Annotated in this window: 53 protein-coding genes, 1 tRNA gene and 3 pseudogenes (1 of these 57 running past the window's edge); 27 read left to right on the top strand and 30 right to left on the bottom strand. The window is 40.1% G+C overall.

Going from position 1 to position 57,671, the window contains the following annotated elements; translation table 11 throughout:
* The 11 genes and pseudogenes from M998_RS07615 to M998_RS07565 all read left to right on the top strand — a co-directional run.
* On the top strand, window positions 1-126 hold the 3' portion of the coding sequence (locus M998_RS07615; protein WP_068908271.1) for a hypothetical protein. It extends 1,002 nt beyond the left edge of the window; only the last 126 of its 1,128 coding nucleotides appear in the window; the start codon falls outside the window, past its left edge; the stop codon is at window positions 124-126.
* Window positions 119-1,081: a glycosyltransferase family 2 protein gene (locus tag M998_RS07610; RefSeq protein WP_068908269.1), complete on the top strand. Its 963-nt coding sequence runs from the start codon at window positions 119-121 to the stop codon at window positions 1,079-1,081. Before M998_RS07615 ends, M998_RS07610 begins: the two co-directional genes overlap by 8 nt.
* Before the next feature lie 178 nt (window positions 1,082-1,259).
* Window positions 1,260-2,300 (top strand): glycosyltransferase, encoded by a 1,041-nt coding sequence (locus M998_RS07605; RefSeq protein WP_068908267.1) that lies wholly within the window; start codon window positions 1,260-1,262, stop codon window positions 2,298-2,300.
* A gap of 31 nt (window positions 2,301-2,331) precedes the next feature.
* Window positions 2,332-3,150, top strand: a complete 819-nt coding sequence (locus M998_RS07600) for a glycosyltransferase (RefSeq protein ID WP_068908265.1) — start codon at window positions 2,332-2,334, stop codon at window positions 3,148-3,150.
* A gap of 9 nt (window positions 3,151-3,159) precedes the next feature.
* Entirely contained in the window at window positions 3,160-4,107 is a 948-nt protein-coding gene (locus tag M998_RS07595) for an NAD-dependent epimerase/dehydratase family protein (RefSeq protein ID WP_068908263.1), read from the top strand.
* 51 nt (window positions 4,108-4,158) lie between these two features.
* Window positions 4,159-5,304, top strand: a complete 1,146-nt coding sequence (locus M998_RS07590) for a polysaccharide export protein (protein WP_068908261.1) — start codon at window positions 4,159-4,161, stop codon at window positions 5,302-5,304.
* Window positions 5,305-5,309: 5 nt separating this feature from the next.
* A complete protein-coding gene (locus tag M998_RS07585; RefSeq protein WP_068908259.1) occupies window positions 5,310-5,738 on the top strand; it encodes an arsenate reductase/protein-tyrosine-phosphatase family protein in 429 nt (142 codons plus the stop codon).
* Between the two features lie 34 nt (window positions 5,739-5,772).
* Window positions 5,773-7,851: a polysaccharide biosynthesis tyrosine autokinase gene (locus tag M998_RS07580; RefSeq protein ID WP_082913009.1), complete on the top strand. Its 2,079-nt coding sequence runs from the start codon at window positions 5,773-5,775 to the stop codon at window positions 7,849-7,851.
* Window positions 7,852-7,860: 9 nt separating this feature from the next.
* Window positions 7,861-8,883 (top strand): UDP-glucose 4-epimerase GalE, encoded by a 1,023-nt coding sequence (gene galE / locus M998_RS07575; RefSeq protein ID WP_068908255.1) that lies wholly within the window; start codon window positions 7,861-7,863, stop codon window positions 8,881-8,883.
* A 23-nt stretch (window positions 8,884-8,906) separates the two neighbouring features.
* The gene (locus tag M998_RS07570; RefSeq protein ID WP_068908253.1) at window positions 8,907-9,116 is read left to right on the top strand and encodes a hypothetical protein; all 210 of its coding nucleotides are present in this window, start codon (window positions 8,907-8,909) and stop codon (window positions 9,114-9,116) included.
* Window positions 9,117-9,237: 121 nt separating this feature from the next.
* A pseudogene (locus tag M998_RS07565) lies at window positions 9,238-9,473 on the top strand (transposase); the annotation flags it as partial.
* 99 nt (window positions 9,474-9,572) lie between these two features.
* Here M998_RS07565 and M998_RS19540 read toward each other — a convergent pair.
* From M998_RS19540 to M998_RS07525, 9 genes and pseudogenes are all read right to left on the bottom strand, one after another.
* Window positions 9,573-9,685 (bottom strand): annotated as a pseudogene (locus M998_RS19540) (IS481 family transposase); the annotation flags it as partial.
* Between the two features lie 430 nt (window positions 9,686-10,115).
* Window positions 10,116-10,700, bottom strand: a complete 585-nt coding sequence (locus M998_RS07560) for an antirestriction protein ArdA (RefSeq protein WP_068908251.1) — start codon at window positions 10,698-10,700, stop codon at window positions 10,116-10,118.
* Window positions 10,701-11,025: 325 nt separating this feature from the next.
* The gene (locus M998_RS07555; RefSeq protein WP_008913927.1) at window positions 11,026-11,310 is read right to left on the bottom strand and encodes a phage tail tape measure protein; all 285 of its coding nucleotides are present in this window, start codon (window positions 11,308-11,310) and stop codon (window positions 11,026-11,028) included.
* Between the two features lie 255 nt (window positions 11,311-11,565).
* Window positions 11,566-12,831, bottom strand: coding sequence for a tyrosine-type recombinase/integrase (locus tag M998_RS07550; protein ID WP_068908249.1), 1,266 nt, complete (start codon window positions 12,829-12,831; stop codon window positions 11,566-11,568).
* A 195-nt stretch (window positions 12,832-13,026) separates the two neighbouring features.
* Window positions 13,027-13,102: transfer RNA gene (locus M998_RS07545), tRNA-Phe, on the bottom strand.
* Between the two features lie 126 nt (window positions 13,103-13,228).
* Window positions 13,229-13,801, bottom strand: coding sequence for a division control transcriptional repressor DicD (dicD, locus tag M998_RS07540; protein WP_409264134.1), 573 nt, complete (start codon window positions 13,799-13,801; stop codon window positions 13,229-13,231).
* A 218-nt stretch (window positions 13,802-14,019) separates the two neighbouring features.
* A complete protein-coding gene (locus M998_RS07535; RefSeq protein ID WP_068441675.1) occupies window positions 14,020-14,730 on the bottom strand; it encodes an MgtC/SapB family protein in 711 nt (236 codons plus the stop codon).
* 30 nt (window positions 14,731-14,760) lie between these two features.
* A complete protein-coding gene (locus M998_RS07530) occupies window positions 14,761-16,020 on the bottom strand; it encodes an MFS transporter (protein ID WP_068908247.1) in 1,260 nt (419 codons plus the stop codon).
* 11 nt (window positions 16,021-16,031) lie between these two features.
* The gene (locus M998_RS07525) at window positions 16,032-16,853 is read right to left on the bottom strand and encodes an MBL fold metallo-hydrolase (RefSeq protein ID WP_068440571.1); all 822 of its coding nucleotides are present in this window, start codon (window positions 16,851-16,853) and stop codon (window positions 16,032-16,034) included.
* Window positions 16,854-17,159: 306 nt separating this feature from the next.
* Between M998_RS07525 and M998_RS07520 the strand changes: the two genes are divergently transcribed.
* The gene (locus M998_RS07520) at window positions 17,160-19,355 is read left to right on the top strand and encodes an extracellular solute-binding protein (protein ID WP_068908245.1); all 2,196 of its coding nucleotides are present in this window, start codon (window positions 17,160-17,162) and stop codon (window positions 19,353-19,355) included.
* Window positions 19,356-19,445: 90 nt separating this feature from the next.
* Here M998_RS07520 and M998_RS07515 read toward each other — a convergent pair whose 3' ends face one another.
* Window positions 19,446-19,733 carry a helix-turn-helix domain-containing protein gene (locus M998_RS07515; protein WP_068440578.1) on the bottom strand — a complete coding sequence of 96 codons (288 nt, stop codon included), beginning with the start codon at window positions 19,731-19,733 and terminating at the stop codon, window positions 19,446-19,448.
* A 770-nt stretch (window positions 19,734-20,503) separates the two neighbouring features.
* Between M998_RS07515 and M998_RS07510 the strand changes: the two genes are divergently transcribed.
* Window positions 20,504-21,655: a glycerate kinase gene (locus tag M998_RS07510; RefSeq protein WP_068908243.1), complete on the top strand. Its 1,152-nt coding sequence runs from the start codon at window positions 20,504-20,506 to the stop codon at window positions 21,653-21,655.
* 88 nt (window positions 21,656-21,743) lie between these two features.
* Here M998_RS07510 and M998_RS07505 read toward each other — a convergent pair whose 3' ends face one another.
* Window positions 21,744-23,066, bottom strand: coding sequence for an anaerobic C4-dicarboxylate transporter (locus M998_RS07505; protein WP_068440585.1), 1,323 nt, complete (start codon window positions 23,064-23,066; stop codon window positions 21,744-21,746).
* Window positions 23,067-23,212: 146 nt separating this feature from the next.
* On the bottom strand, window positions 23,213-24,637 hold the full coding sequence (gene aspA / locus M998_RS07500; protein WP_068440587.1) for an aspartate ammonia-lyase: 1,425 nt from the start codon (window positions 24,635-24,637) through the stop codon (window positions 23,213-23,215).
* 405 nt (window positions 24,638-25,042) lie between these two features.
* Between aspA and M998_RS07495 the strand changes: the two genes are divergently transcribed.
* The 4 genes from M998_RS07495 (at window position 25,043) to M998_RS07480 (ending at window position 28,618) form a co-directional block, all read left to right on the top strand.
* Window positions 25,043-25,558 carry an FxsA family protein gene (locus M998_RS07495; protein WP_068440589.1) on the top strand — a complete coding sequence of 172 codons (516 nt, stop codon included), beginning with the start codon at window positions 25,043-25,045 and terminating at the stop codon, window positions 25,556-25,558.
* A gap of 237 nt (window positions 25,559-25,795) precedes the next feature.
* The gene (locus M998_RS07490; RefSeq protein ID WP_068440592.1) at window positions 25,796-26,089 is read left to right on the top strand and encodes a co-chaperone GroES; all 294 of its coding nucleotides are present in this window, start codon (window positions 25,796-25,798) and stop codon (window positions 26,087-26,089) included.
* A gap of 51 nt (window positions 26,090-26,140) precedes the next feature.
* Window positions 26,141-27,781 (top strand): chaperonin GroEL, encoded by a 1,641-nt coding sequence (gene groL / locus M998_RS07485; protein WP_068440596.1) that lies wholly within the window; start codon window positions 26,141-26,143, stop codon window positions 27,779-27,781.
* Window positions 27,782-28,273: 492 nt separating this feature from the next.
* On the top strand, window positions 28,274-28,618 hold the full coding sequence (locus M998_RS07480) for a DUF4156 domain-containing protein (RefSeq protein ID WP_068440599.1): 345 nt from the start codon (window positions 28,274-28,276) through the stop codon (window positions 28,616-28,618).
* 62 nt (window positions 28,619-28,680) lie between these two features.
* On the opposite strand, the gene epmB is transcribed toward M998_RS07480, so the two are convergent.
* A complete protein-coding gene (epmB, locus tag M998_RS07475) occupies window positions 28,681-29,709 on the bottom strand; it encodes an EF-P beta-lysylation protein EpmB (protein ID WP_068908242.1) in 1,029 nt (342 codons plus the stop codon).
* Between the two features lie 44 nt (window positions 29,710-29,753).
* Here epmB and efp point away from each other — a divergent pair, with 44 nt between their 5' ends.
* Window positions 29,754-30,320: an elongation factor P gene (efp, locus tag M998_RS07470; RefSeq protein ID WP_068440604.1), complete on the top strand. Its 567-nt coding sequence runs from the start codon at window positions 29,754-29,756 to the stop codon at window positions 30,318-30,320.
* Between the two features lie 83 nt (window positions 30,321-30,403).
* Here efp and M998_RS07465 read toward each other — a convergent pair whose 3' ends face one another.
* The 3 genes from M998_RS07465 to M998_RS07455 all read right to left on the bottom strand — a co-directional run bounded on the left by M998_RS07465 (window position 30,404) and on the right by M998_RS07455 (window position 34,383).
* A complete protein-coding gene (locus M998_RS07465; RefSeq protein WP_068440607.1) occupies window positions 30,404-30,601 on the bottom strand; it encodes a YbdD/YjiX family protein in 198 nt (65 codons plus the stop codon).
* Between the two features lie 427 nt (window positions 30,602-31,028).
* The gene (gene cstA / locus M998_RS07460) at window positions 31,029-33,128 is read right to left on the bottom strand and encodes a pyruvate/proton symporter CstA (RefSeq protein ID WP_197467549.1); all 2,100 of its coding nucleotides are present in this window, start codon (window positions 33,126-33,128) and stop codon (window positions 31,029-31,031) included.
* Window positions 33,129-33,474: 346 nt separating this feature from the next.
* Entirely contained in the window at window positions 33,475-34,383 is a 909-nt protein-coding gene (locus M998_RS07455) for an EamA family transporter (RefSeq protein WP_068908240.1), read from the bottom strand.
* Between the two features lie 266 nt (window positions 34,384-34,649).
* On the opposite strand from M998_RS07455, the gene sugE reads away from it, so the two are divergent.
* A complete protein-coding gene (gene sugE, locus M998_RS07450) occupies window positions 34,650-34,964 on the top strand; it encodes a quaternary ammonium compound efflux SMR transporter SugE (RefSeq protein WP_068441678.1) in 315 nt (104 codons plus the stop codon).
* A 167-nt stretch (window positions 34,965-35,131) separates the two neighbouring features.
* Here the strand turns inward: sugE and M998_RS07445 are convergent, their stop codons facing one another.
* Together M998_RS07445 and tet are read right to left on the bottom strand one after the other, a co-directional pair.
* Window positions 35,132-35,713 (bottom strand): TetR/AcrR family transcriptional regulator, encoded by a 582-nt coding sequence (locus M998_RS07445; RefSeq protein WP_068908238.1) that lies wholly within the window; start codon window positions 35,711-35,713, stop codon window positions 35,132-35,134.
* Window positions 35,714-35,825: 112 nt separating this feature from the next.
* Window positions 35,826-37,019 (bottom strand): Tet(A)/Tet(B)/Tet(C) family tetracycline efflux MFS transporter, encoded by a 1,194-nt coding sequence (gene tet, locus M998_RS07440; RefSeq protein ID WP_068908235.1) that lies wholly within the window; start codon window positions 37,017-37,019, stop codon window positions 35,826-35,828.
* A gap of 81 nt (window positions 37,020-37,100) precedes the next feature.
* Here tet and tetR point away from each other — a divergent pair, with 81 nt between their 5' ends.
* On the top strand, window positions 37,101-37,721 hold the full coding sequence (gene tetR, locus M998_RS07435; protein ID WP_068908234.1) for a tetracycline resistance transcriptional repressor TetR: 621 nt from the start codon (window positions 37,101-37,103) through the stop codon (window positions 37,719-37,721).
* Window positions 37,722-37,789: 68 nt separating this feature from the next.
* Here the strand turns inward: tetR and frdD are convergent, their stop codons facing one another.
* Genes frdD through frdA form a run of 4 tightly spaced genes read right to left on the bottom strand, consistent with a single transcriptional unit; the run spans window position 37,790 to window position 41,091 of the window.
* The gene (frdD, locus tag M998_RS07430) at window positions 37,790-38,143 is read right to left on the bottom strand and encodes a fumarate reductase subunit FrdD (RefSeq protein ID WP_068440623.1); all 354 of its coding nucleotides are present in this window, start codon (window positions 38,141-38,143) and stop codon (window positions 37,790-37,792) included.
* A gap of 15 nt (window positions 38,144-38,158) precedes the next feature.
* Entirely contained in the window at window positions 38,159-38,554 is a 396-nt protein-coding gene (frdC, locus tag M998_RS07425; RefSeq protein WP_068440626.1) for a fumarate reductase subunit FrdC, read from the bottom strand.
* A 13-nt stretch (window positions 38,555-38,567) separates the two neighbouring features.
* A complete protein-coding gene (locus M998_RS07420; RefSeq protein ID WP_068440629.1) occupies window positions 38,568-39,302 on the bottom strand; it encodes a succinate dehydrogenase/fumarate reductase iron-sulfur subunit in 735 nt (244 codons plus the stop codon).
* Window positions 39,295-41,091: a fumarate reductase (quinol) flavoprotein subunit gene (gene frdA / locus M998_RS07415; RefSeq protein WP_068908232.1), complete on the bottom strand. Its 1,797-nt coding sequence runs from the start codon at window positions 41,089-41,091 to the stop codon at window positions 39,295-39,297. The genes M998_RS07420 and frdA overlap by 8 nt, the downstream gene beginning before the upstream one ends.
* 760 nt (window positions 41,092-41,851) lie before the next feature.
* On the opposite strand from frdA, the gene epmA reads away from it, so the two are divergent.
* A complete protein-coding gene (gene epmA / locus M998_RS07410) occupies window positions 41,852-42,829 on the top strand; it encodes an elongation factor P--(R)-beta-lysine ligase (protein WP_068908231.1) in 978 nt (325 codons plus the stop codon).
* Between the two features lie 60 nt (window positions 42,830-42,889).
* Here epmA and glpQ read toward each other — a convergent pair whose 3' ends face one another.
* Both glpQ and glpT read right to left on the bottom strand, forming a co-directional pair.
* Entirely contained in the window at window positions 42,890-43,957 is a 1,068-nt protein-coding gene (gene glpQ, locus M998_RS07405) for a glycerophosphodiester phosphodiesterase (RefSeq protein WP_068908230.1), read from the bottom strand.
* A gap of 101 nt (window positions 43,958-44,058) precedes the next feature.
* Entirely contained in the window at window positions 44,059-45,408 is a 1,350-nt protein-coding gene (gene glpT, locus M998_RS07400; protein ID WP_068440640.1) for a glycerol-3-phosphate transporter, read from the bottom strand.
* A 443-nt stretch (window positions 45,409-45,851) separates the two neighbouring features.
* Between glpT and glpA the strand changes: the two genes are divergently transcribed.
* From glpA to glpC, 3 genes are read left to right on the top strand one after another with little or no spacing between them, the layout of a single operon-like run.
* The gene (gene glpA / locus M998_RS07395) at window positions 45,852-47,507 is read left to right on the top strand and encodes an anaerobic glycerol-3-phosphate dehydrogenase subunit A (RefSeq protein WP_068908226.1); all 1,656 of its coding nucleotides are present in this window, start codon (window positions 45,852-45,854) and stop codon (window positions 47,505-47,507) included.
* The gene (gene glpB, locus M998_RS07390; protein ID WP_068908225.1) at window positions 47,497-48,792 is read left to right on the top strand and encodes a glycerol-3-phosphate dehydrogenase subunit GlpB; all 1,296 of its coding nucleotides are present in this window, start codon (window positions 47,497-47,499) and stop codon (window positions 48,790-48,792) included. Before glpA ends, glpB begins: the two co-directional genes overlap by 11 nt.
* Window positions 48,789-49,982: an anaerobic glycerol-3-phosphate dehydrogenase subunit GlpC gene (gene glpC, locus M998_RS07385; RefSeq protein ID WP_068908224.1), complete on the top strand. Its 1,194-nt coding sequence runs from the start codon at window positions 48,789-48,791 to the stop codon at window positions 49,980-49,982. Before glpB ends, glpC begins: the two co-directional genes overlap by 4 nt.
* A gap of 90 nt (window positions 49,983-50,072) precedes the next feature.
* On the opposite strand, the gene M998_RS07380 is transcribed toward glpC, so the two are convergent.
* Window positions 50,073-50,741, bottom strand: a complete 669-nt coding sequence (locus M998_RS07380; RefSeq protein ID WP_068440651.1) for a 7-cyano-7-deazaguanine/7-aminomethyl-7-deazaguanine transporter — start codon at window positions 50,739-50,741, stop codon at window positions 50,073-50,075.
* Between the two features lie 178 nt (window positions 50,742-50,919).
* On the opposite strand from M998_RS07380, the gene tusA reads away from it, so the two are divergent.
* Window positions 50,920-51,174 carry a sulfurtransferase TusA gene (gene tusA, locus M998_RS07375; protein ID WP_068440655.1) on the top strand — a complete coding sequence of 85 codons (255 nt, stop codon included), beginning with the start codon at window positions 50,920-50,922 and terminating at the stop codon, window positions 51,172-51,174.
* Window positions 51,175-51,253: 79 nt separating this feature from the next.
* Here the strand turns inward: tusA and M998_RS07370 are convergent, their stop codons facing one another.
* The 3 genes from M998_RS07370 to M998_RS07360 form a co-directional block, all read right to left on the bottom strand.
* Window positions 51,254-52,192 carry an Rpn family recombination-promoting nuclease/putative transposase gene (locus M998_RS07370; protein WP_068908223.1) on the bottom strand — a complete coding sequence of 313 codons (939 nt, stop codon included), beginning with the start codon at window positions 52,190-52,192 and terminating at the stop codon, window positions 51,254-51,256.
* A 185-nt stretch (window positions 52,193-52,377) separates the two neighbouring features.
* On the bottom strand, window positions 52,378-54,750 hold the full coding sequence (locus M998_RS07365) for a zinc/cadmium/mercury/lead-transporting ATPase (RefSeq protein WP_068908221.1): 2,373 nt from the start codon (window positions 54,748-54,750) through the stop codon (window positions 52,378-52,380).
* A gap of 143 nt (window positions 54,751-54,893) precedes the next feature.
* The gene (locus tag M998_RS07360; RefSeq protein WP_068908219.1) at window positions 54,894-55,523 is read right to left on the bottom strand and encodes a lysoplasmalogenase; all 630 of its coding nucleotides are present in this window, start codon (window positions 55,521-55,523) and stop codon (window positions 54,894-54,896) included.
* Window positions 55,524-55,645: 122 nt separating this feature from the next.
* On the opposite strand from M998_RS07360, the gene M998_RS07355 reads away from it, so the two are divergent.
* Window positions 55,646-56,005, top strand: coding sequence for a DUF2500 family protein (locus M998_RS07355; protein ID WP_068440668.1), 360 nt, complete (start codon window positions 55,646-55,648; stop codon window positions 56,003-56,005).
* Window positions 56,006-56,008: 3 nt separating this feature from the next.
* Here M998_RS07355 and M998_RS07350 read toward each other — a convergent pair whose 3' ends face one another.
* Window positions 56,009-56,296, bottom strand: a complete 288-nt coding sequence (locus tag M998_RS07350) for a DUF1145 family protein (protein ID WP_068440671.1) — start codon at window positions 56,294-56,296, stop codon at window positions 56,009-56,011.
* 9 nt (window positions 56,297-56,305) lie between these two features.
* Entirely contained in the window at window positions 56,306-56,887 is a 582-nt protein-coding gene (gene rsmD, locus M998_RS07345; protein WP_068440674.1) for a 16S rRNA (guanine(966)-N(2))-methyltransferase, read from the bottom strand.
* Between the two features lie 216 nt (window positions 56,888-57,103).
* Here rsmD and M998_RS07340 point away from each other — a divergent pair.
* Window positions 57,104-57,671 (top strand): annotated as a pseudogene (locus tag M998_RS07340) (signal recognition particle-docking protein FtsY); the annotation flags it as partial.

The raw sequence follows: 57,671 nt of genomic DNA, 5'->3' as shown, positions 1-57,671 counted from the left end.
CTTCCTATATTCATTTGTGGGATTTCTCTATTCAGTGCATACTCGCCATTTATATTTATTATTAATGCAATAATTATCTCAGAAGAAAGAGAAAAACAAAAAGGACATAATCCGTCATATGAATAATACATTACCATTAATTTCTGTTGTTATGCCTACATATAATGTAGCTCCTTGGATCAAAAAATCTATAGACAGCATATTGAAACAAACATACCCAAACATTGAATTAATTATAATTGATGATTGCTCAACTGATAATACCTATAATATTATTAAAAAACTAGCTAAAAATAATCCAAAAATAATTCATCAACAAAATTCCAAAAACTTAAAGATATGTCAAACATTAAATAAAGGTATAAAATTAAGTAAAGGTAACTATATTGCAAGGATCGATGGAGATGATATTGCTGATCTTGAACGAATCCAAAAGCAATACGATTTATTAGTAACCAAAAATTTAGATTTAGTTGGATGCCAAATGATTGGTATAGATGAAAATGATAACAAATTATCATATAGTAATCTTCCATGCGGTTCCAAGCTAATTGATAAAACAAAGCTTTTAAGAACACCTATCACGCACATATGGCTATGTAAAAAAGATATATATATAAAATTAAACTATTATAGAGAAATACCTTATGCAGAAGATTATGATTTCATACTACGAGCTTTAGATAATGGTTTTAAATGCGATAACCACCCTGAAGCTTTAATGTATATTAGGCATAGACTTGGAAATACGGCTTCAACCTTTAGTTTAAAGCAGCGAAAAACGCATGCATACGTAGTTAAACTAGCTAAAGAGCGAATTCTAAATAAAAATAATATTGATTCTTTTTCTGAAAAAAAACTGGCGTCATATATTAATTATTGGAACATTACGAACTTACTCCATAAATATTCATCTCAACAGTTAAATTCTGCTTATAAAAGTAATAGCAAAATCATAAAATCAGTGCATATATTATTGTGCTTGGCCACATCAATATATAATACAAAATATTTAATTGATAGATTTAAATATGATTTAGAAAGAAAAAAATTGAGTGACATAAAAAATTCTATTAAATAATTTTAATGACTTGTTACGAAATAGCTAATCGACTAATAGGAAGCCTACTAAATGGACATATAGCACAATATTAATTACTGTTATATCTTTTAAATCTAATAGACATCTAAATTAACTCAGAACCATTATTAACCTATTAATATATACAAATAAACAATATTTTAAATATAGAGTCGTTATGAAAAATATATTTATATTAATTGATGATATTAGCCATACCGGCGGCACTGAAAGAGTCGCATGTATATTATGCAATGAATTTTCCAGAATGGGATACTCCGTATTTTTATATTCACTTAACTATTCTAAAAATACATTAACGTTTGAATTAGATAACAACGTTACTTTAAAAACATTTCAGGGAAAAAAAAGGTATTTATCATTAATAAAAATAATGAAACACATTAAACAACAAGACGGATGCCTCATTACAATTTCCATGGGGAGACTTTCTGTTGATGTCGCCCTAGCTTCTATAATTCACAAACCTAAAAAAATCATCTTCTCCGAACATATATCATTCGAATCGTTTAGCCTTGTCAAACAAAAAATAAAAAAACTTGCGTATTACTTTGCAAGTAAAGTGATTTTTTTGACAGAAAACGATAAGAACATATTTAGAAATGATACTGGAAAATATGATTTCATTAGAAATATTAACCCATACTTTCAATCAGGCCTTACAATAAGGGATTTTAATGTTCGTAAAAATATTGCTATTGCGGTAGGTCGATTAACTTATCAAAAAGATTTTGAATCATTAATAAACATTTGGAAATCGACTAAAACGAAAGATTGGGAACTACTAATTATAGGTGATGGTGAAGATTACTCTAAATTAAAATCAATAATATCTGATAATGATAATATTAGGCTAATACCTGCTACTTCTGATATATCTAGTTATTATAATTGTTCAAAATTGTTCTTAATGACATCTCGTTATGAGGGATTACCAATGGTACTAATTGAGTCTCAATTTTTTGGTGTACCATCAATAGCATACAATTGCAAAACAGGGCCAAAGGAGATTATCAAAGATAAGTCAACGGGATATATAATTCCCTATGGTGATAACGCCTCATTTTCAACTAAACTTAGTTCACTCATATTTAATGATGAACTTCTTTATAAAATGCACAAAAATGCATTAAAGAATAAAGATGAATTTAGCCCTAAAAAAATAATGAAAAAATGGATAGATATAGTTTCAGAATAGCTCTCATAAAACAAAATTAACTGTGGAAAAAATGATTAAATTTACTGTTTTGCTTTCAGTCTATAAAAATGAATCTGCTGAGTATTTAAATGATGCTTTCAATAGCATATTAATATACCAGACAGTGCTACCAAATGAAGTAATTTTAATAAAAGATGGTAGATTATCTAGTGAATTAGATGATTTGATATATCACTGGAGCAAACAATATCCAAAAATAATGAAAGTAATCGAGCTAAAAGAGAATGTAGGGTTAGGTAAAGCTTTAAATGAAGGTTTAAAATATTGCTCGTATAATTGGGTTTTTCGAATGGACACTGATGACTATTGCATGCCAGATAGATTTGAAAAACAGTTATTATATATACATTTTAATCCTAACATAGTTTTACTTGGATCTTGTATAGAAGAGTTTGACTCCACAATGTCAAGATCATTAGGCTATAGAAACGTTCCCTGTTCACATAATGATATTCTTAAATATGTAAACCAAAGAAATCCATTCAACCATATGACAGTAGCTTTTCGTAAAGATATTATCGAACTAGTTGGTGGTTACCAACATCATTTATATATGGAAGATTATAATTTGTGGATTAGGGTTATTGCCGCTGGTTACAAAGTAGCTAACTTACAAGATTCCTTAGTTAAAGTAAGATGTGGCGATTCTATGGTTAAACGACGCAAAGGTATAACTTATATAAAAAGTGAATTTCAACTAGCTAAATTGAAAATTGAGAAAAAAATTGATACTCCACTTAATTCATACTTAAATTTTACGCTACGTAGTATCCCTAGATTATTACCAACTTCAATACTTTCAAAAATTTATAAAAAACTAAGAAAATAAAGGTTTATTATGTTAACTATCATCGGTGGATCCGGTTTTATTGGAACCCGTCTCTCCAATCAATTAAAATCTAAAAATATCGACTTTAAAATTGTTGATATCCAAAAAAGCGAAGCTCATCCTGAAAAATGGGAATTTGGTGATGTCACTAAACCAGAAACGCTTATCGAACCACTAAAAGGAACTGACGTCATTATCAATTTATCTGCTCAACATAAAGATAATGTTCACCCTATTAGCCTTTATTATGAAGTAAACGTTGATGGAGCTAAAAATGTTTGTGATGTCGCTGAACAACTTGGTATTAAACATATAGTATTTACCTCTTCCGTAGCTGTTTATGGCTTTGTCGAAAAAGAAACTGGTGAAGATGGTGAGTATCATCCGTTTAATGATTATGGTAAATCAAAGTTAGAAGCCGAATATGTGTATGATGCTTGGCAGGCTAAATCAGCGAATCACACCCTTGTTACGATACGACCAACGGTGGTTTTTGGCGAAAATAACCGAGGTAATGTCTATAACCTATTCCGCCAAATTGCCTCAGGTCGTTTTTTGATGATTGGTAGTGGTGACAACCAAAAATCGATGGCGTATGTTGAAAATGTTGCTGCATTTATCCATTTTGCAACCACCTTCACTGAAGGTAAACATGTTTTCAATTATATTGATAAACCTGACTTCACCATGAATGAGCTCACTACCGTTATCTGTAACGCATTAGATAAACCTAAATCAAATATTCGTATTCCTTATCCTATTGGGATCATGGGTGGATATTGTTTTGATATTTTATCTAAAATTACTGGTAAAGAATTTCCGGTAAGCAGCATCAGGGTGAAAAAATTTTGTGCTAGAACGCAGTTTAAATCAAATTATATTGCAGATACCTCTTTCAAGGCACCAGTGACTCTTGAAAAAGGTATTGCTAATACTGTTCAATATGAATTCAAATAAATTAAAATATTTTCTTTTATCATCATTTTGCTAAAGGGATCGCGAGTGTATATGAAACGCCTTTCTATTGCTGTACTAATGCTTACAGCATTAACCGGCTGTACCGTTACCCCTGGTGTCTATATGTCTACATCAGGCAAAAATGTCGTCGACACTGGCGATCGTGATATCTCTAAATTTGTGGATATCTATCCGATTTCACCAAAACTGTTAGATGAGATGTACGTGGCTCCAGTGATCGCCAAACCAAACCCTACCCTTGAAAAGCAACTTTCAACCTATGAATACCGTGTGGGTGTGGGTGACGTATTGACCATCACTGTGTGGGAGCACCCTGAATTAACTATTCCAGCGGGTTCTTATCGTAACGCTGCCGATTCAGGTAACTGGGTTCATTCCAATGGCACCATTTACTACCCTTATATCGGTAACGTGAAAGTTGTTGGTAAAACACTGTCTGAGATCCGTAATTTAGTTAGCAGTAAACTGGCTACCTATATTGAATCCCCACAAGTGGATGTCAGTATTGCGGCATTCCGCTCACAAAAAATGTATGTTTCTGGCGAAGTCGCTAAACCAGGTACATTGCCAATTACCAATATCCCTCTTACCGTTCTGGAAGCCTTTAATAACGCGGGTGGCCTCACCGAAAAAGCCGATTGGGATAACGTCGTGCTGACCCGTAATGGCAAAGAAATTAAACTCTCATTGCAATCATTGGTACAGTATGGCGATATGACCCAAAACTACCTGATGATCCCAGGTGATACGCTTTATGTACCACGCAACGACGGTCAAAAAGTATTCGTGATGGGTGAAGTCGGCCAGCCCAATACCCTAACTATTGACCGTGCAGGCATGAGTATCACTGAAGCACTCAGTAAAGCCGGGGGTACCGATCAAACAACCGCTAATGCAACCGGTGTGTTTGTTATCCGTCCAATTAAAAACCAAACCTCTGGTGATAAAGAACTTGATGCGTTGCTACCAAAAAAAATGGCAGCGGTATATCAGTTAGATTTATCTGATGCCACCGCTATGGTAATGGGAACAGAGTTTAGACTACAGCCTTATGACCTAGTCTATGTTACAGCAGCGCCTGTGGTACGTTGGAATCGCCTAATTACTCAATTACTACCAACTATTGCCTCTTATAACCAATTAACCGAAGGCGTAAAACGCGTACACGACTGGTAATCGTCATGTTTAACAATATCCTAGTTGTTTGTATGGGTAATATTTGTCGCTCCCCCACAGGGGAGCGTTTATTACAGGCCCATTTCCCCAATAAAAAAATACACTCTGCTGGCATTATTGCCAAAGACAATCGCCCCGCTTATGACAGTGCCATCCGTATCGCACAGCAACATGATCTCTGTTTAGACAATCATCAATCACGACGTTTAACCAGCGAATTATGTAAAGAAGCAGACTTAATCCTAGTGATGGAAAACGATCATATTGATAGGATCCATCAACAGTTTCCCGAAACTCGTGGCAAAGTCATGTTATTCGGCCAGTGGCTTAATAAAACCGAGATCCCAGATCCACATAAACGCAGTGATGAAATGTTTGAACATATTTATCAACTGATGGAAAAAGCCGTTATACAGTGGCAAGGGAAAATTTAATTTTAATTTTGGAAGGCTTAGCATTTAACTGATTATGAACACGACAAAAAATAGCTCCCCTGCCTCGGACGAGATCGATCTGCTGGCGCTTTTTAAAGTATTAAAGTCCAGTTATCTTAAAATCGGCTTTTTTACTCTGTTTTTTATTTTGCTTGCAGCAGCTTACAGTTTTTTAGCTACCCCTATCTATCAAGCTAATGCGACACTGCAATATGACAAAGCCAGCCAAGTTTCTCTTGTTGACCAAATGAGTGAAATGATGCCTTTGTCTAATAGCAATGGCCAAGTCGATTCCGAAATTGAAGTCATTAAGTCACGAATGGTGCTGGGCAAAACCGTGACTAACCTGAATTTAGATACTCAAATCGCACCAGCAGGCTTTTTTGATAAGCTGTGGGGCGATCAAACCGATGCTGTCGTGGCTCTCTATTTAGTTCCTGAATACTTTATTGGAAAGCCTGCGACGTTGACCTATTTGGGCGATAACAAATATTCTCTCAATATTGAAGGTCAAGTTCTTGAAGGCACCGTTGGTATTCTCTTAAAACAAGACGATATTAGTTTATTGGTTTCATCCTTAGTTGCAGAGGTTGGTCAAGAATTTACCTTAGTTAAAAATGCGCGTTATTCAACCATTGAAAACCTACGTAACACTTTAACTATTGCAGAAGTGGGTAAAGGAACCGGTATTATCAATATGGCCATTAAAGGTGCCGATAAAACCGAAAACGTGCAAATCTTAAACAGCATTATTCAAAATTACGTCGACCAAAATACCGAGCGTAAAAAAGAAGTCACAAATAACACCTTATTATTCTTAGATGAATATCTGCCTAAGATTAAAACCAAGCTGGATAACTATGAAAACCAGCTAAACACCTTCCGTAAAAAGAATGAATCTATCGACTTATCATTAGAAGCCAAATCCGCCCTTGATAGTGCTTTGCAAGTCGAAGAAAAGTTAAATGAACTCACCTTTAAAGAAGTTGAAATTCAGCAATTATATACACGCAACCACCCAGCTTACCAATCACTGCTTGATAAGCGCCAGCAGCTGTTACGTGAGAAAGAGAAAATCAGTAAAGCGATTCAAAAACTGCCAAATACTCAACAACAAATTGTTCGTTTAACCCGTGATGTAGAGTCTGAGCAAGCTATCTACAATCAATTAGTGGCAAAACAGCAGGAACTGAGTGTATTAAACTCAGGGATCACCGCTGATGTGCGTATTATTGACTCTGCCGAATCTCAACCGAATGCCGTAGCACCTAAGAAAGCATTAATCTTAGTATTAGCTGCAATACTGGGCTTTATTGTGGGTTGTGCATATGTGATTGCTCGTGAGTTCTTTAATAATAAAATTAAAGGCACTGAGGATATTGATGCACTGGGTATCAACGTCTATGCCACTATTCCTTTCTCTAGCTATGAGAAGAAATTAATTGCAGAAGGTAACAAGCACCCACTCGCATTAGAAAACCCTGCCGATACGGCGGTTGAAGCCATTCGTTCTTTACGTACTAGTGTTTATTTCTCGGTCATGAACCAAGGTAATAATCTGGTTATGGTCACCAGTGCTTCACCGGGTGTAGGTAAAAGCTTTGTTACCTCCAATATGGCGGTGGTGCTAGCAAATGCAGGCAAGTCAGTATTGTTAATCGATACTGACTTGCGTAAAGGCCGTATCCATAAAGCCTTTGGATTAAGCAATAAATTAGGTCTATCCGATTATCTCTCGCAATCAGATACTAGCCAGCCAAATATTCATAGCAATGTGATTGAAAACCTCGACGTGATTTGTCGCGGTAAGAATGTCACTCACTCTTCTGAATTGCTGATGAGCGAGCGCTTTAAACGTTTACTTGATACGGTGAAAGGTCAATACGATATCGTCGTGATTGATACTGCGCCAATACTGGCAATCACCGACTCAGCTATTATTGGTAAGTACGTTGGGACCTCATTGCTTATCGCCTATTATGGTGTGAACACGGTGAAAGATATTGAGCTATCGCTCAAACGCTTTAAGCAAAACGATATCGAAATTACGGGTGTGATCTTAAATGGTATCGATGCCAAGTCAGACGATTATAATTATGTTTATGAGTACTAGGAAAGTACAATGAAAAACGCAAAAGTATTAGTCACAGGAGGCCTTGGTTATATCGGTAGCCATACTTGTGTGCAGATGATTGAACAAGGCATGCAGCCAATTATTTTAGATAATCTCTGCAATGCTAATCCTGAAGTACTAAATCGCATTGAAACCATTACTGGCACTAAACCTATTTTCTACGTTGGTGATGTACGTGATAGCAAAATTTTAGATACCATTTTTGCCGAACATAAAATTGCATCGGTGATTCACTTTGCAGGGCTAAAAGCAGTGGGTGAGTCAGTTCAAAAACCGATTGAGTACTATGACAATAATGTTAATGGAACTTTGGTTTTAATCACATCAATGCAAAAAGCGGGTGTAAAAAGCCTCATTTTTAGTTCTTCCGCGACGGTGTATGGTGAACCTGAAGAGGTACCGTTAACTGAAGAATCGAAAGTAGGTGGTACAACCAACCCATATGGTACTAGCAAATATATGGTTGAACGCATTCTTACCGACTTACATATTGCGCATGATGAATGGTCACTGACTTTATTACGTTATTTTAACCCTGTCGGAGCCCATACTTCAGGTTTAATGGGGGAAGACCCTCAGGGTATTCCAAATAATTTGACCCCTTATATTGCTCAAGTTGCTGTTGGTCGTCATAAAGAAGTGATGGTATTTGGCGCTGACTACCCAACACCAGATGGTACTGGTGTTCGTGATTATATCCATGTTATGGATTTAGCGAGTGGGCACATTGCTGCCTTGAATGGTGTTAGTCAAAAAGCAGGGCTCCATATTTATAATTTAGGCACCGGTAAAGGCACTAGTGTATTAGAAATGATCGCTGCTTTCGAAAAGGCATCAAGCAAACAGATCCAATACAAAATAGTTGCTCGCCGCCCCGGTGATATTGCTGAGTGCTGGTCTAGCCCTAATAAAGCCTTTACTGATTTAGGCTGGCAAGCTCAGTACTCCGTGCAAGATATGGTGAACGATAGTTGGCGTTGGCAATCGCAAAACCCTAATGGCTATAAATAGATTTATTTTATTTAGGTTAAAATATGAATATTGATATAGATTCCTTTGCCCTATATATTGGTGTTAAGGCAGAATATTTAGCTATGCTATATAGAGCTACATGTGAATTAGAAGGATTGCCTTTACCTAAAAGAAATAGGCATGGTAAGGTAAAAATGAGTGAGGTTTTAATTTTTAAACAACACTTTGAAGATAAAACAAAGAATATTAATGAGAATAAAACATTAAGTTAAACTATCACTAAAGCTCAAAGAGCTGATGGATAAAATATGCAAATTATTACTTTAAGAGCCAATCCCAAAAGAAATTATTGTATAATAATAATGAGTTACGATAATTTCTGAGGGGGAGCGTATGATAGGCCGTTATTGTCAGATTAGCGATGAACTCTCGGAAAAAATAACAACTCTTATTCCTGAACACAAAACGAATCATCCGCTCGGAACTAACCGTAAACGGGTTGATAACCGTGTAGCTATGGATGCCATATTATTTGTGCTCAAGACTGGCTGCCTGTGGAATGCCCTGAATACCAAAGAGGCATGTTTACCGAGTTCTGCACATCGTGTTTCCAGAAATGGCGTGATGCAATTTTGAAACATGCCAGAGTGATTGTTGATAGATCCTAAAATGTACTAGCTCAGACTCGATCTGACAGTTACCAGTTATTTGTACAGGTGTCTATCAGATTATATTTGGGTTAAATTTTTTTCAGCCCAAATCCGTTTCCATCTAATAACGTTTCTATTGGCGTGCGTCCACAACACATTTTTCCTTGGTGAGTTCGAGCATTATTATAGTAATACTACAATTCATCAAGATCGTAAGCGCGCCATAAACCCCGCATTCTAATCATCTAGCACAAATAATAAGATCAAGTCTCCGACCATAAGGAGATTTAAAATGGGAAAATGACGCATCAATCAAGAATGAAAAACGCTTATCGAGCAATCTGAATCTAGTTCATTATCTACACTCGCGTTTTGTAAGCTCAATGAACTCAACCCCTCAACGTTTGTCACCGCAGTAAGATAAATATCCATTTAATGGTTTGAATTAAATAAAAAAAGAATACCATAATAGCCATCTTTACGGATATCCGTAAAGATGGCTTAGAATAGAGTTTAGTTTTATTAACGTTCTAGCTTATGGATGTTATTGGGGTACCACAGCATTCTTTATTTCCCGCCTTAAGAGATTAAAGCGGTTTGACTCTCATTCTGTTATCCTATCTACCCACCCGTATGATAAACATATCCTCCACTGTGAAAAATCCCCCCTTGTTCAAGGCAAACATCACGTCCATAGCGTTCATAGTCAAAGTAATGGGATAAATGACCCAGTTGTGCTAAATCATAACAACCACTTTCTTCTATCCAGTAATAACCTAAGTCATATTCATTATTGACCCCCGCTAATTGCTGGAAAGAATCTAAATTATCCGCTAAATGAATTAAATCATGGATTGAACTTACTGAAGAACCGATTTCAATTGCCACCTGATAAAGGTCAATTTCATCAGGCGATAACATGGCTAGTTGTGTGGCTAACTCATTCAACTCATCTAAAAGGCTGTATTCTGAAATGTAGGACGAAAGGCCATCAATTGAGGATTCATAGTCCGTCAAGAAATACTCTTCATACTGAATACCATCAATACCAATCCGCACTAAACAGTGTTCGATCTCTTTTGAGGTTGCTGGAAGCTCAAGCCACTCACCAACTAGTTCACCTTCGTTATATTTACCTAAATTCGTAATAAAAACAGAAATCATCCCCGATTTTAGGCATGGGGAAGCCGTCGCTGTTATGCGCATATTCATGTCCTATTATTGATGTATTGTGATTTAATTAATGGCGATATTTTGATAAAGGGATCTATTTCCCTTTAGAAGATGATATTGATATAAAAAGCCAATCAGCTGAAAAATAGGCAACTCGCTTTAAAAATGATTAATGACGGTTTAGAGCAGGATAATGAGTTGCCTTACAGTCCCGATAACATGTTATGCTTTCTATCATGATCTCAATTTGCGCGGGTTAAAACGAAAAAAGCCCCTGTCCAATAAACTAGGGTCAGTTCAGACTCACAGACTCCTAAGAGATGAAACCCCATCAGGGGTTTCCGTTAACTTATGGCTATCAATCAAACGTGTATTCACACTCGATACATTCATAACGATCAAATACCACGCCATCTAAAGCTGAACCACTCACAGCCCCAGCAGTAGCTCCAGCTACTAAACGTCCAAATAGAGCGCCTACCGCAGCACCAGCAATCGTCCCTACAACAGGAACAGCAGAGCCGATAGACGCTCCAGCTAGTGCGCCTGATACGCCACCAGCAACAGCTCCTGTCTTTTTCCCTATATGACGTTCACGAATGCGAGTTGAATCGCAGGCCGGGCAACGAATGTAATTTTCCATGATAATTTCCTTTTAGGTTGATTTAAAAGCAAAAAAGCCCCTGTCCGTGAGGACAGAGGCTTTCAGTGATAAAGCTTCTTTATTGAATGAGATGTATTACGATAAATCGTGGTTAGTTATCATGCGTTTTGACGATGAAAATTCCCATGAACAATATTGCCACCATTTCTCAATGAATCGATATAGTCGGCATACTACGGTAGTATTCGACTCCTCGTATTGAAAATGGATCTCCTATATGACATGGCTAAAGTTTTAGTGATTCATTGGATTATTCAACTTTGCAAAGTCGAATGGCGAAATAGTTTGTTCCCGATTAGCATCCAAATAATCCGCCCACCACTGTACCATCAATCGCCTTTCCTCAATATGCTCCGCTTTATGAATATAAGCCGCTCTGACTGAGTTGCGTTCTTGATGGCTCATCTGCCTTTCTACCGCATCCTTCGACCATAACCCCGATTCAACCAATGAACTACAGGCCATAGTTCGAAAACCATGTCCGCAAATTTCAGTCTTTGTATCATAGCCCATGACTCGTAAGGCTTTATTCACCGTATTTTCACTCATGGGCTTAAAGGGATTATGAGCGCCCGTTAGGATCAATTCATGTTCACCAGTCCATGCCCAAAGCGCTTTCAAAATCGTCATCGCTTGTTGACTCAGAGGGACTAAATGCGGTGTACGCATTTTGGCTCCCCGATGTGAAAATTTTACACCGGGTATAGGCTTTCGCTCTGCAGGGATTGTCCATAAGGCTTTATCGAAATCAATTTCAGACCAACGCGCATAGCGAAGTTCACTTGACCGAATAAACACTAATAAATTTAACATCACGGCTAGGCGAGTGACGGGTTGCCCTTTATAAGCATCGATACGGGCAATGAGTTCAGGTAGACGGTCAAGGTTAAGAGCTGGACGGTGTTGGCGTTGTACGGTCGTTACAGCCCCTGCGGTATCAATGGCAGGGTTATAACCAATAATACCGGATTGCACAGCATAACGCATGACAGCAGCGATACGTTGCTGTAAACGTGCAGCTATTTCATAAATCTCTTTACTTTCTGCTGCTCGGATAGGGATCAGTAGGTCAGGTGTTTTGAGGGTCGTGATATCGCGTAATCCAATATAAGGAAAGACATGTGACTCCAAACTCTTTAAAACCTTTTCACTGTGTGATTCAGACCACTTTTTATTACTGGTATGCCATTGTCTTGCGATTGTTTCAAAAGAGAGATTAGCATCTGAGGCCGCTTTAGCCACACGTTTTTGTTCGCACGGGTCAACACCGTCAGCAATCAATTTTCTTGCTTCATCACGTTTTAAACGCGCCTCTGATAAAGAGACATCAGGGTATAAACCCAATGCTAAAGTTTTCTCTTTACCTAGGTGGCGATAGCGTAACCGCCAGTATTTAGAACCGTTGGTGTGAACCAATAAGTGCAGACCTGCACTATCGGTTAATTTATAGGATTTCACATCGGGTTTAGCCACCCGAATTTTAGCGTCAGTCAATGCCATAGTGAGCTTCCTGAAAGATTAAGTGGGTACAAAATTCTATCGAACTAGTGTATACCCGCAATTGTACCCGCACAATGGGGTTGATGTGGGTAGAGTTGAGTAGAATTCAGTGGAGTTGAAACTTTGGGGGAGTGTTGATTTTAGCGGGCTTTACAAACAAAAACAGACGTCGGTTGACGTCTGTTGATAATAAGGTGGTGCCCGGACTCGGAATCGAACCAAGGACACGGGGATTTTCAATCCCCTGCTCTACCGACTGAGCTATCCGGGCAACGGGGCGCATTAAACCGCATTAGGCCGTTGACGTCAATGAATTTTTAATGAAAATCGCTAATTTCTCACTGAGTGTTTTCTTTTTCAACAAAACCTGTCCGTTTAACGCGCGGATGGTTATTTCTTAGCTCAATGCACCTTTTTTTCGACACAATGCAATCGCGAGAATATCCTCCGAAAGATGTTGAGCAATTTGTACATCTTTGATGTCACGTTGAACTAAAAGACGGTTAAGACAGCCTTCTAATACTAGCTCCATTTGATTAGCCACAAGTTCAGAATCTTCAATATCGAGTTCATCCAATAAATTTTTGGTGAAGTTAAATGAGTTGTCTTTTTGTAGGCGGCTTAGCTGATGAATAGGATGTTCAGCATCAGGATAGTAGTTACAGGCTGAAATAAATAAACAGCCTGGAAAACGCCCCTCACTCACTTTTGCGGCTAGCTGTTGGTAACGCTCGGTTAGCTTTTGTTGAGGGCCTAACGCTTCATCTAGCAGGGTTTGGCGTTGCCAAACGTCAATTTGTTGTCCGTGGTAGCGTAGGCAATCATATACTAGTGCTTCGTCATCAGGCCAAAACTGACGGATAGTCGAAAAATCAGACTCTATTTCATTGAGCAAATTTTCGGTTGATGCAGATAAACCCTGTATTTCCAATTGGTTCAACGCATGGCTTAATATTGTTTCGCGCTGGATAGGCATTGTTAACTCCATCACATTAATTTCTCATTTTATCCATCATAGCAATGTTCAATTTCGAATTATAGCTGTTTGCTTTGTCGTCGATAGATTTGATGAATCGGTGAAATTGACGTGTTAACCAGATCAAATGCTCCCATAACAGGCAAAGAGAACGGCAGTTCAAGTTAACTAATTGATTCTCCTAAAAGCAATAGGCGCTTTTAGGAGATAGTCTAATGCTCTAAAGTGACTGCATGAACATGAGGAAGCTGTTTTAGTGAACAATAAAACTCAGGTAGTGTTATTTTTTGCCGGACATTGAGCTTTAAGTTAACTTCAACGCGTTCTTTTTTGATATCACGAATATTTAAGCTATCAATAATATTTCGATTACTTTTTAGGTATTCGATCATTATGGGTAAGCCTTCCTCGTTATTAAGTAACATTCTGACCGATAATTTGCCAAGTTTCTTACTCTTAGCTTGAAATAGTAAGACTTGTGGGCTAAGCCAAATAGCAATAAAAAACAGTAGAGTGACCGCAAGGGCGTGTAGATAAAAACCATTCCCTGAGGCGATACCAATGCCCGCAGAAGCCCAAACAATGGCTGCCGTCGTCAACCCTGAAATTGCATCATCACTGCGATGCATGATAACGCCAGCACCGAGAAAACCAATCCCGCTAATAATTTGAGCGGCTAAACGCATAGGGTCACTGCGAATATTGTCTGAAATTCCTGCATAGTATTCGGCGGACTGTATCGACACAATGGTGAGTAAACAGCTTGCAACTGAAATAATGACACAGGTTGTAAAGCCAACCGGTTTTCCTTTCGATTCACGTTCTAATCCTAAAAGGCCGCCTAAAACAAAGGCGACCAGAAGTTTAAACAGTACGATAGGAAAGGATTTTGCATCATGAAAAAAAGTGATTAAATTATCCATTTGCATTTCAATCCAGTGAATATATTTGCTTTAATTAATCGTGCCTTGGCTATTATCAGTTGGTATTTTTTCGTCTTGTTTCTTTGTTTTATGCTTAGAGACATCGTCTTTAAAGAAGATAATAAAGAACACCACGACAACTGCAGCGACGATAGCAGGATAGTGCCAGAAGCTTGCCCATTGCGGTAAAGAGGCTGCGCCTGTTTCTGTTACTGTATCGTTGAAGATATAACCGCATACGGTTGAGGCAAAAAGTAAACCTGCACCATTAGAGACAATAAAGCGAATCCCTTGAGCCTGTGCCCTTATCTCTGGTTTGGCTTTTTTATCCACATAAATGTCCCCTGCGGTAAAGAAGAAATCCCAACAGAGCCCTTGCAGCAGTAAGCCGATGATAATAAATGACATACCAGTATCCATCGCCGCATAGGAAAAGAGCCATGAGCGAATAACCCAAGCAATCGCGCCAATAAGCAACGTGGTTTTAAAGCCAAATTTTAAAAGAATAGAGGATAAAACAAACATAAATACAACTTCACAGGCAACGCCGATTTGCATGATTGAAGCCGCATTATCAAAGCCTAGGGCTTTTATAAATACAGGAATATAAGCGGAATAAGCTGTTTTTGGGATCATCAGTACGAAGATACTGAACATCAAGATAGCAAAATAGCGGTCTTTGAACAGCGATAGGGCGTCAAGACACAAAATATCTCGAGGAGAGAACGGTTTTTCTTTTGCTTTTGGTGGAGTATCGGGCAACGTCATACAGTATATTGCTAAGAAAACACCCGTACCGGCGGCGATATACCAAGTCATGGTACTACCAGAAAGCCCCATTTCCCCAAGTATAAAGCCAATAACCATAAAACCAAAGGTGCCAAAAACGCGGATAACAGGGAAGTACTTCACGCCATTAATATGAGAGAAAGTAATACTATTTGAAAGCGCGGTTGTTGGATAAAACAGTAAGCCGACAATAAAGATCATGAATAGTGTCATGCCCACATTCTGCGTTTCAACAAATTGGGGAACACAGAATAAGACTGCGGCATTAATAATATGTAGGGTCGCCATGACTTTTTGTGATGAAAAAAAGCGGTCAGCGATCATACCAATAAAGAGTGGGGACAAAATGGTCGCTAATCCTAACAACGCATAGGCATTACCAATGATATTCGCCATACCATAAGAGCTTAATACTAAGCCCATCGTCATATTCCACGCACCTTGCATAAAATATTGCACAAACATCATGACAAGAAGCCGAGAGGTGATATTTACTTTCATAACAAACCCTCCTAGTGGGCTTCGACGATCAATCCGTCTGAGGCGACTTGAATATTATGCTCCGCACATACCGCGACTAAATCGTCATGTAGTAGGCGAGCACTATGAGAAATATGCGAAACCAATGTTTGCGTTTGATTGTGAACACAACCCATTGCAGTTAATTTTTCTTTCGCTGCAAATACGGTTTCAAGACTCATATGATTATCTGTTCTGTCATTCCCATTTAATCCATAGGTACATTCTAGAACAATAATATCGAGAGGTTTGTTGGCTAACCAATTCCATGTTGATTCAGGGAACCAGCCTGAGTCATGTCCATAAAAAATGGCTTTTCCTTCTTTTTCTACATGATAGACGAAGCAAAACTCCCATTTAGCATGATTGGCAAGTAATGGCGTTATTTTATACCCGTTATGCTCTATCGTTTCGAAGGGAACCATACAGTGAAAGTCAAAGCGCTCTTCGCTATAACCCGGCAGTACATTGACGGCACCATTGATAGCGCGGTCATTACCAAAAATATGTAAAGGGTGGCTGATTTCATAACCATATCCTTCCATACGACTATAAAGATCACCAACATTAAAGTGATCAGGATGAGTATGAGTGAATAAGAGGCTCTCAATATTGGTTGCATCCATTCCATCGCGTAGTAATTGATAGCTAAAGGTTGGGGACATATCAATCAAAATCAGATCATCAATGATCGCTGATGATTGAGTACGAAGATCTTTTCCGCCTAAGCGCCTTGCTTCAAGACAATGCTCACAACGGCAAAATGGGTTGGGTATCCCCTCTGATGCAGCAGTGCCTAAGAAATGTATTTTCATATAATTACCTATTTATATTATTATTTTATTAACCCTGGTGTTGATTGGTACGTGTCAATCATATTGCTGTTTAAAATTAAAACAAATCAAATTAGATTGAATCAGTGATCTTGTTCAAGTTATTTTTATAAATAGATAATGAATTCAATTGATTGGTTTTTTATGAAGGATTGTTTGTATAGTTAATTATTATTCTTATATCTATTTTTTTGGTTTGATTATTTAATGATACGAGTCAATTTTGTTGCGTTGCGAGCCATTTGTTTTGAGGTATGATGGATAATTGTGATTTTTTGGAGAGCATCAATGGCGACCATGAAAGATATTGCCCGTATTGCGGGCGTTTCTCACGGAACGGTATCGAATGTGTTAAATGGACGTGGCAATGTCAGTGTTGAAAAAATGGAAATGGTGCTCAATGCAGCTAAGCAAGCAGGGTATCGATTAAACACACAAGCTCAATTGTTACGTTCCAATAGTAGTAATAAAATTGCGGTGGTTTTGCCGCAATTACTATCTGAAAAATACGCTTATTTCTTCAATGCATTGAGACAAACTTTCGAAGAGTATCCTGATGTTTCCTATGACTTATTTTTTACCGATGATCTAGAAACGAATGAACTAAAAATATTACAAAAAATAGCATCCGGTGGATATGCTCAAGTTATCGCGATTAGTTGCCTGTCTGATGCTAGCCCCTATTTTGATATACTCGATTTAGCATCAGAAAATGTTGTTTTTGTCTATCGAAAGCCACTTAATGCGCAAGTTTATTACAGCTTGGATTACAATCAGGCCGCCAGTTCAGTTGTCGATTCATTATGTTTAGATTCAGTACATTCAATCGGTGTATTTGCAGATAATAAAAATTATTTAAATAGCCAAGCATTTATTGATGCGATTCAAAACCAAGTCATGGCTAAATTGCCGAATACATCGCTTAGTATCCACTATTCATCGGATGTTGAAGCGTATAATACGGCTTTTGATTTTTTTACTCGTCATCAGCTGGTCGATATTATTATTGCTCAAGATATTGAAAAGTCGCGCTACCTTACACAGGCTAGTCATTTTGGTAGTGCACAAGCTTGCCCTCCAATTTATTGTTTAACGAGCAATATTTCGCCCATGTTAGAAGGGCTTCACTGTTTCCCTGTTAACTATGCCCAGCTTGGTCAAGATGTTGCTAATTACCTATTACTTAAAGGTGAAGAACCAAGAGATAAACCTGAAACAACGATAATCGCTAATCTCGGTCGACGAATTTATACGGGACAATTACCACCGGTTCATCATGATAACGAAGGGGCAACGCTAAACTTATTGACGTTGCCAAGTCCTTCAACTAGCGCATTACAAAAATTGTTACCTAATTTTTATCGTCAAACGGGGATAACCGTTAATTTAGCAATTCGCCCATTTGATGAAATATTTAATTTACTCAGCGAGTTAGATAAACATACCTATTATGATTTGGTTCGGCTCGATGTGGCATTTTTTCCTTGGCTCGCTGAAAAGAACTTATTACCTTTAAACCAAATTGGTGATGGGATTGAAGATTTACTGCTTAAATTTACTGAAACAAAACAGAAACGTTTTAGCCTAGTGAATGAAATTGCCTATGGCATGCCATTTGATGCCAGTGTGCAGCTACTATTTTATCGAAAAGATATTTTCGATAATGCAGTGACTAAGCGCCTCTTTTTTGAAACAACGGGAAAAGAGCTTAGACCGCCTGAAACGTTTGCTGAATACGATGAACTAAATTATTTTTTCTATAATCATAGGGAAGAAGGTAATCCGTTAAGGCCGGTAGGCTCATCAACGACGACAGGAAGCGCGGGTATTATTTCTTCAGAGTATTTACTGCGTTATTACGCGGCGGGTGGCAAACTAGTGGAAAATAAAACTACCGCTAAGCTTGAACCACAATTAGCAGAATCTGTACTTAATGATTATCTCAAGCAACTTACCATGACAAAAAATGTACATAGTGAATGGTGGGGTGACTCGATTAAGTTATTTGAGCAAGGCAATTTAGCGATGATCATCGCTTATATGAATTTATTTAATGATGTAGCCCATAGCGAAATCTCCCCGAAAATTGGTTTCGCTCCTGTTCCTGGTGGGATCCCTCAGCTTGGAGGCGGGGTACTGGGTGCCTCTAAATACAGTAAAAAAAGTTCGCTAATGGCACAATTTTACCGCTGGCTTTATTCCAATGTGATTATGGATCGCTTAGTTATGCTTGGTGGAAATAATATCCAACGTAATTTCACCTATAGTCAGGAAATAAAACACCGCTACCCTTGGTTACCACTTGCTTATGAACAAATTAATCACGGGATCCGTGAATCAGTTTCCGCTAATAATAAAATATTTAATTTAAGGCGAGCTGAAGGGGTGATTGGTTTAGGGGTGACGAATGCGATTGACGGTATAATGACAGCAAAAGAAGCGATTCGCTATATTAATACCTCATTGAATACATTGACTAATTAATCGAGAGTGGTAATAAAGAGAATAAATAGGAGGGGGATAACCCCCCTTTAACCTAAATTAATTTAATTTTGTTTTATTTTTGTTAAAACACTAATTAATAAATTTAGGTTCGACATCGACATAATAATAATTAAAAATATTTTTAATAAATTCGTCCATGTCGTGCTTTCTAAGTTCAAGTGCTTCCAAAATTCCCAGAAGCCCTTGTATGCTTATGGTGTTTTTACCTCGTTCATAGCGGGAAATTTGTTGTTGGCTAATACTTAGCCGAGAAGCGAGTTGAGCGCCTGTGAGGCCGACTGCTTTTCGTTGATGCTTTAGAAATGTTCCAATATAAATAGAAATTTCTGTCTCTTCAATTTGTAGTGTATTTAACATACCTTCACCAATTAATATTAGTTTAGAGGGAAACTATTATTTAAGCATTGCTTTTATAATCAAATTCCCTCTTATTTATGAAAATTTCAATCTAGTCCCAAATACGTTCACGTCATATTAAACAAGGGAAATCACCTCGTTACCAATATTTATGGCGAATGAATAATCATAATTCAATAGATAATATCTATTTAAGATACTCAATAAAAGAGTTTATTTCTTTGATTTCTCATGGTTAAAGATATTTTATTGCATTGATATTGTTAAAGTTAAATTTTTATATTATTTATTTAATTGTTTCGATATTATATTCTTGTTTGTTTTTTGGTAGGAATGAGTTTTTGGCGTTATTATGCAATGAAATATGAAATTGCTTGTTACAATTATATTGAGAGTATTAATACTAATGTAACAGGAGAAAGATTTTTATTTTTTAAAAAATCACTTAATTAATAATGTTGATATAAAACTATGAATGAAATTTTTAAAAATTCATTCAATATAACAAATTAATCGTTGCTTTTGCTATTGCGATAAATTTAAGTAACAAGATAAAACACCACAATCGTAAATGAGCCTTATAATAATGATATTGCACTCAACGTAATTTAAGGTGCAGATAGGTGATAACCGAAGATAGCCCGAAAGTGACAGTAACAAGAAGATCCGGGGATCTGAATGTCGTTCCTATATTAGCAGCTCAAGCTTTATAACTTGAAGAATGACGAGCATATTAATAAATTATGACGTTTCTTATAGGTTCTTATATTATGAAGATAATCATAGCACCGGATTCATTTAAAGAAAGCATGAGCGCAGAAATTGCAGCAAATGCAGTAATGAAAGGGTTTCAAGCGGTATTTCCAAATGCACAATATATCTGTTTACCTATTGCAGACGGTGGTGAAGGGACTGTTGATACATTGATAGCCGCAGTGGGTGGGGAGCGAGTCAAAACTGAAGTTACTGATCCCCTTGGGCAGCCAATAAATGCATATTATGGCTTATTGCAACAAGGCAAAACGGCGGTTATTGAAATGGCTCAAGCCAGTGGCTTGATGTTGGTTAAGCCTGAGCAACGTAACCCCATGTTGACAAATAGCTATGGTACTGGGCAGTTAATTAAAAGTGCTTTAGATAAAGGTGTTCAGCATATTATTTTAGGGATTGGCGGTAGTGCAACCGTGGATGGTGGCGTAGGGATGCTACAAGCTTTAGGGGCTAATTTTTATGATAATCAACAGAAAATATTGAGCCTTAATGGTAATGTGCTGAATCAAATTGAGAGTATTGATGTATCTGCATTAGATCCCCGTTTAAAATCATGTCTGATAGATGTGGCCTGTGATGTTGATAACCCACTCGTGGGTGAGCGTGGTGCAGCAGTGGTATTTGGCCCCCAAAAAGGGGCAACACCCGAAATGGTTGCTGCATTAGAGAAAGGGCTAAATCAGTTTGCAGATGTGGTGAAACGAATAAAAAATAAAGATTACCGCTATATACCCGGTAGTGGTGCAGCTGGGGGGGTCTCCGTTGCGATTATGGCCTTTATGAATGCGCAATTGAAACCGGGTATTGATATCGTGATTGATGCAGTAAAATTAGTGCATCACATGGCCGATGCTGATCTTGTTATTGTCGGTGAAGGGAGTATGGACGGGCAAACGACGGGGGGGAAAGCACCATTAGGAATAGCGAAAGTCGCAGCGAAACACCATGTCCCCGTGATTGCTTTAAGTGGCGTATTAGGCCAAGGGGTTGAGGTATTACATGAAAAAGGAATTGATGCACTTTTTAGTATCTTACCAAGAATTTGTAAACTTGAAGATGCACTAGTTCAAGGGGAAATGAACTTGCAACACACGGCTTATAACGTAGCAAGCGCTCTCAAGATTGGGCAGCAATTGTTGCCGAAAAAATAAGAATAGGTTATCTCGTGACTGAGCAAAGAAAAACCCGAGGCTTTTGAAAGCTTCGGGTTTTTGTATTATTAACAATGATTAATAATAACTAGAGCATCATACCGCCGAATAGGAAACCGAAGGTAACGGCTAATGCAACAGCGATTGTGCCTGGAATAAAGAATGGGTGGTTAAAGACAAAACGACCAATACGGGTTGTACCCGTATCATCCATCTGTACCGCAGCAACCAGTGTTGGGTAAGTTGGTAGAATAAATAGGCCTGATACCGCAGAGAATGATGCAATAGCGGTCAGTGGGCTAACACCTAATGCAAGAGCCATTGGCATCAATGCTTTTGCTGTTGCCGCTTGTGAATATAAAAGCGCGGAACAGAAGAAGAAGATAACCGCTAACATCCATGAGTGTTCATTGATCAAATCACCCGCAGTTGCTTTGATCCACTCAAGATTGTGTTGTACGAAAGTATCACCTAACCAAGCAACACCTAAGATACAAATACAAGCGCTCATACCGGCTTTAAAGGTACTTGAGTTCAGGATTGCATCGGTATTTACACGGCATAGGATAGTGATCAGCGTTGCAACAGTCAGCATGATGATCAGAATCGCATTGGTGGTATTCATCAGTGGTGTTTCAACAAGTCCTAAGCTTGGGCTGTTGATGATGGCATAAGCAACTACGCCAATAACACCGACTAAGAACAATAGAACAGAGGATTTAGCACCTGGTTTGATTTCTTTTACTTGGCTACCGCGAAGCTCAACTAAACCTTCAGCTAAACGTTTTTGATAGACTGGGTCATCAGAAAGTTTAGAGTTGAACGTCCAAGAAACGATGAATGACATCAACATAATTGCAAGGAATGTTGATGGCAATAAAATACCAAGTAGCGTGATGTAGCTGACGGTATTACCCGCGCCCATCATTGCAGGGTTTTCCATCACTGATGCCATATAGACAACGGCTGCGGAAATTGGTGATGCTGTGATACCAATCTGAGCTGCCACAACCGCAGTTGACAGTGGGCGACAGGGTTTCACACCTTGTTCTTTCGCAACTTCAGCAATAACAGGCAGTGTTGCTAATGAAATATTACCTGTACCCGCAAAGAGTGTTAGAAAGTAAGTAACAGCAGGGGCAAGGATGGTGATGTATTTTGGATTGCGGCGCAGTAATTTCTCTGTTTGAGCAACCAAATAATCAAGGCCACCTGCAATTTGCATTGCAGAGATGGCGGCAATAACAGCCATGATAATGGAGATAACGTCAAATGGTATGGTACCTGGTTTTACGCCAATAGCGGCGAGTACCAGAACACCAAGGCCACCGGCAAAGCCGATACCTATACCACCTAAACGGGCCCCCAAAAAAATGGCCAGCAGAACAATAATAAATTCTACGGCTAACATAGTGCTTACTCCTCGACAAAATGAAAATTAAAATTATGAAACTGTTATGTTAATTTTTTGTGTGTGCATTAATCAAAAAAGGCACGCTTTCCGATAAGAGAGGCGTGCCTTGATTTTTAAGTGTTATTTATGATTAACATTAATTTTTAGTCATCAAAACGTTTTGCTTTATACGCTGGGTGTTTTAAGTTCTCAACCGAGAAAATATCATCCAGTTCTGCTTCAGTCAGTAAACCACGTTCTAGAACAACTTCACGGACGCTTTTACCTGTTTCAGCACAGATTTTACCCACGATATCACCATTATGGTGACCGATGAATGGGTTCAAATAAGTGACGATACCGATTGAGTTAAAGACGAAAGCTTCACAGATTTCTTTATTGACTGTAATACCATCGACACATTTCTCAACCAGATTACGGCAAGCATTATTAAGCAGAGAAATTGACTCAAACATAGCTTGGCCAATCGCAGGTTCCATTACGTTTAATTGTAATTGACCCGCTTCAGCTGCCATCATCACACAGATATCGTTACCCATAACTTTAAAGCAAGCTTGGTTAACAACTTCAGGGATAACAGGGTTTACTTTTGCTGGCATGATAGAAGAACCTGCTTGTAGCTCGGGCAGATTAATTTCTTTCAAACCGGTACGAGGACCTGAAGAGAGTAAACGTAAGTCATTACAAATTTTAGACAGTTTAACGGCAAGGCGTTTCAGTGCCGCGTGAACAGTAATGTAAGCACCACAGTCTGAGGTTGCTTCAATTAAGTCTTCTGCAGGGACACATTTTAAACCTGTTACTTCTGCTAATTTTTGAACTGCTAGTTCTTGATAACCCGGTGCGGTATTCAGACCAGTACCGATAGCGGTTGCACCTAAGTTGACTTCAAGCAGTAAATCGATGCTGCGTTGTAAGTTTTTCTCTTCTTCTTTTAAGAGAGTCGCAAACGCGTGGAATTCTTGGCCAACTGTCATTGGAACTGCATCCTGTAATTGGGTACGACCCATTTTCAGAATGTCTTTATACTCTTCTGCTTTCTTTTCAAAACCTGTTTTCAGGTAAGTCACAGAATCAATCAATTTTAGTACGGAATTGTAAACTGCGATACGGAACCCTGTAGGGTATGCATCGTTAGTTGATTGGCTTTTATTTAGATGATCATTTGGGTTTAGGAACTCATATTCCCCTTTTTTATGACCCATCAGTTCAAGACCAATGTTAGCCAGAACTTCGTTGGTATTCATATTTAGTGATGTGCCCGCACCACCTTGGAATACGTCAACTGGGAACTGATCCATGCATTTACCTTCATTCAAAATCACATCACATGCTTTGATGATGGTATCAGCAATATTACGAGGAATAGTATGTTGCTCTTTGTTAGCTAAAGCAGCCGCTTTTTTTACCATAACCATGCCACGAATAAATTCTGGGACATCATTGATGGTGCGGTCGCTGATATAAAAGTTTTCAATCGCACGTAGAGTATGAACACCATAATAGGCATCAGCTGGAACTTCTTTCTGACCTAACAGGTCTTCTTCGATACGAAAATTGTTTGACATGAGAACCTTCTTAATTAGATTACAGTTACTGTCCGTTTATGCGCTTTTAAATCAATATATCGTAAAACAAAAATTTACAGGTGATTAACACCTGTTACTCCTTTATCAGCATTATGTTCTACTGATTTATGGGTAGATCATATGCTTTTAAATCTATAAAGCCTTGAACCTAGATCACTATATAGTTTGATTTATGCAACAGATTCTACAATATGTGATCTTTATCACGGATGAGCGTGATTAACTAAAAAAAACTGTGAGTTGAAATGCGTTAGAATCACCCCAATGATTATGTCTATACTAAAGAAAAAAGCGAATGTTGATAGTTGTCTCTTAGATGCAGTTCACAAAGGTTTTTCTAGGAGCGCGAAATAGTCGATAGCTTATTGAAATAAAGGAGAACTTGTGCGCTGGTTACCACTAATTCTAATATGTATTCTCATTTACATTGAGTCAGTAATATTTGTCCGAGTTGCTTCCGAAGTTGGTGTGTTATTGACATTAATTTTGGTTGTTCTCACATCCTGTCTGGGCATTTCTTTGGTGAAAAACCAAGGCATGAAAAATGTCATGCAGATCCAGCAAAAATTAGTATCTGGTGAAAGTCCGGCTGCGGAAATGATTAAAAGCGTTGCATTAGTTTTAGCGGGCTTTTTATTGATAGTGCCCGGTTTTTTTACTGATTTTATCGGTTTATTATTACTGTTACCGCCAGTACAAAAATTGTTTGTTATGCGGTTAATTCCACATATTCGTTTTTCTCAAGCAGGAGGTGGTTTTAATCAAGCAGGTAAAAATGGTTCTCAAAACGGCGATATATTTGAGGGGGAATTTCATCGTAAGCAGGATGATCCATCCTATACGATAGATAACTCAGATAAACCAACAGAATCAGATAAAGACAATCGTCCTAAGCACTAATTTATCTTAACACTATAGGGATATTGACCCAGAATAATTCCAGTTGTAGGTAGGCCCCCTTATTGGTAACTCAAGGTCTGCAACTGGAAAAATGATGAGAATAAAAAATTTTTTTAATCCTCCCCCTTGAAGTCCACCCACCTAGCCCCAACTTCTTCAAACATGATACTAGTTTATTTAAGACGTGCTGGTATCGTCCCTTTACCTAGTATGGGCTTTATTATAGGAGAACTATTGATGAAAATTCGTCCACTGCATGACCGTGTTATCGTTAAACGTAAAGAAGTTGAATCAAAATCAGCTGGTGGGATTGTATTGACTGGCTCTGCTGCGGGTAAATCTACTCGTGGTGAAGTTCTTGCTGTAGGCCACGGTCGCATCCTTGAAAATGGTGAAATCAAAGCACTGGATGTGAAAGTTGGCGATATCGTGATTTTTAACGACGGTTATGGCGTGAAAGCTGAAAAGATCGACAATGAAGAAGTGTTGATTATGTCAGAAAGTGACATTCTAGCAATTGTTGAAGCTTAATTTTCACTTAAAACTTCTCAACTAACTAAAAGAATTTGAAGGAAAGAGATAATGGCAGCTAAAGACGTTAAATTTGGTAGTGACGCACGCACAAAAATGCTTCGTGGTGTGAATATTCTTGCTGATGCAGTAAAAGTAACTTTAGGTCCTAAAGGCCGCAACGTAGTTTTAGACAAATCTTTTGGTTCACCAGTGATCACTAAAGATGGTGTTTCTGTTGCACGTGAAATCGAATTAGAAGATAAATTCGAAAACATGGGTGCTCAGATGCTGAAAGAAGTTGCGTCTAAAGCTAACGATGCTGCGGGTGACGGTACTACTACAGCAACAGTTCTTGCGCAATCTATCATCACTGAAGGTTTGAAAGCTGTTGCTGCGGGTATGAACCCAATGGACTTGAAACGTGGTATCGATAAAGCGGTTATCGCTGCTGTTGAAGAGCTAAAAGCCTTGTCTGTACCATGTTCAGATACTAAATCAATCGCACAGGTGGGTACTATTTCTGCAAACTCTGACGAAACCGTTGGTAAACTGATTGCAGAAGCAATGGATAAAGTCGGCAAAGAAGGCGTTATCACTGTTGAAGAAGGCACCGGCTTAGAAGATGAGCTGGATGTGGTTGAAGGTATGCAGTTTGACCGCGGTTACCTATCGCCTTATTTCATCAACAAACCTGAAACAGGTGCTGTTGAACTGGAAAACCCATTCATTCTTTTAGTCGACAAAAAAGTGACTAACATTCGCGAATTACTGCCTGTGTTAGAAGGTGTTGCTAAAGCAAGCAAACCTCTGCTAATCGTCGCTGAAGATGTTGAAGGTGAAGCACTGGCAACGCTGGTTGTTAACACCATGCGCGGTATCGTAAAAGTGGCTGCGGTTAAAGCGCCAGGTTTCGGTGATCGCCGTAAAGCAATGCTGCAAGATATTGCCGTACTGACGAATGCGACTGTTATCTCTGAAGAAATCGGTATGGAGCTTGAAAAAGCAACTTTAGAAGATTTAGGTCAAGCAAAACGTATCGTTATCAGCAAAGATACCACTATTATTATCGATGGTCTTGGTGAAGAAGCTGCGATCTCAGGTCGCGTTGCTCAAATTCGTCAACAAATCGAAGAATCAACTTCAGATTACGACCGTGAAAAACTACAAGAACGCGTCGCTAAACTGGCTGGTGGTGTTGCAGTCATTAAAGTGGGCGCAGCGACTGAAGTTGAAATGAAAGAAAAACGTGCTCGTGTTGATGATGCTCTAAGTGCAACTCGTGCAGCAGTAGAAGAAGGCGTTGTTGCTGGTGGTGGTACTGCGCTGGTTCGCGTTGCGGCGAAACTGGAAGGCATGAAAGGCGATAACGAAGATCAAACGGTCGGTATCCGTGTTGCATTGCGCGCCATGGAATCACCAATGCGTCAAATCGTTACCAATGCCGGTGAAGAAGCGTCTGTGGTTGTTAACAACGTGAAAGCATCTAAAGGCAACGAAGGTTACAACGCAGCGACTGATACTTATGGCGATATGATCGAAATGGGTATCCTTGATCCAACAAAAGTCACACGTTCTGCTCTGCAATTCGCAGGTTCTATCGCGGGTCTGATGATCACGACAGAAGCGATGATCACTGATTCACCTAAATCTGACTCACCTGATTTAGGTGGCGGTATGGGTGGCATGGGCGGAATGGGCGGCATGATGTAAGCCATTTGGCGACATCACGCTCACACAGTAATTAAATACTGTTAAGCCTTGATAAGACCGGCATCGTTAGTTTAACTAGCGGTGCCGGTTTTTTATTGCCAGTGAATTATTATCATTGAATTAATTCGAACTTATTTTTGCGCAAAGGTCATGCAACAGGTTATATTTAGCGTAAGGTAAAAAAGGGTTTGAATAAGTAAAGAACAGAGCAGGCGTATTGACAGTTTTGTGATAGACTCTATTCGGCTGGTAATATGTGGAAATTGACATGGTTATTGTAGGTCTGCATGTTAACTAATACCCATCATCCTTCAAATTGCTTGGGTGTTGCATTCGCTTAGCTACCCGAATTACATAGCTTTATCTATGTTCATCGGTTATTTTCGCTCTGCGCCTGCAAGCAACTCGAAATATTTTGGGTATGTTTCATAATTAGGGCTAAAAGGGTTTTCAAACCAGCTGCAAAAACATAATGAAAAAATGAGGGAAAACATGCGAATTAAAGTATTGCTTGGTGCTGCTGCATTACTGCTGTTAGCGGGTTGTACAACGACCACTAATTTGACTTCAGCAGGCTCACAAGTTCGTTTTGTTGAAAATCAACCAGGAAGTGATTGCCAGCTTCTAGGTCAGGTTGCAGGAACTCAAAGCAACTGGTTGAGCGGTGTAAATAATGAATCTAGCTCTATGCGCAGCGCTGCGAATGATTTACGCAATAAAGCCGCAGCAATGGGTGGTAATGTGATTTTTGGTGCGACTAGCCCAAGTGAAACCATTCTTTCTAGCTTCATGCCAATAGACAGCAAAATGGTTGGCCAAGTTTATAAGTGCCCCTAAAATGAATAAATAACGCCCGATTCTGGTTGAATACTTTCAATCCTTCGGGCGTTTTTTTATGCCTAACTTTGCCTTAAATTGAGGTCGAGTAACGTCTTGCTTGGCTCACCACCAATTTCTCGTGCGAGTTTCGGTACGAGGTATCCTGATACTTTTCCCAGTAATTGCTGAATGAGCTGTCGAGCTTCTTGGTCACTCACTAAAAAGTGTGCTGCGCCTTGTACTTTATCCAGTACATGCAAATAATAAGGCAAAATGCCTGCATCAAATAACGCATTACTGAGATTAGCCAATGCGGTGACATTATTGTTAACTCCGCGCAGTAATACACTTTGGTTTAATAATGTCACACCCGAATTTTTAAGTTTTTGCATTGCGGCTGTAAATGCATCATCAATTTCATTAGCATGATTGACATGCGTCACCATAATGACTTGTAAGCGAGAATGAGAAAGGCGTTCACAAAGATTTTGAGTGATACGTTCGGGTATAACAACGGGTAAACGAGTATGAATTCTAAGGCGTTTCACATGAGGGATTGCCTCTAATTGGCTAATTAACCAATCGAGTTCATTATCTTTTGCCATTAAAGGATCACCACCTGAGAAGATGATTTCATTGAGTTCAGTGTGGTTTTTTATATAATCCACCGCCACCAACCAATTATTTTTATTTCCTTTGTTATCTTCATAAGGAAAATGTCGGCGAAAACAGTAACGACAGTTCACTGCACAGCCGCCTTTAACGAGCATCAATGCACGGTTGTGGTATTTATGTAGTAAACTTGGGATCGCATTATCCTGCTCTTCCAGTGGATCAGTAGAAAAACCTGGATGCATATCGAACTCTGCTTTTGCGGTTAACACTTGCAAGAGCAGAGGGTCTGATGGATCGCCTTTTTTCATTCGCGAGACAAAAGGCCGAGGAACACGTAATGGGAATAATTTACGTGCATCATGACCCTCTTTCGATGGTAAATGATTTTCTAAGTTGAGTAATTGCAGTAATTCATCAGGATTAGTGATTGCTTCAGCAAGTTGTTGTATCCAGACTTCTCTGGATGAGGTATTTTGAGTTATAATATCGACCATTTTTTGGCTATGCCATTTTTAGTTTATAAATTTAGAGGATCTCCATGGCTACTTATAGTACCAATGAATTCCGCTCAGGTCTTAAAATCATGTTAGATGGTGAGCCGTGTGCAATTCTTGAAAGTGAATTCGTTAAACCGGGTAAAGGCCAAGCGTTCGCACGTGTGCGTCTGCGTAAACTGATTTCTAACAAACTGTTGGAAAAAACGTTTAAATCTACTGATTCTTGCGAAGGCGCGGATGTCATGGATATGAACTTAACTTACCTATATAACGATGGTGAGTTCTGGCATTTCATGAACAATGAAACTTTCGAGCAATTAGCTGCGGACGAAAAAACCGTTGGTGACAATGCTAAATGGTTGATCGACCAAGCAGAATGCATCTTAACTCTATGGGATGGTCGTCCTATCGCGGTAACACCACCTAACTTTGTTGAGTTAGAAATTGTTGAAACAGACCCAGGTCTGAAAGGTGATACAGCTGGTACGGGTGGTAAACCAGCCACGTTGAGCACTGGTGCAGTCGTTAAAGTTCCTCTGTTTGTTCAAATCGGCGAAGTCATTAAGGTTGATACACGTTCAGGCGAATACGTTTCACGTGTGAAATAATATTTTATCGATTGAAATAAAAAACCGTGCTTTGTAAGAAGTCACGGTTTTTTTATGTGATTTTTCTACACCGACGATGCCTATTAGCAGCACTTCGGCCCACCTTTACCACCATATCGGGCTTCTTGCCGCTCTTTGAAAAACTCTTCATAAGTCATTGGCGTTTGATCTGGATGGGTTTTATTAATATGAGCAACGTAGTTGTCATAATCAGGAACCCCAACCATCATTTTTGCCGCTTGGCCTAGGTATTTCGCGGCGTTACCCAGTGCTCCAAACATAATATTCCTCGTCATATTTTGCGTTGTAGCGTTGTTGGTTTCACTCAGCTACCTTAGTCACATACTTATGTATGCTCCTAAGGATATCCTCGTTTACCGCCTAGCTACAACACAAACTATTTAGAGGATGTCTCTGCTAATATTTTGCGTTGTAGCTTATCCTCGTCATACTTCGAGTTGTAGCGTTGTTGGCTTCATTTAGCTACCCTAGTCACATAGTTATCTATGCTCCTAGGATATCTTCATTTGCCGCCTAGCTACAACACGAATTATTTAGAGGATGTCTCTGTTAATATTTTTCTTAGAAGATGTCTCTGTTAATATTTTTCTTAGAAGATGTCGCTGCTAATATTGCTGTTTTGGAAAAGAGAGTGAATATCTAAAACAAAAACAGCAATAAATCTTCAGCTCTCAATCTTCGGTAAAATCAATGATGACGCGTGTTCGCCACAATATCTTGGTAGTTTGCTGGCATTGGCTCGTAAGGAACTTCATTGGCTGTTGGTTCATCGGATTTCAATGCTTTTAATGCGGTACGAATTGAGAATAGCGCAAGGAATACCACCACAACCATAAAGAAGATAGTTAAACCGGCATCTAAACGGTTATTGAAGATAAGCTGAGTTAATTGCGATTCAGTGTATTGTACTGGAATATTACCGCTATCAATCATTGCTTGGAATTTATTTGCTACAGCAAGGAAGCCAACACGTGCATCTTCACTGAAGGTTTTTTCCCAGCCCGCCGTCATGGTACAAATTAATAACCATGCCGTTGGGATAAGCGCGACCCATGCGTATCTTTGACGTTTCATTTTGAAAAGAACCACAGCACATAGCATCAACGCCATTCCTGCCAACATCTGGTTAGCAATACCAAACAGAGGCCATAATGTATTAATACCGCCGAGTGGGTCAACGACACCTTGATGCAGGAAATAGCCCCAAGCAAGCACACACAGCGCCGTTGCGATTAAGTTTGCAGGTAAAGAATCCGTTCGTTTCAACGCAGGAGAAACAACACCGAGTAAATCTTGTAGCATAAAGCGGGCTGCTCGTGTTCCAGCATCTACGGCAGTAAGAATAAACAGTGCTTCAAACAAAATAGCGAAATGGTACCAGAATGCCACATTCATCATTCCGCCAAGGGCGCCATGAAGAATATATGCCATGCCGACAGCCAGTGTAGGTGCTCCCCCCGCTCGAGAGATAATACTATTTTCACCGACTTCATTGGCAATGGTTGTCAGTTGCTCAGGGGTAATACTAAAGCCCCAGCTGCTCACTACTTGAGCCGCAGATGCCACCACGTCTTGCGTTCCTGCTGGGGCTAACATCGCCAATGGGCTATTCATTGCAAAGTAAACACCGGGGTCAATGACACAGGCTGCAACTAAAGCCATGATGGCAACGAATGACTCCATCAACATACCGCCATAACCAATAAAACAAGCTTGATTTTCATTGGCTAACATTTTTGGTGTAGTGCCCGATGCAATCAAAGCATGGAAGCCCGAAACCGCACCACAGGCAATCGTGATAAACAAGAATGGAAAGAGATCTCCAGCCCATACAGGACCTGTACCATCAATATATTTGGTTAGTGCAGGCATTTGCAGATTAGGATTTAAAATGACGATCCCAATTGCTAGCCCAATAATGGTACCAATTTTTAGAAATGTAGAAAGATAGTCACGTGGTGCAAGTAATAGCCAGACGGGGAGAACGGCAGCCACAAAACCATAACCGACCAACATCCAAGTTAGCTGAACACCCGTGTAGTCAAAGTAAGGCGCCCATGTTTCACTCTCAGCAACCCAGCCGCCAGAAATAATGGCAAAAACGAGGAACACTAAACCAATAATGGATACTTCCCCAATACGACCGGGGCGAATATACCGTGTATAAATTCCCATAAAGATAGCGAGAGGGATCGTAAATGCAACGGTATAGGTTCCCCAAGGGCTGTGAGTCAATGCTTTAACCACGATCATAGCCAGTACGGCTAAAATAATAACCATGATCATAAAACACGCAATTAAGGCGAGAATACCGGCCGTGTTGCCCATCTCTTCTTTAACTAACTCACCAAGAGAGCGGCCATCACGGCGTGTTGAAACAAACAGCACCATAAAGTCTTGCACAGCACCGGCAAGCACAACCCCTGCAATGAGCCAAAGCATGCCCGGTAAATAACCCATTTGAGCAGCAAGAACAGGGCCGACAAGCGGGCCTGCACCTGCGATGGCGGCAAAATGGTGACCAAATAATACTTTTTTATCAGTAGGAACGTAATCGAGCCCATCGTTATGACGAATTGCCGGTGTCATCCGAGTTTCATCAACTTGTAGCACTTTTTTTGCGATAAAAAGCCCATAATAGCGGTATGCAACCAGATAGATACAAACAGCTGCAACAACTATCCATAGTGCATTTATTTGCTCACCTCGGTTTAAAGCCACATACCCGAGCGCAAATGCACCAAGCAGAGCGAGAACAATCCAAATTAATTGTTTACCCATAGCCATCCCCATCCATTCAATTAATGATTAATTGTTATTAATTTAAGTGAAACTGGGAAAGATATAGCCATACTTAAGGGAAAGAAAAAGTAGCTAAAACGAGACACCTAGTTGAAATTTTAGATAAATTTCATTATTGCAATTCATATCACTAATTTATGATGAATAATTGGATTTTATCTTGTTTTCAGCTAGTCGCAATGTGAGGTTGTATGTTATTTGCTGATTATATCGCTTAAGTTGGTGTTATCTCTTTTTTTTTGCGTTTTGTCGGATGAGTAGTATAAAACAAACAATAAAGTTGAGGTAAACAAACCGAAAGCAAAAACTTCCGGCTTTTAAATTGGTTATCTTAAGCGTGCCTAAAATATTGGATCAATTTTTTTCCGAAAAGCGTCATAATAAGACCTAGCATGATCAGAATAAGGCCAGCAACTTGTACGCCATTTATGTGCTCCCCAAGAAACAATGCACTACTGCTTAACCCAAAGACGGGTACCAGAAGTGAGAAGGGAGCAACTCGCCATGCTTCATAGCGCCCAAGAAGTACACCCCAAAGACCATAACCCACAAAGGTTGATAAATAAGCAAGGTACATGATCATACCAAATATGGGCCAGTTGAAGCCGGATAACCCCTGCACAATGGCTTCCTCTCCCTCAAAAATCCATGAGCTGAGCAAGAACGGAATAATTGGAATAAGTGCGCTCCAGCTAACCAATGAGAGAGCACTGCATTTTTCTTTATCTTGGTTTTGCATGATGATTCTATTAGTGATATTTCCACAAGCCCATGATAGGCCAGCAATTAATGTAAACATCAAGCCTAGGAATGGGATGTCATCTAATCCACCTGCGGTTGCGCCATTAGCTAAAACAGTCAACCCTGCAATCGCAATAAACATGCCAATGAAATGCGTCACTTGTAAGGATTCTTTTAATATCATCGCCCCTAATAGCAGGGTGAAAAATGCCTGTGATTGTAAAATGACCGATGTAATTCCTGCGGGCATCCCGACCCGTATGGCACAAAATAGAAAGGCAAATTGGCCAAAGCTAATTGTTAATCCATAGAGCAGAAGTAATTTAAATGGAATATTAGGACGCTTAAAAATAAAAATAGCGGGAAATGCCACAAAAACAAAGCGTAATGCGCCAAGTAATAAAGGTGGTAGAGCCGTAACGCCAAGCTTAATAATAACGAAGTTAACCCCCCAAATAATGACTACGCAAAGGGCTAATAATATGTCTTTGAAACTCATGCTATTTCTCGATAATCATTCTAGGTAGGATTTGTTACTTTACCTTTGGATATCAAATAGTGCGATAGCAATGGTGCTTTGTTGGAAAATAAAGCATAAATGGGTTAAATTTTGTTGTTAGGCTAGCTTTATTGGTTATTTTTAGTGGCTTGAGTCTTAGAAACTGAACGTTTATAATCTTAATTCACATCATACGTATTCAGGACGACCTGAATAAACGTTCAAATAATGGGGACGACCCTGAGTAGTTTACGGGAGTAATGGCAATGGCCTGGATCATCCTCTTATTTGCGGGTTTGTTAGAAATTGTTTGGGCGGTAGGGTTAAAATATACCCATGGTTTTACACGCCTCACACCGAGTATTATCACTATTGTCGCAATTATTGCGAGTATGGGGCTACTTGCCTATGCCATGCGGGACTTACCTGCGGGAACGGCTTATGCCATTTGGACGGGTATTGGTGCTGTCGGTACGGCAATCGTAGGAATTATTTTCCTCGGAGAGTCAGCAAATATATTTCGTCTATTAAGCTTAGGGCTGATCGTTGCGGGCTTAATTGGTTTGAAAGTTTCAAGCTAAACCTATTTATAGGATTATCACGGGCGCTTATATTAGCGCCCGTTTTTATGCCTAACTAAAATAAAAAATTTGTTGGGAAACAATCACAGTTCCTGTATTACCATCCAGCTTATGGATAGGGAAGCCATACTTTGTATTTGTAGCTGCTATGGGGCATTTATGGTGGGTTATTTCAGCAACTGACTAAAACGTTGGAAGAGTAGTTCACCTAAATTATCCTGATTATATTCAGTGCTTATCGCTAAATTGTCCACGGCGGCATGCATGGAATGGTAAATTATTGTTGCCATTAAATTAGGCGGTAGTGGTTGCCATTCTTTATTTTTTTCGCCTAATGCGAGGATTTCTTTTATCTGCTCGATAGCGCGTTGTTCATGGGTATTATTACGACCATGGTATTCGTCATGAAATAACATGTCATGAACTTCTCTTTTTTCGACATAATATTTGATGCTATTTTCACACCATGCTTTTAGTTTCTGAGTGGCATTTGTTGGGCTAATTAAAGCCTTTTTAATATTCTCTAAATACCAGTCCATATAACGGGTTCGCAATGCGTCCATAATGTCATTTTTCGATTGAAAATAATGATAAAAAGTCCCTTTTGCGACATTAGCTGACAATACAATCTCACTCACCGTTGTATTTATGAATCCCTTGGAAAGAAAGAGTTTTTCCGCCGCATTCATCAAGTCATCTAACCTTTCTTCGGCAGGCTTAGTTCTTGGTTTTTTAGGTTGTATTGTCATTAATTTTGTCTCTTCACCAATTATTGCAGATAGCACTACGTGAGCAAAAACATGATAGCACCTAAGCGGTTTATCCTAAAATTAATCGGATTGCGTTGCTTTATATTTTGGCTCACACTTTTAATTGAATTGTCGTACTTTTAATCCTTTTAGAAAAAAACAAATAAATAAAAATGATCATAACATAGAGTGTCGCACCTATTAGCCATACCCAGCCATCCCATATATCGAGGGTTTTGCCAAAGATAAAGCTGAATATTAGCGGGCCAATGACACCACTAATGTTAGTGAGGCTCACTAAAATACCTTGCAGTTTACCTTGGTTTTGTTGATTGACTTGCGTAGACATTAACCCTTGTAAAGCGGGAAGTGCAATACCACCGCCAGCAAGTAAGATTAGTGTGGGTATAATCATCCAGCCCTGAGTAATCAGTGACAATAAAATAAAGGCAGTTCCATCGGCAATAAAGCCTACAATAATTGTCGTTTTTTCACTAAATCGCTTGGTAATCGCTCCGGCCATAAAAGCTTGAAATAAAGCGTGCATAACGCCAAGACCCGCAAGAGATAAACCTACGGCCATGCTATCCCACTGAAAACGGCTTTCAGTAAATAAAACCCATGTTGTTGCGGGTATTTGGCCAATCAACTGCGCGGTGAAGAAAACCAGTAGTAATAATAAAATGGGTTTAACTGCGTGATAAAAATGGTCTGGAGTATGTTCAATGCTTGCACTGTTATCGCTTTTTACGTCTTTCTTTTTATCGTTAAAAATAATAAAGACAACAATAAACGTACAGGCATTAAGAATAGCGGCAATCACAAAGGGTAAATGAGGGGAATATTGCCCAGCAAAGCCACCAATAGCAGGGCCTGCAATAAGCCCAACGCCAAATGCCGCTCCCAGTCGACCAAACCATTTAGTTCTATCGGTAGGTGTGGTGGTATCCGCAATAACAGATGCTGCAACTGCACCGGTTGCGCCAGTGATCCCGGAAATTAATCGCCCGATATACAGCATCCAAAGTGAGCTAGAAACTGCCAATAAAGTGTAATCCAAAGCTGCTCCAATCAGGGATAACAACAATATTGGGCGACGGCCGAATTTATCTGACCACTTACCTAAAATGGGCGCGCAAAAAACTTGCATAATGGCATACAGCGCTAAAAGAATGCCGTAGTGATTAGCTAAGTTCTCTGATGTGACATATTCGCGTAATAGGGCGGGTAAAACAGGCATAATTAGCCCGATCCCAATCGCATCAAGGGCGGTGATCGCTAATGCAATCATGGCAGATTTATTCATATTTAATTTCTCTATCGTTGATAGAGTTGGAATATATCCCTATCAGTGATAGAGTGTCAACAACAAATATGAGGGGGAAGCATGGCAAGATTGGATAAAAAAACCATTATTGATGCTGCGTTAAACTTGTTAAATGAAGTGGGAATTGATGGTTTAACTACCCGGAAATTAGCCCAAAAACTGGGTATAGAGCAGCCTACGCTGTATTGGCATGTTAAGAATAAACGTACCTTATTGGATGCTATCGCGATTGAAATGCTCGAACGACATCATGATCATTTCTTACCGAGGGACGGTGAATCCTGGCAAGATTTTTTACGTCATAATGCGCTTAGTTTTCGCCGTGCATTATTAAGCCATCGAGACGGGGCAAGAGCACATTTAGGGACAAGGCCGAGTGTAGATCAATATTCTACAGTGGAGGCACAACTCAAATTTCTCGTGGACAGTGGGTTCTCACTTAAGACAGGATTGTATGCCATCAGTGCCATCGGACACTTTACGTTAGGTTCTGTTCTTGAGCAGCAAGAGCATGCGTCAGGGTCTTTAGAGAGGGAGCATACTATGGACGAAAATATGCCGCCTTTGCTCAAAGAAGCCATTCAAATCATGGATACAGAAGATGGGTTGCAGGCTTTTATGTATGGAATTAATGCGTTGATTATTGGGCTTGAAGCACAGCTAATACAAGAAAAAGCATAATCTTGGTATAAAAAAATACCCCATCGCTCAATGGCAAATGGGGTATGTCTATTTCATTAATTTCGCAATTACAGTGTAAATACACCGATTAGTGCGATAACGCTAATGATTGCAGAGCCACCATAGAACACCCATTTTGTTGCTGGGACATGCACTTTAAAATCGTGCAATGTATGGTGAATACGGTGCATACCACACCATACAGGCAAAATAATCATTAATAGTAAGAAAATGCGACCGATAAAGCTTTGGCTGAACGCCATGATGCGTTCATAGCTTAGCATTTCTGGGGCGACACCCAACGGAATTAAAATTCCTAATAGGATAATGATTGCAGGGCCAATAATGGCACTCCACATACCACCAGCACCAAATAATCCCCAGAAAATCGGTTCATCGGAACGTTTAGGCGTTAGATTCATCAGATTCTCCTTAGATTAATAGAGTAATGCGAAAGCTAAAATAGCCGCAGTAACAATTATCGTAACTACCCAGAAGCCTTTAACAACCGGTTCTTCTGGCATTTTCTTATCTTTAATAACGATACCTACGGCTTTTGGTGCAAGCTTGAACCAAGTTGTGGTATGAAGCAATGTTGCAGCCAATGTGATCACGTTAATGATAAGAATGATTGGGTTACTTAAGAACCCAACAAAGCCGGCCCAAGACTCAGGACCGCTTTTTAGCGCAAATACCCCGTACAGGATTAAAAGACTAAACCAGACCTGAAGAACGGAGGTACTTTCACGCATGATGTAAAAGCGGTAGAAACCGAGGTTTTGCCACCAATCGCCCTTCATTTCCCTGACATAGGGTTTACGTTTTGTTGTCATGACTCAATTCTCCTTATCGTGGCTTCAGCATGGCGATAACAAAGTCTTGCGCGCTGGCGACTTTACCTTGCTGGATAGCGCCCGCAGGGTCGACATGCTTAGGACAGACTTCAGAGCAGTAACCTACAAACGTACAGCTCCAGACACCGTTGTCACCATTTAACAATGTCATGCGCTCTTTCGCGCCATGGTCACGGCTATCGAGATTGTAGCGCTCTGCCAATGTGATCGCAGCAGGACCGATGAACTCAGGATTTAGACCAAATTGTGGGCATGCTGCGTAGCACAGACCACAGTTGATACAGCCTGAGAACTGATGGTATTTAGCCATCTGTGCCGGCGTTTGCTTATTCGGACCTTCAGACGGTTTACGATCATTGCCAATGATATAAGGCTTGATAGCTTCTAAGCGCTCGATAAAGTGTGTCATATCAACAACAAGGTCGCGCTCAATAGGGAAGTTACCTAATGGCTCGACTTTCATGCCTTGCGGATATTCACGCAGGAAGACTTTACAAGCGAGTTTAGGCACTTTATCTACCATCATACCGCACGAGCCACAGATGGCCATGCGGCAAGACCAACGATAAGACAAGTCAGGTGCTAGGTTATCTTTGATATAACCTAAAGCATCTAGTAAAGAAGTTTGCTCATCGTAAGGGACATCATACGCCACTAAATGGGGCTCACTATCCGTTTCAGGATTGTAACGCATGATCTCCATTTTTAGGTGTTTCATATCATCCATTAGCTTGCTCCTTCTTCGCCTTATCTTGAGCTTCAGCCTCGGCACCGTAAACACGTTTAGCTGGCTGGGATTTCGTAATTTTCACGTCACTGTACTCAAGACGCGGAGAACCCTCAGGGTTATAGAATGCCAAAGTATGCTTAAGGAAATTCACATCATCACGTTCAGTACAACCTTCGTCGAGACGTTGGTGAGCACCACGTGATTCTTTACGGTTAATCGCAGAATGCGCCATACACTCAGCAACATCCAAACCAAAACCAAGTTCGATGGTATAAAGTAAATCCGTATTGAAAACGCTGCTATGGTCAGTAATTTCCACATGCTTAAAGCGTTCTTTCAGTTCTGCAATCTTATCAACGGTTTTTTGCATCAACTCAGGTGTACGGTAGATACCGCAACCTTCTTCCATTGATATTCCCATTTCATCACGGATTTTCGACCAGCTCTCTTTACCTTTTTGGTTCATGAGTTTACTGAGGTCAGCTTCGATATCACGAGTACGTGCTTCGATAGCACTTGCATTAGCTGGGGTTGCTTCAGCGGCATGGCGTGCAGCTTCTTCGCCAGCAAGACGGCCAAATACCACCAGTTCTGCCAGTGAGTTAGAGCCTAAGCGGTTTGCACCGTGTAGACCAACAGATGAACATTCGCCAACAGCAAATAGACCTTTAATACGAGTTTCTGTACGTTGATCGGTTTCGATACCACCCATTGTATAGTGAGCGGTTGGACGTACAGGAATAGGTTCATTGACTGGGTCTACACCAACGTAGGCTTTTGCAAGCTCACAAATAAATGGCAGACGTTCATGTAATTTTTCTGCACCAAGGTGACGAAGATCCAGATACACAACATCACCACGGTGGGTGCTAATTGTGCGACCTGCGCGCCATTCATGCCAGAATGCCTGAGAAACTTTGTCTCGAGGACCGAGTTCCATATATTTATTTTCAGGTTTACCGAGTGGGGTTTCTGGTCCCATTCCGTAATCTTGCAGATAACGATAACCATCTTTATTGACGAGGATACCACCTTCACCACGACAACCTTCCGTCATCAGAATACCTGAGCCTGGAAGACCTGTTGGGTGATACTGAACAAATTCCATATCACGTAAAGGTACGCCGTGACGGAATGCCATACCCATACCATCACCGGTTACGATACCGCCATTGGTATTGTAACGATAGACACGTCCTGCACCGCCAGTTGCCATCACGATAGAATTCGCACGGATTTGTACTTTTGTGCCTTCCATCATATTAATGGCAACAACACCGCGAGCTTGACCTTCATCGACAATAATATCGAGAACAAAATGTTCATCAAAACGTTGAATTTGAGGGTATTTTAATGATGTTTGGAATAGAGTGTGGAGTATATGGAAGCCTGTTTTATCGGCAGCAAACCATGTACGTTCAATTTTCATTCCGCCGAAACGACGAACGTTAACTGAACCATCTGGTTTACGGCTCCAAGGGCAACCCCATAATTCTAATTGGGTCATTTCTGTTGGGCATTGTTCGACGAAATAATCGACAACATCTTGCTCACACAGCCAGTCCCCACCAGCAACAGTATCATTAAAATGATAGTCATAGGAGTCATGAGCCTGAGTGACTGCTGCTGATCCTCCCTCTGCTGCCACGGTATGGCTACGCATTGGGTAAACTTTTGAGATCAGAGCAATCTTGATATTGGGATTTGCTTCAGCAGCAGCAATAGCTGCTCGTAAGCCTGCGCCCCCGGCCCCGATAATCGCTAAATCGGCATTGAAGGTTTGCACTGCGCTTCTCCATTGTTCAAGTGTAAAATTGATAAATACTGTTAAATACTTTTGATACTTAGCTATTCAATTTTGAGTTTCGCTTTAGGCTAAACTGCAAAATATCTCTTTTTTAATAGTAAATAATATAATAGCTAATAATGACTTATCATGCTTTGAATTATAGCGAAAAGTGCAAAACATAAATTTGATATAGAGGGGGGTTTTGGGCAAATTTACCTATAAAGTGTGATCTGCGTCGGTTTTTTGTAAATTGTTTTTACATTGATACCATTTAAAGCCAGTTAAGAGTGAATAAAAAGAAATTTCAAATAATTACCCTTGTTTTTGTAAATAAAAATAGATTTTAAAACCAAGTGAATTAGTCAGGTTTTCTTGTGTTGAAGTGAATAATATTGTTATTACCCTCGAAATTACTCGTTCATACCAAATACTAAATTGGGAGGCGCTTCACTATTTCTAAACTTTATATTTTTTATTTTTAAAATGGAATATTTAAAATTATTTAGAAAGTGAAATAGGGTTGTTATTTTTTAACATCAATTTCACATAACATAAGAAATAATCATGCTTCTGGTTTTTTTTAATCAATTGTTAAAATGAAGAAGAAAAGCTTTTTTGCCTAATCGTGTAAAGCAGAGGATAATCGCGACATCGTTTTCATCTAATCACGTTTCACCACTTTATCAACACCAATAGATTGTGTGTTGATGGTGAGGTGAGTACACTGCACGACTAAGTTTATTTTGGAGTCATTTTAATGAGTGAGATAGCGAACTGGCAGCCAACTGCCCCCATCGCTAACCTGTTACAGCGCGCAAAAATTATTGCGGAAATCAGACGTTTTTTTACTGATCGCTGTGTACTTGAGGTAGAAACACCCGCAATGAGTCAGGCAACTGTCTCTGACATTCATCTTGTTCCATTTGAAACGCGTTTTGTGGGTCCCGGAGCTGCACAGGGAATTGATTTGTATTTGATGACAAGTCCTGAATACCACATGAAACGCCTACTCGCAGCGGGTAGTGGACCTATTTATCAATTATGCCGTAGTTTCCGTAATGAGGAAGCTGGGCGCCACCATAACCCTGAATTTACCATGTTAGAGTGGTATCGTCCGCACTTTGATATGTATCGCTTGATTAATGAGGTTGATGACCTTTTACAACAAGTGCTTGAGTGTGACAGCGCGGAACTCCTTTCATACCAACAAGCTTTTCTACGCCACTTGGATATCGACCCTTTATCTGCTGAAAAAAGTGAGCTAAAGGAAGTCGCAGCTCGCTTAGATTTAAGCAATATTGCAGAACAAGAAACCGATAAAGACACTTTGCTGCAATTGCTATTTACCATGGGTGTTGAACCACATATCGGTAAGGAAAAACCTGTTGTTGTTTATCACTTCCCTGCAACACAAGCCTCTCTGGCTGTGATTAGCACGGAAGATCACCGAGTTGCTGAGCGCTTTGAAGTTTATTTCAAAGGATTAGAGCTAGCGAATGGCTTTCATGAGTTGACTGATGCCAATGAGCAGCGCCAACGTTTCGATCAAGACAATCGTAAACGTGCGGCGATGGGATTACCTATTCAGCCTATAGATGAGCATCTATTAGCGGCGTTAGAGCATGGCTTACCTGATTGTTCGGGTGTAGCAATTGGTGTTGATAGGTTGATTATGATGGCGTTGAATACTCAGAAAATCAGTGATGTTATCGCATTCCCGGTGACAATCGCCTAACGCCTCATCGCGTAAAATATTGCAGCCTACATGGCTGCAATATCATTTTAGGCACCCAGACTATTTTTGTTTCTGTAAGAATTGGACGCCGAGATCCGGGAAGTCAGTAAATGCCCCGTCAACATCGGCTTGATTGTAGATGATTTCAAAGAGTTGTTGCCCATCTTTGGCATATTTTGGTAATTTATCTACACGAATAGTGAAAGGATGAACTGCCATATTATTGGCATGGGCATCTTTGACCATACCGGTTAATTTGATGTTCTCTGGTGTAGAGTCTTCGCTAACGAGCATATGGTAATCTGGACCAATGCCATCCGCATAAACGGCAATTTCTTTCATCGAACCCGGTTTGAACATCCAATCATAATTATAGTTTACCCAAGTACCATCCGGTTTTTGTTCCTGAGTTTCATTCCAATCTGTGTAAGCAATCAATTGAACTAATTTTAAGTTCATACCCATTTCAGGCATTAATGTGTTTTTGATGCGTTTAAGTTCATTTGCATCAAAGCATTGCAGATAAACGTTCGAGGCTTTATCGGTATAGCCGTACTCTTTTAAGACTTCAAGCGTTTTCTTGGTAATATCCTTTCCTTCTTGCTGATGGAACCAAGGTGCTTTTATTTCAGGGTAGATGCCGATATTTTTCCCAGTCGATTTATTCAATCCTTGAATGAATTCAATTTCTTCTTGGAAAGTATGTACTCGAAAATCAGATTTTCCCATTGGGAAACGATTTGGGTAACTTTGAACTTGTTTGCCGTCGACGATATCAAACCCTTCGGTAAATTTAAGCGATTTGATTTCATCAAGGGTAAAATCGATGGCGTAGTAACGACCATCTTTGCGTGCACGGTCTGGAAAACGCTCAGCAACATCAGTGACTCTATCAAGATAATGGTCATGCAGCACCACGAGCTCGTTATCTTTTGTCATGACTAAATCTTGTTCAAGAAAATCTGCACCTTGTGCATAAGCCATCGCTTTCGCTGGTAAGGTATGTTCGGGTAAATAGCCACTTGCACCACGATGTGCAATGACGACTTTACCAGCAGACTGTGCTGCGGCAGAAACTGACATCACTAAAACCATACTTGCCACCAATGTTTTCAATGGAAAGTTCATGATTATATCTCCTTGTCTCTTCTTTAGGTAAAAAAATGGGCTATATCAAAAAATGATGTAGCCCACGAGTTTAGTGATTTAGCATGAACATATGATGAATGTTATTGATTCTTCGCTAACTCACGTTTGTGTTTGCTTTCGTTAATCATCACGATGAACAGTAGAACAACCGCGAGTGCTGAACCGCCAATCATGACAGCGAAACCACCGTCCCAGCCGAAGTAGTCAACGGTATAACCAACAATCGCACTGGCTGCCACCGACCCACCAAGGTACCCAAACAAACCGGTGAAGCCAGCTGCAGTACCTGCTGCTTTTTTCGGTGCAAGTTCGAGAGCATGTAGACCAATCAACATGACTGGACCGTAGATTAAGAAACCGATAATTAACATACAAGCCATGTCAACGCCTGGGTTTCCTGGAGGGTTCATCCAGAATACGATAGTCGCAATAGTGACGAGGGTCATGAAGAATACACCAGTCGCTCCACGGTTACCGCGGAACACTTTATCCGACATCCAACCACACAATAGTGTTCCTGGGATACCTGCATATTCATACATGAAGTATGCCCATGAAGATTTGTCCATCGTGAAGTGTTTAACTTCACGCAGGTAGGTAGGTGACCAGTCAAGAACACCGTAACGCAGTAAGTAGACGAATACGTTGGCAATTGCAATCATCCACAGAAGTTTGTTAGGGAAAACATACTTCATAAAGATGGCTTTTGCAGTTAACTCTTCTTCATCTGAGGCTTTATAGTCAGTTGGGTAGTCGTTTTTGTATTCTTCAATTGGCGGTAAACCCATCGACTGAGGGGTATCACGCATCAATGCAAAGGCAATAATTGCAACTAAGATTGCCGCGAAAGCAGGCATATAGAGCGCAGCTTTCCAGTCGTTAAACCATGCCATACCAAGCAGGAATAATAATGGAGGTAGACCACCACCGACGTTATGTGCACAGTTCCAAACCGAAACGATCCCACCACGTTCTTTTTGTGACCACCAGTGAACCATGGTACGGCCACATGGAGGCCAGCCCATACCTTGGAACCAACCACAGAAAAATAGCAATACGAACATCACCATGATACTAGAAGTTGCCCATGGTACGAATCCCATGATAAGCATCACAATTGAGGCGAGGATTAGACCTGCGGGTAAGAAATATCGTGGGTTTGCACGGTCAGAGAACGACCCCATGATAAATTTTGAAAATCCGTAAGCAATTGATATCCCTGATAATGCAAAACCAAGATCACCTTTTGAGAATCCTTGTTCGACAAGATAAGGCATGGCTAGCGCAAAGTTTTTTCGAACTAAATAATACGCTGCGTAACCAAAGAAAATACCTAAGAAGATCTGCCAACGAAGTTTACGATAGACGGGATCTATCTTATCCGCGGGCAGCCTCTCTATATGAGGTGCTGGTTTAAAAATACTGAACATATACGCCTCCGATGGCATGCTAATATTTATTTACTCGTCATCTATCGCTTATCAAGATCGATAAACTTGAGTGTTTATTATTGATGAAGTAACAAAAACGAAAGCAATCGAGTTTTTTTAAGAGTCTTTATTTTCTTAATTGCTCTTAATTGTAGTCATTAGAAAACATTTTATCTGTAATCTAACGCACATTTATTGGCTTTGCTTATGAAGTTGCATAGTTAATGACATTTGTGAATGGAATGGAACCTAAAATGTTATATTTTTTGTGATTCTCATCACGTATTTGTTCTTTTTTATACTAAAAATGACCGAATTGATTTCGTTTTTGTTCCTTATCAAACATCAAGCACGTTTCTGGACTATATTAAATAATAGACTATAAAAATAGAAACAAGATTTGTTATTCGTTATCGAATATTGATTAATGTGAGGAAGACAACATGAATGGTTCATCTGTGACCGAAACGGATGTCATCATTATCGGTGGTGGCGCAACAGGTGCAGGTGTCGCTCGTGACTGCGCTCGTCGAGGCTTAAAAGCTGTTTTACTTGAACGGCATGATATTGCAACGGGTGCAACAGGGCGTAACCACGGTCTGCTCCATAGTGGTGCTCGTTATGCGGTGACTGATAGTGAATCGGCAAGAGAATGTATCGAAGAAAATAAAATACTTAAACGTATTGCTCATCATTGTGTTGAGCGTACGGACGGCTTGTTTATCACATTGCCTGAAGATAGCCTCGAATATCAACAGCAATTTATTAGTGCTTGCCAAGCTGCAGGTATTGATGCAAAGGCCATTGACCCGAAAGAGGCGATTCGTCTTGAACCTTCTGTAAACCCCAATTTAATTGGCGCAGTTCGCGTTCCAGATGGAACTGTCGATCCATTCCGCTTAACGGCCGCAAATATGTTAGATGCCCGAGAGCATGGTGCAAAAATATTGACCTATCATGAAGTTATTGGCCTTATTCGCCATGGTGATACGGTACGTGGCGTCACGGTTTACGACCATAAGAGCCAGAAGCAATATGATATCCACGCTGAGATTGTTGTAAATGCCGGCGGGATATGGGGGCAAAAAATCGCTGAATATGGTGATTTAAAAATTAAAATGTTCCCCGCGAAAGGTGCCTTGCTCATTTTAGGCCATCGCCTAAATAATATGGTGATCAACCGTTGTCGCAAACCCGCTGATGCCGATATTTTAGTCCCCGGCGATACCATTTCGCTAATTGGCACCACTTCGACACATATTGAGTACGACCAAATAGATAATATGTATGTCACACCAGAAGAAGTGGACATTCTGATCAGAGAAGGTTCAATGTTATCACCAGCCCTTGCAACAACGCGTATTTTACGTGCATATGCAGGGGTTCGCCCGCTTGTCGCCAGTGATGATGACCCTTCAGGTCGTAATGTGAGCCGCGGTATTGTACTTTTAGATCACGCTAAACGAGACGGATTAGAAGGCTTTATTACGATCACTGGTGGTAAGTTAATGACTTATCGTCTCATGGCTGAATGGGCAACAGATAAAGTGTGTGAAAAACTTGGTCACAGTGCGAAATGTACCACGGCAGAAGCGCCTTTACCGGGTTCACAGCATAGTGCGGAAGAGGCATTACGTAATGTGGTTTCAATTCCGGCTTCGATTCGAGGCTCTGCCGTTTATCGACATGGTGACAGAGCTTCGGCAATTTTAAGCGCTAATCGATTAGATAAAAGCTTAGTGTGTGAATGTGAAGCGGTAACGGCGGGAGAAGTACGCTATGCCGTTGATTCGCTTGCTGTAAATAACCTACTTGATTTGAGACGTCGTACTCGCGTTGGTATGGGAACTTGCCAAGGTGAATTATGTGCCTGCCGTGCCGCGGGTTTACTCAGCCGTTTTAATGTCACGACTCCCCATGAAACAGAACAACAACTTGGTCATTTCTTAAATGAGCGCTGGAAAGGAGTAAGACCAATTGCTTGGGGGGATGCATTACGTGAAAGTGAATTCACAAGCTGGGTTTATCAAGGGTTGTGCGGTATGAATGAATCAACCCTAGGTAAAACGGCGCAAAAGGAGGCGGATAATGAAATATGATACAGTGGTTATGGGTGGAGGCTTAGCGGGCCTTATCTGTGGTATTCGCCTGACTCAATCTGGTTTATCTTGTGCGATAGTCAGTGCGGGACAAAATGCACTGCATTTTTCATCAGGCTCTTTAGATTTACTCACCCATTTGCCTGATGGGCAAGTGGCAGAAAACCCATTGGCGATGCTTGATGCCTTAAGTGAGCAAGCACCAGCCCATCCCTATAGTCTTTTAGGTGCTGATAAAGTGACTCAGTTTGCCCATATGGCGCAATCTATATTGCAACAAAGTGGTATTCGACTAAAAGGCTCATGTGAAGAAAACCATTATCGAATTACACCATTGGGTCACAAGCGTATGACGTGGTTAAGCCCCGAATCAGTTCCTACGGTTGGGCTACATCAACAAATGGATTCAGGTAAAATTGCGGTTGTCGGTATCGAAGGTTTTTTAGATTTTCAACCACAAATGGTGGCTGATGAATTGCAGCGTGAAGGTTTGCAAGCCAGTGCGCATTATGTGCATTTACCGCTACTCGATCGTTTAAGAGAAAATCCAAGTGAATTCAGAGCGGTTAATGTGGCTCGTTGGCTAGATAGACCTGAAAACATGGCAGAAATTGTCGAAGAAATTACGCCATTAATTGCCGACTCTGACACGATTTTTATGCCTGCTTGTATTGGTCTTGATAGTGAAGAACCGCTATTGGAGTTACAAAAACGGTTAGGTAAGCCACTTTATTTATTGCCAACGTTACCGCCATCTCTATTAGGCATTCGTTTACACGAAACATTATTAAAACAATTTCGTCGTCAGGGCGGAATTCTGATGCCGGGGGATAAAGTCACTTCAGTTAACTGCGTAGGATCACGTATTGAATCAATCCAAACACGTAATCATGGAAATATCTCACTCAAAGCGAAGCAGTTTGTTCTGGCAACAGGTAGCTTTTTCAATAATGGATTAGTGGCGAAATTTGATCGCGTTTATGAACCATTGATGAATTTAGATCTTTGTGAAATTTCTGAGCGGGCTAAATGGACCCATAAAGAATTTTTTGCATCCCAACCTTATATGGCTTTTGGGGTGAAAACAGACCGTCTTTTGCGAGCGAAAAAGCAGGGTGAAGTGATTGAAAACCTGTATGTCGCCGGTGCAGTGTTGGGCGGGTTTGACCCATTAACTCAAGGTTGTGGTGCTGGAGTGTCTCTGATCAGTGCATTACATGCTGCAAATGAAATCGTGAATGAGCTTGATAAGAATAAGGCCGTGCAGGCGGAGGTAGTGCAATGAGTATTCAAGATGGCAGTTTTGAAAGCTGCATTAAATGCACCGTTTGTACGACTTATTGCCCAGTTGCGAAGGTTAATCCTCTTTACCCGGGACCAAAACAAGCAGGGCCAGATGGTGAGCGTTTACGCTTAAAAGACCCAATGCTGTATGATGAAGCGCTGAAATATTGTACTAACTGTAAGCGTTGTGAAGTGGCTTGCCCATCAGATGTGAAGATTGGCGATATTATTGCGCGTGCTCGTAACACGTACAGCCAGCAAAAGCCTAAAATTCGTGACGCAATATTAAGTCATACCGATTTAATGGGCTCGCTATCTACGCCATTTGCACCCGTAGTGAATACCATCACCGGTTTAAAACCTGTACGACAACTTCTTGATAAAGCATTAAAAATTGATCATCGTCGTGAGTTACCAAAATATTCATTTGGAACCTTTCGTCGTTGGTTTGCAAAGCAAGCGGCAGAACAACAAAAATTTACCGAACAAGTTGCCTATTTTCATGGGTGTTTTGTGAATTACAATCATCCTCAACTAGGTAAAGATCTTATTAAAGTGTTTAATGGCATGAACATTGGTGTTCAGTTATTAAAACGTGAAAAATGCTGTGGTGTGGCATTAATTGCTAATGGGTTTATGAAACAAGCCAAGCGCCAAGCCAATGTAAATTTAGAATCATTACAAGAAACGATCCTAGAAAAACATATTCCGGTAGTCGCAACATCATCAACCTGTACTTTCACTATTCGCGATGAATATACCCACGTATTGGATGTTGATACATCAGAGATGCGCGACAATATTGAGTTGGCAACACGTTACATTTATCGTTTGCTTGAAGAAGGCCGTGAATTAAAACTAAAGCATACACCACTGAAAGTGGCTTATCACACGCCATGCCATATGGAAAAAATGGGTTGGACCTCTTATACCCTTGAGTTAATAAAACGGGTGCCGGGGGTAGAGCTTATTGTTTTAGATTCGCAATGTTGTGGTATTGCAGGAACTTATGGTTTTAAGAAAGAAAACTATGACGTTGCTCAAGGTATTGGTGCTGGCCTATTCCGCCAAATTGAAGAAAGCGGCGCTGATATGGTGATAACCGATTGTGAAACCTGCAAATGGCAAATTGAGATGTCGACGAGTAAGAAGTGTGAGCACCCGATTAGTTTGTTAGCAAAGGCTTTATAATTAAATTGGCATTGGGAATTGTAGGGTTGTGATTTACCTTGATTGACTGGTATTAAACAGAGAAGGGAATATTCCCTTCTCTAACGGTATTTAGTGCTGATCGGCTAACTGTTTTTTATTCGCATTTTCAAAGAAATATTTCAGAATGAAATTCAGTAAAACTCCGTATGCAGGTAAGAAAAATAGCATGCAAATAAGCAACTTAAATACATAATCAACCAAGGCGATTTCTACCCAGTTAGCTGCCATAAACGGATCGCTACTGTGATAGAAGGCAATAAAGAAGAAGGCAATGGTATCAATAAGATTACCAAAAAGCATGGCGCATGCCGGTGCTACATACCAACGCTTATTTTGACGCAGGCGGTTAAACACACTGACATCCAAAATTTGCCCAAGTACATACGCCATAAAACTCGCCGCTGCAATACGTGCAACAAACAAGTTAAATGTTGTTATTGATGCAAAACCTTGCCATTCCCCTTGAAAAAATAGGGCAGAAATAACATAGGAAATCAGTAAAGCCGGCAACATAACTGACGTAATTATACGGCGAGCAAGTGGCGCACCATAAATACGGACAGTCAAATCCGTTGCGAGAAAGATAAACGGGAAGGTGAACGCACCCCAAGTGGTGTGGAAACCGAAAATATTGATCGGTAGCTGCACCAGATAGTTGCTGGATGTAATAATCAAAACATGAAATAACGACAGCCAAATTAACGCAGTGGCTTTTTGCTGCGGAGTAAATGCAAACATATTGTACCTTTTTAGTCACAATGGGGTGAGGGAACCCATGAAATACCCAATAATTTTTTTCCAAAAATTGGAAAGAGCGCATGATACGCTTGTTGCGCAACAAAAGCAAAACTGATCGACCCGCTCAGCTTTTTTTATTATATAATCAGTTTATTGTTTATTTGAAAAAGTAATTATTATGTCTGATTTATTTTCTGATGCCACTAAAACCCTTGATACATTAGGTCTTCGCTGCCCAGAGCCTGTTATGTTAGTCCGTAAAACAGTTCGCAATATGTCAGAAGGGGAAACTTTGCTTATCATCGCGGATGATCCGGCAACAACGCGTGATATTCCTGGTTTTTGCCGTTTTATGGAGCATGAGCTTTTAGCGGTTGAAGCAGAAAAAACACCCTATCGTTATTTGTTGCGTAAAAAAATGAGTGGGCTGTAATCTCACAATTTTAAATATTAAGAGCCAAAGTGTTAGCCGCTAAATCCTTGCCAAATTAAGGCAGGGATGACCGCTAGCTTTACTGTAAACTCAGCACTTCTTTGCGACTTAAGCCTGTTATTTTGCAGACAAACTCAATCGTTGCACCATTTTTTAAGCTATTCAGGGCAATTTCCTGCTGCATCGCTTTACGTTCTTCTTTTCGGCCGATATTAACGCCTTCTTGAATACCTATTTCAATACCTTCTTGTCGTCCTTGATTTATCAAGCGTTGAGCGATATTCATAATGACCTCCTGATGATTTTCGGTCTGATTAATAAGTTGTTTTATTATTCGGTCGAAATTGGGAGAATCCAATGTGACGAATAGGTAGTTAAATACAGTAACAATGTCATCATCGCTATTATAGTGCTGATTTAAGGCTTGAGCCAACAGGCTAGTCACTTTATTGATATCTTCCCGTAAATCCTTATGTTTCATTGCAAGTTCCATAACGGCGATTTTACGATGATTTATCAGTTCATTATCGTCAATCACTGTAACATCCACTAATGGAAATGGATTAAAATAAAGCTCGCTGGCAATGTCTGTCCATGGAAAACAGTGTGTCCATGTTTGCGCATATGGATAAGGTGATATTGACCCGTGATAAAATAAAACTGGAACAATAAGCGGTAAGGTACGATGGCCTTGCTGTAAATGCTGATTCATGGCTAAAAAAGCATAGTGCATAAGTCGCCAGCTCATTAGCTTATCGGGTGTTGATTGGTGCTCAATTAAAAGATAGATGTAGCCTTTATTCAGTTCAGTTTCAACAGAATAAAGCACATCAGATAAGCGGGAGCGCAATTGTTTATCTATAAATGATGAGTTGGTTAATGTCAGCGTATTGAAATCACATAATTTTTTAATATGTTCAGGCAAGTGAATATCAAAAAAGTCTCGTGCATTATCAATTTTAGACATAAAGCTTTTGAATGTGGAGTCATGAGGAGCTGAACTCTGATTTTTTACCATATCCTAATACCATTAAGCATTTCCATGGCTGGTGATATTAGCGAATATTATGTTTAAATGTAGAAAAGTTAATCCTAGTTATCCTTAGAATTGGTCGTTTAATTAATTATAATTATTATGATTTTTTAACTTATTCGAATAACAAAAAAGCGCCGAAAGGCGCTTTTTGATGGTGATAGTCAAAACTATTTTTTCACTTGTGGTAACTTCACTCGCAGTAAGCGAATTGCGTTTGCTGTTACCAACGCCGTTGCACCTGAATCAGCGAGTACGGCAACCCATAAGCCAGTGATCCCCAGTAAACTGGTGACTAAGAACACCCCTTTTAAACCTAATGCGATAGCAATATTTTCACGAATAATTCTGCGAGTGGCGCGGGATAGTGCAATGATTTCCGGCAATCCAGTTAAGCGGTTATGGGTTAACGCTGCATCGGCTGTTTCTAATGCGACGTCAGTACCACTTCCCATCGCGACGCCAATACTAGACGCTTTCATTGCAGGGGCATCATTGATGCCGTCACCTACCATCATCGTGCTATGATTACGGTTAAGTTCGATGACCGCAGTCACTTTATCTTCAGGTAATAAACCCGCACGATATTCCATGCCTAACTGGCCCGCGATGGCGCTCGCCGCTCTAGGGTTATCGCCCGTTAGCATCACAGCGTTGACATTAAGTGCTCTAAGCATGCTCATCGCATCAACCGCATCGTTACGTAAAGTATCTTGCAGTGCCGTTAATCCAATAACTCGGTTATCTTGAAGGGTAACAACAACCGTTTTTCCTTGGGCTTCAAGTTCTTCAACTTTACTTTGCCATAGGCTATCAAGTGGCGGTTCTATTCTGTTTGGCGCACTCACTAAGATATGCTTGTCATCCAGAAAACCTTCAACCCCTTTTCCTGCTAATGCCTTACGATTTTGTGCTTCAGTGACTATCAATGCGAGTGCTTCTGCTTTATTAACCACTGCTTTTGCCAATGGATGATGGGAACCCACTTCAACAGAGGCAGTGATACGAACGAGTTCACTTTCAGTCATTCCATCGACAGGAACGAGATTAGTGACATGGGGTTTACCTTCAGTTAATGTCCCTGTCTTATCAAGTGCAATGGTTGTCACTGTACCAAGCTGTTCTAAAGCTGCACCGCCTTTTATCAGTGCACCGCGACGTGTTGCCGTTGCGAGTGCCGATGTAATTGCCGCTGGGGTTGAAATAACGAGTGCACATGGGCAACCAATTAGCAATAAGGTTAATCCACGATAAATCCATGTTTCCCACAGCGCACCAAAAAATATCGGTGGAATGATAATTACCAATGCGGAAATTAACATGATGATTGGGGTGTAAACACGGCTAAAGCGATCAATGAAGCGCTCAATGGGAGCTCGACGTTCTTCTGCTTCTTCAATCAGTTGCAAAATACGGTCTATCGCGTTTTTGCCTTGTTCTGATGCAACTCGCATTTGAACTGCTCTATCCACAGATAGACAGCCTGCTGCAACTTTTTCCCCCGCATTGCGTTCGATAGGCACTGATTCACCGGTCAATGCACTTTCATCGAAACTTGCAAAGTCAGACACTAATACGGCATCGGTTGGTAATCTACCACCTGGTGCAATTTCAATGACATCACCAGGGCGCAGTTGGGCAACAGCTACTGTCGTTTTTTTCCCATCTTTAATTAATACCGCATCCTCTGGCACTAATGCCATTAAGGCGCTCACACCTCGGCGGGCTCTTCCTGCGGAGTAGGATTCCAGCATCTCGCCAAGCATGAATAGCAAAATAACCATTGCAGCCTCTTCGGTAGCCTGAATAAAGATGGCACCGATAGCTGCGACTGTCATTAATGTCTCAATTGCAAATGGCGAACCTGTTCGAATCGAAATTAAGGATTTACGGGCAATAGGGTAGAGCCCAAATAGGGTTGTCAGAATAAAGGCGATTGTACCTAGCTGTGGATTGACAAATTCAAGCCCCCAGCTAACGGCCATTAATATCGCTAAGATAATAACGGGTTTTGCTTCGGTTAATAAGCTTGGTGGGGGCTGAATAGATGAGGCATTATTACTTCCCACTTCAAGCAACTCATAGCCTGCGGTTTCAACGGTTGCACGTACCGCGGCACTGATATCACTGTCAGCATCGACGATAAGTTTTTCAGTGGCAAACAAGACTTTAGCTTGTTTTACATCACTTATTTGATTCACCGCATTTTCAATTTTACTTGCGCAGCTAGGGCAATCCATTCCGCGAATGATCCAGCTAAAACGTTGTTGAGCTGTTTGTAATGGTGTTATGTCATTTGCCACATTTATAGGTAATCCGCAGCTACCACCATGTTGGTGGTTATGGCCAGCATGATCATGTGCCTGCGTGTGGGATCCCTCATCATCATCATCAGGATGTTTTTCTACACTACTATGTTCATGGGTATGTGAGTCATTACTTACGTCTTTGCTATTTTCGGTAACAGCTGATGAGCAACTGCTGCTACCTGAGCAGCATGAGCTTGTGCGAGCATGTGTTTCTTTATTTGAATGTGAGTGCATATGCGCCCCCTTAGCTAACTATATAAACTAACCCTTGATGAGTAGCTTACACTCTGGAGTAGACTCCAGAGTCAAATTAAATAGGAGGTAATCAATTGATGAAAAATGCTATCTGGAAATGTCATCAATTGATTATTTGATGACTATAAATAAATCGCGCGAACAATAAAGAATTGGCCTAAAAAATATAAAGCAGCAACGACCGCTTTTGAAGCCTTAAATGGAAAGCGGAAATGCGCAATTAGCCAGAGACAGTTAGAAAGGAATAGCAATGAAGCCCCGATCATGATTGAGAAATTATACTCACGGCCTAATCCAAAGTATTGATCTCCGCCAACCCAGGCCATAATCATACACATCACGAGTGAAGCGAAAACAATTGCTTGGAGATGTTCAAGTTTAGTCCAAATTAAAACGAGGGTAACCGCGGCAATAATCAATGGCGCTGCAAGCCATGGGAGGAACAATCCAAAATTTAATTGCATTCCAAAGCTAACGGTATAAATCAAATAACTTAAGAACATCAGTGCAACGGAAGTAAGCAAGTGCTCACTAGAAAGCATTCGAGAAAGATCAGCAACCAGAGAAACGAGTAAACCCGCTAAAATGAGATAATTTTGAATATTTAAATCGTCGGAACTCCATCCCCATAAAAGTAAAAGCAAAAGTGTTATGGGACGAAATAGCCAACGTTGCCATCCAGGGCCACGATATGCGGCATCAACATACAGCCAGCCAGAAAATAAGACAGCGAGGAATGGCCAACTAATCATATATACATCCTTATAAGCATAAGTGAATGAATAATAGCGTGTATTCAGTTTCTATCTATGTTCTCTTGATATAAGTAAGATAAACTATACTGAGATAATCATTTTAAGCAAAAACATACATTATGAATAAACCAATTTTACTTATTATCGTTTTAGCGATTATTGCCGTTTTAGCGACAAAACGTTTTTTTGATCAGCGTAAACAAAATGAAATTAACGATAATGCTTTAACTGTTAGTTACTTAGTTCAAGTCGAAGAGAAAAAAGACTACCCTTATCCTAACATGCGTTCCCGAGAACGGGATGTTGTTTCACCAGAAACTTTTCGTTATGAAGTTTATTTTAAGACATTGTCGAGTGGCGAAACCATCAAAACGGTTGTAAGTGAAACTCAATATCGTGATATAGAACAAAGTAGTAAAGGGAAGCTCTATATGCAAGGTACGCGATTTATTCGTTTTGAGGTTTCTACCGAAAAATAAATCTCACTGCTTTTTCTTGGCTTCATCCAATGCGGCTTTAATTTTCTTTTGCATTACTAGCATCTCAAATACACCAAAGAAGAAAATACGGACTTGCATCATTTTCGATAGCTTTTCACCTTTAGGTAAGGTTGCTTTGAGAAAAATAGTTTGTAGAGCATGCATAAATACCATAAAAACCATGGCAATATCCATAAAGTATTTCAAAGGTTTAGGGAACGGATGAACGAGATTGAACACCATAAAACCCCAAACGCAAATCATTAGCAGGCGTCCTATATTAATGAACATACTTTCTCCCTAATTTAAATGTCGAATAAAAAGACGGTAAGCAACTTGGCCTGCTATTTTTTCACGATGGAGTTGCCAATTAGCTGGAATGTCAGTAAGTGGTGACTCCGCTTCTGACTCAATGTAAATCCAACTTTCGTCAGCGAGCCAATGATTTTTTTCTAATAATTGGACCGTTTCATTGAGCAATCCTTTACGAAAAGGAGGATCAATAAAAACAACATCAAAAGGTGTACCTGCTTGCGCCAAAACGGACAAGCAACTGTTGTTAATCACCGTGGCATGAGTTGCTTGTAAGCGAGCTTTGTTCTCAATAAGAAGCTGAGTATTTTGTTTATCGAGTTCAATAAAAGTGACATTATCGGCAAGTCGAGAAAGGGCTTCAAACCCGAGAGAGCCACTACCTGCGTAACAATCAAGGCAACGTGCTTCGCGAATAACGGGCATTAGCCAATTAAATAAGGTTTCTTTTACTCTATCCGTTGTTGGACGTAAGCCCTCACTATCACGTACGGGTAGCTTGCGCCCACGCCATGTTCCACCAATGATACGGATCTGACCTAAAGAGGCTGTTTGTGGTTTTTTTGCCATAATATGTATTGTTGCTTAGCTTATATGTGTATTTAAATTGAATTCAATTAGTATAATGCTTCATTTTCACCGCTTTAACATAAAAAATTCAGATTAAATTTTCATGATTTTTAGTTCAGATATGTGTTGCAGCGCGATGAAATGATAGACTGGATGTAATTTTATTGCGATTTTATTATAAGCGCCATGTTTTTACCGCAAGGAGTATAGTGGCAGATGGCTAAAGATAAGAAAAAAGGCTTTTTTTCATGGTTGGGTTTTGGTCGTAAAGATGAAAATGAAACCCAGCAACAAGAAGGCCAACAACAAGAAATTCAACAGCAAACTGCAGATACAGAAGCTGATCTTCAACAAAAAGAACAAGATGCTGCAATAGAAGCCGCTAATGCGGAAGCTGAGCGCCAACATCAAGCTGAACAAGATGCAATTAAAGCAGCAGAAGACGAGGCAGAGCGTAAATATCAAGCAGAGCAGTCTGCGATTGATGCTGCGACAGAACAGGCTGAGCAAAAACGTCAGGCTGAGATAGAGGCTATCAAAGCAGCGGAAGAAAAAGCTGAAAATGAACGTAGAGAAGCGGAAACGGCTCGCCTCGCACAAGAAAAGCTAAAACGTGAACGCTTAGAAGAAGATGCTATTCGTCTCGCGGAAGAGAAATTAGAACGTCAGCGTCAAGCTGAAAGTGCCGCGATTAAAGTTGCCGAAGAGGAAGCCGAACGTCAACGCCAAGCTGAATTAGCGGCGATTCAAGCGGCCGAAGAAAAAGCCGAACAGGAACGCCAAG

Origin of the sequence: Providencia heimbachae ATCC 35613 (assembly GCF_001655055.1) — a bacterium.
GTDB classification, from domain to species: Bacteria; Pseudomonadota; Gammaproteobacteria; order Enterobacterales; family Enterobacteriaceae; genus Providencia; species Providencia heimbachae.
The sequence above is the reverse complement of the archived record's forward strand: the minus strand, read 5'-3'. Positions and strand labels throughout refer to the sequence as shown.

What these genes read in the sequence shown, in the direction of transcription:
- M998_RS07610 (WP_068908269.1), top strand. Translation starts at nt 119, where the DNA reads ATGAATAATACATTACCATTAATTTCTGTTGTTATGCCTACATATAAT.
- M998_RS07605 (WP_068908267.1), top strand. Translation starts at nt 1,260, where the DNA reads ATGAAAAATATATTTATATTAATTGATGATATTAGCCATACCGGCGGC.
- M998_RS07600 (WP_068908265.1), top strand. Translation starts at nt 2,332, where the DNA reads ATGATTAAATTTACTGTTTTGCTTTCAGTCTATAAAAATGAATCTGCT.
- M998_RS07595 (WP_068908263.1), top strand. Translation starts at nt 3,160, where the DNA reads ATGTTAACTATCATCGGTGGATCCGGTTTTATTGGAACCCGTCTCTCC.
- M998_RS07590 (WP_068908261.1), top strand. Translation starts at nt 4,159, where the DNA reads ATGAAACGCCTTTCTATTGCTGTACTAATGCTTACAGCATTAACCGGC.
- M998_RS07585 (WP_068908259.1), top strand. Translation starts at nt 5,310, where the DNA reads ATGTTTAACAATATCCTAGTTGTTTGTATGGGTAATATTTGTCGCTCC.
- M998_RS07580 (WP_082913009.1), top strand. Translation starts at nt 5,773, where the DNA reads ATGAACACGACAAAAAATAGCTCCCCTGCCTCGGACGAGATCGATCTG.
- galE (WP_068908255.1), top strand. Translation starts at nt 7,861, where the DNA reads ATGAAAAACGCAAAAGTATTAGTCACAGGAGGCCTTGGTTATATCGGT.
- M998_RS07570 (WP_068908253.1), top strand. Translation starts at nt 8,907, where the DNA reads ATGAATATTGATATAGATTCCTTTGCCCTATATATTGGTGTTAAGGCA.
- M998_RS07560 (WP_068908251.1), bottom strand. Translation starts at nt 10,700, where the DNA reads ATGCGCATAACAGCGACGGCTTCCCCATGCCTAAAATCGGGGATGATT.
- M998_RS07555 (WP_008913927.1), bottom strand. Translation starts at nt 11,310, where the DNA reads ATGGAAAATTACATTCGTTGCCCGGCCTGCGATTCAACTCGCATTCGT.
- M998_RS07550 (WP_068908249.1), bottom strand. Translation starts at nt 12,831, where the DNA reads ATGGCATTGACTGACGCTAAAATTCGGGTGGCTAAACCCGATGTGAAA.
- M998_RS07535 (WP_068441675.1), bottom strand. Translation starts at nt 14,730, where the DNA reads ATGGATAATTTAATCACTTTTTTTCATGATGCAAAATCCTTTCCTATC.
- M998_RS07530 (WP_068908247.1), bottom strand. Translation starts at nt 16,020, where the DNA reads ATGAAAGTAAATATCACCTCTCGGCTTCTTGTCATGATGTTTGTGCAA.
- M998_RS07525 (WP_068440571.1), bottom strand. Translation starts at nt 16,853, where the DNA reads ATGAAAATACATTTCTTAGGCACTGCTGCATCAGAGGGGATACCCAAC.
- M998_RS07520 (WP_068908245.1), top strand. Translation starts at nt 17,160, where the DNA reads ATGGCGACCATGAAAGATATTGCCCGTATTGCGGGCGTTTCTCACGGA.
- M998_RS07515 (WP_068440578.1), bottom strand. Translation starts at nt 19,733, where the DNA reads ATGTTAAATACACTACAAATTGAAGAGACAGAAATTTCTATTTATATT.
- M998_RS07510 (WP_068908243.1), top strand. Translation starts at nt 20,504, where the DNA reads ATGAAGATAATCATAGCACCGGATTCATTTAAAGAAAGCATGAGCGCA.
- M998_RS07505 (WP_068440585.1), bottom strand. Translation starts at nt 23,066, where the DNA reads ATGTTAGCCGTAGAATTTATTATTGTTCTGCTGGCCATTTTTTTGGGG.
- aspA (WP_068440587.1), bottom strand. Translation starts at nt 24,637, where the DNA reads ATGTCAAACAATTTTCGTATCGAAGAAGACCTGTTAGGTCAGAAAGAA.
- M998_RS07490 (WP_068440592.1), top strand. Translation starts at nt 25,796, where the DNA reads ATGAAAATTCGTCCACTGCATGACCGTGTTATCGTTAAACGTAAAGAA.
- groL (WP_068440596.1), top strand. Translation starts at nt 26,141, where the DNA reads ATGGCAGCTAAAGACGTTAAATTTGGTAGTGACGCACGCACAAAAATG.
- M998_RS07480 (WP_068440599.1), top strand. Translation starts at nt 28,274, where the DNA reads ATGCGAATTAAAGTATTGCTTGGTGCTGCTGCATTACTGCTGTTAGCG.
- epmB (WP_068908242.1), bottom strand. Translation starts at nt 29,709, where the DNA reads ATGGTCGATATTATAACTCAAAATACCTCATCCAGAGAAGTCTGGATA.
- efp (WP_068440604.1), top strand. Translation starts at nt 29,754, where the DNA reads ATGGCTACTTATAGTACCAATGAATTCCGCTCAGGTCTTAAAATCATG.
- M998_RS07465 (WP_068440607.1), bottom strand. Translation starts at nt 30,601, where the DNA reads ATGTTTGGAGCACTGGGTAACGCCGCGAAATACCTAGGCCAAGCGGCA.
- cstA (WP_197467549.1), bottom strand. Translation starts at nt 33,128, where the DNA reads ATGGCTATGGGTAAACAATTAATTTGGATTGTTCTCGCTCTGCTTGGT.
- M998_RS07455 (WP_068908240.1), bottom strand. Translation starts at nt 34,383, where the DNA reads ATGAGTTTCAAAGACATATTATTAGCCCTTTGCGTAGTCATTATTTGG.
- sugE (WP_068441678.1), top strand. Translation starts at nt 34,650, where the DNA reads ATGGCCTGGATCATCCTCTTATTTGCGGGTTTGTTAGAAATTGTTTGG.
- M998_RS07445 (WP_068908238.1), bottom strand. Translation starts at nt 35,713, where the DNA reads ATGACAATACAACCTAAAAAACCAAGAACTAAGCCTGCCGAAGAAAGG.
- tet (WP_068908235.1), bottom strand. Translation starts at nt 37,019, where the DNA reads ATGAATAAATCTGCCATGATTGCATTAGCGATCACCGCCCTTGATGCG.
- tetR (WP_068908234.1), top strand. Translation starts at nt 37,101, where the DNA reads ATGGCAAGATTGGATAAAAAAACCATTATTGATGCTGCGTTAAACTTG.
- frdD (WP_068440623.1), bottom strand. Translation starts at nt 38,143, where the DNA reads ATGAATCTAACGCCTAAACGTTCCGATGAACCGATTTTCTGGGGATTA.
- frdC (WP_068440626.1), bottom strand. Translation starts at nt 38,554, where the DNA reads ATGACAACAAAACGTAAACCCTATGTCAGGGAAATGAAGGGCGATTGG.
- M998_RS07420 (WP_068440629.1), bottom strand. Translation starts at nt 39,302, where the DNA reads ATGGATGATATGAAACACCTAAAAATGGAGATCATGCGTTACAATCCT.
- epmA (WP_068908231.1), top strand. Translation starts at nt 41,852, where the DNA reads ATGAGTGAGATAGCGAACTGGCAGCCAACTGCCCCCATCGCTAACCTG.
- glpQ (WP_068908230.1), bottom strand. Translation starts at nt 43,957, where the DNA reads ATGAACTTTCCATTGAAAACATTGGTGGCAAGTATGGTTTTAGTGATG.
- glpT (WP_068440640.1), bottom strand. Translation starts at nt 45,408, where the DNA reads ATGTTCAGTATTTTTAAACCAGCACCTCATATAGAGAGGCTGCCCGCG.
- glpA (WP_068908226.1), top strand. Translation starts at nt 45,852, where the DNA reads ATGAATGGTTCATCTGTGACCGAAACGGATGTCATCATTATCGGTGGT.
- glpB (WP_068908225.1), top strand. Translation starts at nt 47,497, where the DNA reads ATGAAATATGATACAGTGGTTATGGGTGGAGGCTTAGCGGGCCTTATC.
- glpC (WP_068908224.1), top strand. Translation starts at nt 48,789, where the DNA reads ATGAGTATTCAAGATGGCAGTTTTGAAAGCTGCATTAAATGCACCGTT.
- M998_RS07380 (WP_068440651.1), bottom strand. Translation starts at nt 50,741, where the DNA reads ATGTTTGCATTTACTCCGCAGCAAAAAGCCACTGCGTTAATTTGGCTG.
- tusA (WP_068440655.1), top strand. Translation starts at nt 50,920, where the DNA reads ATGTCTGATTTATTTTCTGATGCCACTAAAACCCTTGATACATTAGGT.
- M998_RS07370 (WP_068908223.1), bottom strand. Translation starts at nt 52,192, where the DNA reads ATGGTAAAAAATCAGAGTTCAGCTCCTCATGACTCCACATTCAAAAGC.
- M998_RS07365 (WP_068908221.1), bottom strand. Translation starts at nt 54,750, where the DNA reads ATGCACTCACATTCAAATAAAGAAACACATGCTCGCACAAGCTCATGC.
- M998_RS07360 (WP_068908219.1), bottom strand. Translation starts at nt 55,523, where the DNA reads ATGATTAGTTGGCCATTCCTCGCTGTCTTATTTTCTGGCTGGCTGTAT.
- M998_RS07355 (WP_068440668.1), top strand. Translation starts at nt 55,646, where the DNA reads ATGAATAAACCAATTTTACTTATTATCGTTTTAGCGATTATTGCCGTT.
- M998_RS07350 (WP_068440671.1), bottom strand. Translation starts at nt 56,296, where the DNA reads ATGTTCATTAATATAGGACGCCTGCTAATGATTTGCGTTTGGGGTTTT.
- rsmD (WP_068440674.1), bottom strand. Translation starts at nt 56,887, where the DNA reads ATGGCAAAAAAACCACAAACAGCCTCTTTAGGTCAGATCCGTATCATT.